Genomic DNA, 57671 nt, shown 5'->3' on the forward strand with positions numbered 1-57671 from the left:
AACCTCTTTCAAGAGGTTCCCCCTCTGGCCGCCGGAGGCACAAAAAAAGGGACGCCCCACAGGGCGTCCCTTTTTCAATTCATATATGGACCGGACTAGTTGTGCATGGTCACGGAGTCGGCCTTGACTTCGGTGTACATGAGATCGTTGACGATCTTGCCGTTGACGTCGACATCGGCGTTGGTGATGACGTCCTTGTTGGCCTGGGCGTTCTGCATGTGGACCACCAACTCGCCGGTGTTGTCGGAGAACAGCACGCTGTTGTCGTTGATGACCTTGACGATACGGCCGTGCAGCACAACGCCGGTATCCACGCTGGAAGCCTTGGCCTCGGCCACGGTGTGCGCCCTCATGTCATGGGCTTCGGTGGCGCCGGCGAAAGACTTGGCGGCAAAAGCGGTAGCGACACAAACGGTAAATACGAGCATCAGAGCCAGGGTAAAACGCTTCATCACAATATCCTCTCTTTAAATTTATTTGCTTCTCAATACCGGCACCCAACCGGCTACGACTCACATCTACCACACCGATTTAAAATGTGAAGAAAAAATTTCGCCTCTAATTATTCGAATTAACTTGTTTTTTAAAAAAAGTTCATTTTTTAATTGATCGGTCAATCAAAAAAATGCCTATTTTTGCTTGTCGGAAGTAAAAATCGGGCAGCGGATATTATTTCCCGGCGGGATCGTTTTCCGAGCATATCCGCCCCTGAATTTCGGAGTCGAACAGGCCAAAAATCGACCCGCATTTTCCCCTCTGAATTCGACCGATGAAGAGCTTTCGAAAAAGGCCCATTCACCATATACTAGATCGTGAAAGTCTGGTTTCACCCAAAAACGACATGGGCCTTCAAGACAGGAGGACGGACATGAATGCAATGCGCGATCGGGCCGCGGGAGCGGTCATGGGCGCTTTCATCGGCGATGCCCTGGGCCTCGGCCCTCATTGGTATTATGACTTGGACGAAATGCGCCGCGACTATGGCGAATGGATCGACGGCTACACCGATCCCCTCCCCGGCCGATATCATGAGGGGCTGAAGGCGGGTCAGCTTTCCCAATCGGGATTCATCCATAAATTGACGATTCGCTCCCTGGTGGAACGTGGGGAATACGACGAGGAAGACTTCTGCCGCCGGATGGATGAGGAACTTTTTCCCCTGCTCAACGGCGAACCCGCCCATGGGCCGGGAGGGTACACCAGCCAATCCATTCGCGAAGCCTGGCGGAGACGCGTGGAACAGGGGTTGCCGTGGGGCCGGACCGGCGGAAACGCCGACACCACGGAGGCCATCGAACGGGTCCTGTCCATCGGTGTGCGCTACGCCCTGGACCCAGTGCGCATGGCCGCCGCCGTAAGCGGAAACACAGCCCTGACACAAGCCGACGACGCGGTCATTTCCATGACCGTCGCCTATTGCGCGGTACTGTCCATGCTCGTGAAGGGGCATCGGCTCGATCCGATCCTGCCCGCCAAACTCATGCGGCAGGTCAAAGACGGCGTGCTGCCGTTCCATGCCGTCACCCGCGAGGGGCTCAAGGCTCCCCGGCCCGGAGACCCGGACCCGCCGCGCGCCGGTCGTTTCGCGTCCCCGGACGCCCTGCTGTCCCCCGGCTACATGGCACTTGCCGCCGCGGACCCGGGGGTAAGCATCGAACCGGCCTGGAAAGTATCCCTGGTGTACGGGATGCCCTGCGCCATCTACCACATGCTTCCGGCATCCTATTACCTGGCCGCCCGATTCCACGACGACTTCGAATCGGCGGTGCTCAACGCCCTCAACGGCGGCGGGCAGAACATGGCCCGGTCCACCCTGACCGGCGCGTTGGTCGGTGCCCAGGTGGGACTGTCCGGCATTCCGCAACGTTTCCTGGACGGACTGGAGGAGCGGGAAATCCTGCTGGACCTGGCTCAGGAGCTGGCCGTCCAGGCCGTCGAAGCGAGCGAGTCCTGATTCGTCCCAAGATAAGCCGAAACGGGAAAACAGGTGGGGGGCTTCCCTTTCAACGCCCTGAAGAGGGGACTCAGGTGTTGAAAGCCGCTTCGCGGCAATAGTCGAATGATTTCGCCTCCGGCGGGCAAGGGCTCGCACCCTTGCATCCCATGTATGCGCCTTCGGCGCGGACTTACCGAGGTGTTCCAGTTTGGTTTGACAATCCACAGGGCGCAAAAAAAGGATGCGAGCCGAAGCCCGCATCCCTTTTTCGTCATAGGCATGGGAATTATTTCAACAGGCCGCCCAATACGCCGCGCACGATGCGCCTGCCGAAGGCGGAGCCGATGGAACGAATGGCGGATTTGGCGAAGGCTTCGACCAGCCCCTGGCGATTTGAGCCTGCCCGACTCGCCTTGGCGGCACGGCGCTCTTCCTTTTCCCGCTCCTGTTGTTGGAGATGCGCCTGACGCTGCTCCTCCATCTCCTTTCGGCGGGCCGTGAGAATTTCATAGGCCGATTCCGGGTCGATCTCCTGTTCGTAGTGGCCGTACAGGACCGATCCCCGGACGATCCGCTCCATTTCCGACGGCTCCAGCACGCCCAGGCGGCTGCGCGGCGGCAGTATCAGCGCCCTTTGCACCATGCCCGGCGCGCCCTTGCGCTCAAGGAACGAGACCAAGGCCTCGCCCACGCCGAGATCGGTGATGGCCGCTTCCACATCCAAGTCAGGATTCTCGCGGAAGGTCTGCGCCGCCGTGCGCACGGCTTCCCTGTCGCGCGGGGTGTAGGCCCGCAAGGCGTGCTGCACCCGGTTGCCGAGCTGGCCGAGCACGTCCGGCGGCAGGTCCGTGGGCATCTGGGTCACGAAGTACACACCCACGCCCTTGGAGCGGATGAGCCGGACGACCATTTCGATCTTGTCCACCAGCGCGCGGGGCGCGCGGTCGAAGAGCAGGTGCGCCTCGTCGAAAAAGAAAACCAACCGGGGCTTTTCCGGGTCGCCCACCTCGGGCAGGGACTCGAAGAGTTCCGACAGGAGCCACAACAGCATGGTTGAATAGACGCGCGGCGAGCGCAGCAGCCGGTCCGCGGCCAGGATGTTGATTACGCCCTTGCCGTCCTGGGTCTGCATCAGGTCGTCCAGGTTCAAGGCCGGTTCGCCGAAAAATTCGTCCGCGCCCTGCTCTTCCAGGGCGAGCAGCCCCCGCTGGATCGCGCCCACCGAGGCCGCCGAGATATTCCCGTATTCGGCCCGGAACCGTTTGGCGTTCTCGGCCAAATAGACGAGCATGGCGCGTAGGTCGTTCAAGTCGAGGAGAAGAAGCCCCTCGTCGTCGGCGATGCGGAAGGCCATGGACAGGACGCCGCTCTGGGTGTCGTTCAAATCCAGCAGCCGGGCCAGGAGCAGCGGCCCCATCTCCGAAACCGTGGTGCGCAGGGGATGGCCCTTGGCCCCGAAAACGTCCCAGAAAGCCACGGGGTAGGCCTGATAGGCGAAATCCGTCAGGCTCAACGACTCAACCCGCTCGCGCACCTTTGCATGGTCGCCGCCGGGCTGGGCCATGGTCCCGATGTCGCCCTTCACGTCGGCCATGAAGACCGGCACGCCGATGTCGCTGAAATGTTCCGCCAGAACCCGCAGGCTGACGGTCTTGCCGGTCCCGGTGGCCCCGGCGATAAGCCCGTGACGGTTGGCCATATGGGGCAGGATGCCGAGGGCGAGATCGCCGCTGCGGGCCACCTCAAGCTGGGGAAGATGTTCGCTCATGAAAAAATCTCGCTGGTTGTGGGGCTTTCCCGGGGAAATCCGGAATCATTCCCATATGCCCCAACATACCGCAAATTCACGGGGAGTAAAGACGAAAGCCGCGCCCCGCACAGGACGAGGACGCGACAAAACGGCGCAGGGCCGGGGTTGCGCCCGCCGCCCAGCCCGTATCGCGGCATATCAGGACCTGTCCCCGCCGGGCAGCGCTCCTTTCAGGAAAATGTCGATACACCGCCGAAAATGCGCGGCGCGCTCTTCCCGGTTAGCCCATCCGAAGCCGCCCAAAGCGTCGAAAAAGACCGCGCCGACAAGCGTATCCATGAGCATGTGCGCGGCGCTGTCGGTGCTCTCGACGTCCAGACGCCCCTTCTCGCACTGGCGGTCCAGCCAGGCCTTCAGCTCCATGCGGGTCCGGCGGCCGCCCTGGCGGCGCAAAAGGTCGCGAATCTGCGGGTGCTGCACGGACTCGATGTTGATGGTGCGCAAAAACGCCGCGCGAAGCTCGTAGGATTCCTGGTCGAGATCGATCATGAACATGCGCGCCAGCGCCTGATCCAGCGGCAGGTCGTCGTAGCGGTCGCTGAAATCCACCATTTTCATGCGATGGGCCTCGACCACGGCGGCGAACAAATCGAGCTTGGTGGGGAAAAGGCGGTACATAGTCTGTTTGGAAATCTTGCATCGGGCCGCGATTTCAAGAGTGCGGGTTCCTGCGAACCCCTTGCGCACGAACAGCTTTTCCGCCGTCTGGACGATCCGCTTGCGGCGTTCGTCGTCGGACATGGCCTTGGGCCGTCCACGCCGAATCTTCGCGTCCGCTCCCATCTTCCTCCCCCTGCGTTTTACAACTTTTCACAATTTACCGGATTGACAGTCCGGCTCGCCGACCATATTAGTACTGCCTGGTACCGTAATTGATGACGCTTTCAAGCGTCAAGGAGGAATCGACTTTGAAAATCGTCCCGTCCACGATGTATTTCCCTTCCGCTCCGGGCCGCGCGTCCGCCCTTCCCTTATTCCTGCTCTGCCTGCTTGTTCTGGCCGGATTGGCGGGTTGCAAGGACTCCACCCCCGAAGCCCGGGCCACCAGGGCGCCGGTCGAGGTCGGCGTGATGACGCTGCACGCGCAGTCCGTGACCCTGACCACGGAGCTGCCGGGCCGGACCACGACCTCGCTTGTGGCCGACGTCCGTCCCCAGGTGGACGGCATCATCCGCGAGCGTCTCTTCCGCGAAGGCGGCGAAGTCAAGGCGGGCGACGTGCTCTACCGCATCGAGCCTTCAAGCTACCGGGCCGCCTACGACAGCGCCCTGGCCGCGCTGAAAAAGGCCCAGGCCTCCCTGCCCAGCTCCGAGAACAAGGCCAAGCGGTATTCCGAACTCATAAAGGACAAGGCCATCAGCACGCAAGACTACGAGGACGCCAAGGCCATCTACGAGGCCGATCTGGCCGCGGTGGCCGCCGCCAAGGCCGAAGTGGAACGCGCGCGCATCAATCTCGGGTACACCGAAATAAAGGCCCCCATCAGCGGACGCATCGAAAAGTCCAACCTCACGCCCGGCGCGCTGGTGACGGCCAACCAGAGCGTTCCGCTGACCACCATCCGGAAGCTTGATCCCATCAACGTGGACATGACGCAATCGAGCACCAGCCTGCTCAACCTGCGGCAGGCCATCGCCGCCGGGCGCATCCACACGTCCGGCACGACCATGTCCGTGAAACTGAAACTCGACAACGGGACCGTCTACTCCCACCCCGGCACCCTGGAATTTTCCGAGACAAAGGTGGACGAGGGCACCGGCACCTTCACCGTGCGCGCCGAGTTCCCCAACCCCGACCGCCTGCTCCTGCCGGGCATGTATGTCCGCGCCATCATCGAGGACGGCCGGATCGACAACTGCTACCTGGTTCCCCAGCGGGCCGTCGCCCGGAACACCAAGGGCGAACCCATTGCCCTGTTCGTGAACAAGGAAGGCAAGGTCGAACAAAGGGTCCTCGCCGTGCGCCGCAACGTGGGCAACTCCTGGCTCGTGGAGTCCGGCATCGCCGACGGCGACAAGATCGTGGTCCAGGGGACGCAATTCATCCGCCCCGGACAGGCCGTGAACACCAAGGAAATGACCGTGGTGGACGCCACGGGCGAGGTTCGGGCCGTGCAGGCCGAAGGGACCGCCGAGGCGGCCTCGGCGGGCGGAGAGGGCTAGACCGGCCATGTCCGAATTTTTCATCAAGCGGCCCATCTTCGCCTGGGTCATCGCCATCGTCATCATGCTTTCGGGCCTGCTGGCCCTCAGGAACCTGTCCATATCCCAGTACCCGGACATCGCGCCCACCTCGGTGCGGGTCAGTTGCAACTACCCCGGCGCAGACGCGAAGACCGTCGAGAACTCGGTGACCAAGGTCATCGAGCAGGGCATGACCGGCATCGACAACCTGGACTACATGACGTCCACGTCCACTTCCACCGGCTCCACGGACATCACCCTGACCTTCACCAACGCGGCCGACCCGGATGTGGCCCAGATGCAGGTCCAGAACAAGCTCCAGCGCGTCACGGCGCAGCTCCCGGAAGTAGTCCAAAGCAACGGCGTCAGCGTGACCAAGTCCTCGGCCAGCTTCCTCATGGTCATCGGCTTCGTTTCCAAGGACGGGACCATGTCCTCGGTGGACATCGCCGACTTCGTGGACAGCTCCCTCAACGACAGCCTGAAGCGCGTGGAAGGCGTGGGCGACACCCAACTTTTCGCCTCGTCCTACTCCATGCGCATCTGGCTCAACCCGGACAAGCTGGCCGGATACTCCCTCATGCCCGGCGACGTGGCCACGGCCATCCGGGCGCAGAACACCCAGATCTCCGCTGGACAGCTCGGCGGCCTGCCTTCCGTCGAGGGGCAGCAGCTCAACGCCACCATCACCGCCCGCAGCCGGTTGCAAACCGTCGACCAATTCCGCGACATCATCATCAAGAGTTCGGCCGACGGCTCCATCGTCAGGCTGTCCGACGTGGCCGACGTGGAACTGGGGGCTGAAAGCTACACCACCAGCGCGCGATACAACGGCCAGCCCGGCGCGGGGTTGGCCATCAAGCTGGCCACCGGCGCCAACGCCATCCAGACCGCCGACGCCGTAGTGGCCGCCGTTTCCAAGCTCTCCCCGACCTTCCCCCAGGGCCTGGAAGTGGTCTACCCCTACGACACCACCCCGTTCGTCAAACTCTCCATCACCGAAGTGATCGAGACCCTGATCGAAGCGGTCATCCTGGTTTTCATCGTCATGTTCCTCTTCCTGCAGAACATCCGGGCCACCTTCATCCCGACCATCGCCGTGCCGGTGGTTCTGCTCGGCACTTTCGCCATACTCTCGGCGGCGGGCTATTCCATCAACACCCTGACCATGTTCGCCATGGTCCTCGCCATCGGCCTGCTCGTCGATGACGCCATCGTGGTGGTGGAAAACGTGGAACGCATCATGTCGACCGAAGGCCTCAGCCCGCGCGAGGCGACGCGCAAGTCCATGAAGGAAATCTCCGGGGCTCTCGTGGGCATCGCCACGGTCCTGTCCGCCGTCTTCGTGCCCATGGCGTTCTTCGGCGGCTCGGTGGGCGTCATCTACCGCCAATTCTCCCTGACCATCGTTTCGTCCATGGTCCTCTCGGTCCTGGTGGCCCTGATCCTGACCCCGGCCCTGTGCGCCTCCATTCTCAAACCCGTGGACCACAACCGGCGGCTGAGCTTTTTCAACTGGTTCAACCGCGTCTTCGACAAGTCCACCGCCGCCTACCATGACGGCACGAAATGGATGCTCCGTCGGAGCGGCCGTTTCCTGATCGTATTCCTGGCGCTCACGGCCGCCATGGTCTGGATGTTCCTCAAGCTGCCCAGTTCATTCCTCCCCATGGAGGACCAGGGCATCCTGATCACCAGCGTCCAGCTCCCCGTGGGCGCGACGCAGGAACGCACCGCCCGGGTCATGGACGAGGTCTCCGACTACTTCCGTTCCCAGGAAAAGGAAGCCGTCGAGGGCGTGTTCACCACCGTCGGCTTCAGCTTCAGCGGTTCGGGCCAGAACGCAGGCATCGCCTTTATCCGGCTCAAGCCCTTCGAGGAACGCCACTCCCCGGCCCTGTCGGCGCAGGCCGTTGCCGGACGGGCCATGGGCACGTTCTCACGCATGACCGAGGCCCGCATCTTCGCCCTGGCTCCGCCCGCCATCCACGGCATGGGCACGTCCAACGGCTTCGACTTCTACCTCCAGGACATCAACGGGGCCGGACACGACCGGCTCATGGAAGTCCGCAACCAGTTCCTCGGCATGGCCGCCCAAAGCCCTCTGCTCTCCAACACCCGGCCCAACGGGCAGGAGGACGAGCCGCAGTACCACATCGACATCGACCAGGAAAAGGCGGGCGCCCTCGGCCTCTCCTTCTCGGACATCAACACCACCCTGTCCACGGCATGGGGCAGCGCCTACGTCAACGACTTCATCGACCGGGGCCGCGTCAAACCCGTCTACCTACAGGGCGACGCGGAATACCGGATGCAGCCGACAGACGTAAACCGCTGGTTCGTGCGCAACAACAAGGGCGGCATGGTGCCGTTCGCCTCCTTCGCCAACGGCCGCTGGACCTTTGATTCGCCCAGGCTGGAGCGGTACAACGGCTCGTCGGCCGTGGAGATTCAGGGCCAGGCGGCGCCGGGAGTCAGCTCGGGCGACGCCATGAGCGAAGTGGCAAAGCTTGTCTCCCTGCTTCCTGCGGGCTTCAACCTCCAGTGGACCGGCCTTTCCGCCCAGGAGGAACTGTCCGGCAACCAGGCTGCGCCCCTCTACGCCCTGTCCATCCTGGTGGTCTTCCTCTGCCTGGCCGCCCTGTATGAAAGCTGGTCCATTCCCTTCGCGGTCATCCTCTCGGTGCCCGTGGGCATCTTCGGCGCGCTCCTGGCGGCCACCCTGTTCGGCCAGAGCAACGACGTCTACTTCAAGGTCGGCCTGCTAACCACCATCGGCCTGGCGGCCAAGAACGCCATTCTCATCGTGGAATTCGCCGTGGCGCAGCAGGAGGCCGGGCTCGGCGCGATCGAGGCCACCCTCAACGCCGCCCGGCTGAGGCTCCGCCCCATCCTGATGACCTCCTTCGCCTTCATCCTCGGCGTCACCCCCCTGGCCGTGGCTTCGGGCGCTGGCTCGGGCGCGCAAAACTCCGTGGGCATAGGCGTCATGGGCGGCATGATAGCGGCCACCATTCTGGGGATATTCTTCATCCCCCTGCTCTACGTGGCCCTGCGCAAGGTCTTCAAATACAAGCCCGCGCATCGGGACGATCCGCTGCCTGAACCGGCCCGGGCGCACCGGGACAATCCCGCCTGATAGCGGCCCCGTCACCGGCAAACCAATACGGCAAGGCCGCGCCCCGACAGATCGGGACGCGGCCTTATCTTCCCCCTGCGGAACAGAAGAAAACCCGCGCCGAAGGCGCATACAGGGGATGCAAGGGTGCGAGCCCTTGCCCGCCGGAGGCGAAATCACCCGACCATTGCCGCGAAGCGGCCTTCATCCCTGATTCCCCTCCTCATGAAGCGAACGGTATAGTTCCCCCCCAAAAAGGACCTATAGATTTACTCCCCGCTTTTACCGCAGAACGTCACGGAGCGGAAAAAACCCGCGCCGAAGGCGCATACAGGGGATGCAAGGGTGCGAGCCCTTGCCCGCCGGAGGCGAAATCACCCGACAATTGCCGCGAAGCGGCTTTCATCCCTGATTCCCCTCCTCATAAAGCGAACGGTATAGTTCCCCCCTCCAAAAAGGACCTATAGATTTACGCCCCGCTTTTACCGCAGAACGTCACGGAGCGGAAAAAACCGCGCCGAAGGCGCATACAAGGGATGCAAGGGTGCGAGCCCTTGCCCGCCGGAGGCGAAATCACCCGACCATTGCCGCGAAAGCGGCTTTCAACCCCTGATTTCCCTCCTCAGGGAGTTAAAAGGCTACCCCCCATAAAAAAAAGGGACACCGGCAGGAAGTCCGGTGTCCTTATGTCGTGACGGCGAAACCGGCGAGGTTCGGCTCCGCAGCCGGAAGCGCGATCAGCCGCCCAGTTCCACGCTACGCGCGTAGGCCATGCGGATGGCGTCCATGATGTTCCCGCGCACGGCGGTGCGGTCGAAATGGGCCAAGGCGGCGATGGTCGTTCCTGCCGGAGCTATGGACATCTCCTTGAGCATACTGACATGCTCGGAGGATTGCTCCGCCATGAGGCTCGCCCCGCGAAACAGCTTTTTCACCATGCGCGAGGACGCCTCCCGCTCCAGCCCCAGCTCCACACCGGATTCGATCATGGTCTCAATGAGATAAAAAATAAATGCGGGGCCGGAACCGATGACGGCGGTAAAGACGTCGAACAGGCTCTCGGGCAGGACGTGAACGTCGCCGGAATAGCTGAACATTTCCCGTATGGCCTTCTTCTGGCCTTCCTCAAGGGACGGATCGTCAAAGCAGACCGCGGTCACGCCTTCCCCGATCAGGGCCGGAGTGTTGGGCATGGCCCGGACCACGGGGCAAACGCGGTTGACCCGCCCGGCCAGGTCCTCCAGGGTCAGACCGGCCGCGATGGAGACAAGGCACTTCTCCCCTGTCAGGGCGGGCGCGAGCTCCGGCCAGATATCCCCGGCCTGCTGCGGCTTCACGGCCAGCACGACGCAATCCGCCTTTTCCGCCAGCTCACGCACCCCTTCGCAGGGAACGAGCCCGGTCTCGGCCGCCAGCGCGTCCAGCTTGCTTCTCGTCCGGTTCACACCGTATACGGTGACCCCCTCCACTCCCTTGAGCGTGCGTATGACGGCTCCGCCCATGTTGCCTGTTCCGATGAATCCGATGTTCACTTCTGGCCTCCTTGGTGTTGCGCAAGAATCCTGTTCGCCGCGAATCCTATGGCCCCGGAGGGACCGGCCAGGCGGCGGAGCTCCTGCAGTTCGGCGCGGATACCCGGCAACGCGCCGGGATTGTTCAGCCAGGCCTTCATTTGCCCGTAATAGTTCTGCGGCGTCGCCCTCTCCTGCAGGTACTCCGGAAACAGCTCCCTTCCGAGCAGGATGTTGGTCAGGCTGATCCGCCTGGACAAGGCCAGCTTGCGCAGGATGTACGCGGCCGGGCGGTCGAGCCGGTAGGCCACGATGGTCGGGGTGCCGATAAGGCCGGTCTCCAGGGTCGCGGTGCCGGACGCGGCCAGGACCATGCCCGACCTGCGGATCATCCTGAAACGCTCCCCGGGCTCCACGATGGACACCGGCACATCGTCGCGCCAGTGCCGCCTTATGAAATGATCGCCGATGCCCGGAGCGCGGGCGATGGTGAAGCAGATTTCCGGCCTTTCCCGATGGATGCGGGCGGCCGCCTCGGCGAATCCGGGCAGGAGGTAGGCGACCTCCTTCCGTCTGCTCCCCGGCATGATGCCGATCAGGCTGGGATCGGGCTTCAGCGTGTCCAGGGATTCAAGCGGAATCATGTCCAGGAGCGGATGTCCGGCATACAGCGGACTGCATCCCCCGTTTTGGAAGAACGAAGGCTCGAACGGCAGGGCGCAAAGGATGTCCCGCACGCATCGGCGCAGGGTCTCCATGCCCTTCTGCTTCCAGGCCCAGAGTTGCGGCGCGATGAAGTACAGGACCGGGATGTTCATGTCGTGGGCGGCCTTGGCCAACGGCAGATTGAAGTCCGGGCAGTCGATCATGACGACCACGTCCGGACGCCGCCGCGCCCACGCGCCGATGATCTCCCGGCGCAGGCGGATGATCCCGGGCAGGCCGCGCAGCACATCGAGAAATCCCGCGAAACTCAACCGGCTCATGGGAAAATCGACCTTCGCGCCCCCCGCGGCCATCATGCTGCCGCCCATGCCGCAGATTTCCAGATCCGGCGAGCGTCGCAGCAGCTCGCAGGCCAGGGCTCCGGCATACATGTCGCCGGACGCCTCGCTGCAATTTATCCAGACGTTACACGGCATATTGCTTGCCCCGGTCCGTGGCGAGAATAAAAATGGCGGAAAGGATCAGGAAAAAGCCGGCCCAGCCGACCGGAGTGAAATTTTCTCCGAAGAAGATACATACCCACAACGTGCCGAGAATCGGCTCCAGGTTGCAAAGCACGGCCACATGTACCTGGGGAGCGCGCTTCAGCCCCTGGCCGTAGGCCCAGAAGGCCAGGTATCCGGTCAAGACGGCCATCAGCACGGCCGTGACCCAGGTCTGGGGCGTATACGGAACATCGAACTGGATTATCGGCAGAAGGACCATGACACCGCCCAGATGCATGTAGGCGTAGATGGACTCGGTCCTGTAGCGCTTCTGCCAGTGCTTGAAAAAGGGATACTGGAAGGCATAGCACAAGCCGGAAGCGAGCCCGCAAAGTATCCCCAGCGTGGAATACCGGCCCTGAAGGCTGCCGCCGGAAAAGCACACGAACCCCACGCCGCACAGGGCTATGAGAATGGCCATCCATTTACGGGGAGAAACCTCTTCCTCACGAGAGAAAAGCCGGGTGAAGACAGCGACCCAGATGGGCGCGGTGTAGAGCAAGATCTCCCCCATGGCCGCGCCGCTGTGCTGTATCGAAAGCAGGAACACGTAGTACAGGCCGCCGATACTCATCATCCCCCAGAGGACGAACAACAGCGCATGACTGAAGCGGATTTTCAGCGTGCCGGCCACGAAGGCGTTGACCAGGAAACAAAGGCCGCCGATGGACGCCCGCCAAAAGGACACTTCCAGGGGGGAAAGTCCCGCCGAGAGCATACTTTTGGCGAACAGCGCCGTTAACGACCAACTGAAAGCTGCGAGAACAGTGTAGCTGTATCCTGTCGCGAGAACGGACATACGCTGACCCCGGAACCACTTGTTCCTTGCCTTCCAAAGAGGAAATGCCCCCCGGCGGAAGGTTGGCCGGGGGACATTGAATTGCGGCTATGCCGAAGGAACTCGGACCGGCTATACGGAAGCGGTCGCGGTTCCGGGACGCACCTTCATGAACTTGGGCGAAGTCTCGGGAGCCAGGATCTGGCAGACGACGCCGCCGATGAACAGGGTGGCGATGCAGCATCCCAGGGTCACGGTGACGCCGTACTGCTCCATGACGACCGGCAGCATCCAGGTGCCCATGCCCGCGCCGATACGGCTGGCGGCGATGGTCAGGCCGACGCCGGAACCCCGAAGCTCGGTGGGGAACAGCTCGGGCGGATACAGCCACTCGGCCACGATGGAGATGGCCAGAACGGTGGAGAACGCGCCCAGCAGGACCAGAGCGATGGTCGGGGGCATGTTCTGCCAGACGGTCATGACGGTCAGGATCGCGCCCGCGCCGTAGAACGTCCACATCAGGAACGCGCGGCGGGAGATCATGTCGGCAATCAGGATACCGATGATGACGCCGACCATGGTGAAGCCGTTGTAGAGCATTCCGGAGGCGTGCGGGTTGGCGATGTTCAGCCCCTTCACGACCACGGGCAGGAAGATGGAGATGGCGAAGAACGGCAGGACCTGGCAGAGGAAGAAGGTACAGGAGGTCAAGGTGTTCTTCCACAGCTCGGGGCTGAACAGCTTGGCGAACGAAGCCGAACCCTTTTCCTCGGTTTCCGGAGGCAGGCCGTAGTTCGTGCCGAGGTAACGGTGAACCAGCTCCAGGGCCTCCTTGCTGCCCCTCTTGGCGAGGGTCCAGCTCGGGGACTCGGGCGAGCCGACGCGAACTATCAGGGTAATCAGGGCGAGCACGGCGGAAGAGGAGATGATCCACCGCCAGCCGTTTGCGCCAAGGTCGCCGCCCATGGAGGCGATCAGCAGCCCGGCGAAGTAGGAGATGATATAACCGAAGGTCCAGGCGGCCATGAGCCAGCTCATCATCTTCGTGCGGATGCGCTCAGGGGTCCATTCACTGAGCAGCGCGACGCCGACGGTGTAGTCGGCTCCGACGCACATGCCGAGCAGGAAGCGGACCGCGGCCAGAATCGCCGGATCGGAAATGAAGAACTGAACCACGGACAGAATCAGGCTGAAGGCAGCGACGAACGTGTACGCAACCCTTCTTCCCACACGGTCGATGATGATTCCGCCCATCAGGCTTCCCAGCAGAATACCAAAAAGAGCGCCCGCGCCGATCAGCCCCATCCAGAAGCCGTTCAGCCCGAGCACCCCGGTCGCATAAGTCAGGGCAATGCCGACAATGCCCAAAATATACCCGTCGCAGATCTGTCCCATGAAGGTTCCCACCGCGATCCGTTTATGCACGGGCGAGAAAGGAGCATGGTCGAAGTTAATACCGTTCTGTCCGTTTGGGGCCATCGTACACCTCACATTAAGGGCAATAGTTTTGTAGAAATATTAACAATCACAAGACAATACGCACTATTCCTTGTAAGCTATCGCATCCATCTCCAACAGACAGCCGTGCGCGATCTCGCTGGCGCCGAGGCAGAGCCTGGCCGGGCGGTGGTCGCCCATGAACTCGGAGTAGACTTCATTGAACCCGTCGAAATCTTCCATGCTGGTCAGAAAAACCGTGGTCTTGGCGATGTCCGAAATTTCAAGGCCGGCGGCATCCAGAACCAGCTTCAGGTTGAAAAGGGTCTGGAACGCCTGCTCCCTGATGTCGCTTCCGACGACTTCGCCGGATACCGGGTGAAAGGGAACCTGGCCGCAGATGTAGTAGGTGTTTCCGGCCTTCACGCAATGGCTGTAAGGTCCAATGACTTCAGCAGTTTCCGGGGAATTTATGAATTCCATGAGTATCTCCTTTGGGTATGGGGCTCCTGCGGAAAGGATGCCGGGGGGCATTTCCGGCATCCTTTCCGTTAATCAGGAGTTGGCTAGGGATGGAGTTAGATCTCCGTTTTGGCGTTAAACTCTTCGTACATGAGGCGGGCCTTGGCACCCATCGTCAGGAAGGGTTCCGGCGGCAGCCTCTTGGGAGTGGATATCTTCCGGAGGAAGTCGAGGTTCTGGCTGCCGATGCCGCTGACCCATTCCGCCAGGTAGTAGCCGATGAGGCTGGTCTTGGCGACGCCCGCGCCCTCGCCGCTGGCGGAGGCGAACACGGAGGGATACTGCTGCATCATCAGCGGACGGTAGTTCATGGTCATGTTGATCATGCCGCCGTAGATGAACTCGAAGTTGACGTGCTTCAGCTCGGGGAAGCGGTTCTCATAGGCCCGGCGCAGCTTGGGGATGGCCCGGCGGATGCGCTGATGGGAAGTGGTCAGGCTGGTCGCGAAGGAGAAGCCGTTACGCACGAAGATGCGGTTGTCGCGAGTGAAGCGGACGGTCGTTCCGGCCGGATGACCGGCGGTGCAACCCCAGGGCTTCACGCCAGCGAAGTAGCGCATCTCGTCCTCGGTGAACTGGCGGGTGAACGCGCCGTAGGACAATACCGGGCAAAACACCTTCTGGCCGATGCCGAATTCAGGGATGAAGGGACCGCCGGTGACCAGGACGAACTTGCACTTGATCCGCTTGCCGTTCCGCAGCACGACGTGAGTCGGGCTGCCCTCGTCGATGCGCATGACCGGGGCTTCCTCGAACACGTCCACGTTATCGGGCATGACGCTGAAGAGGCCGCGCAGCACGTCGGCGGGGTTGATGAGCACGGTGCCGGAGGTGTACAGGGCTTTCTTGTAGTACCGGGTTCCGGTGCGGCGGAACAGTTCGTCGCCCTCGACCACCTCGTAGGAGCAGTTCATCCGCTTGAGCTCGTCGATTTCGTGCTCGATCAGCTTGAAGCTCTTGGTCTCGGAGCAGCACAGGTACTTGCCGCAGTGATCCCAGTCCACGTCCTCGATGCCCTTCTCCTTGATGGTGTCTTCCATCCACTTGATGATGAAGGTGTTGAGCTCGAAGTACTTCTGGTTCTCCTCGAAGGAGGAAGCGCCCTGGTCGCCGAAGTCGTGGGGCACGTCGATGATGAAACCGGCGTTCTTGCCGCTGTCGTTGTCGCCGATCTTGATGGCTTCGAAAACGGCGATGGAGGCCTCGGGGTGCAGTTCGGCCAGGTGGCGGGCTGCGGCCTGTCCGCCGTATCCGGCGCCGACTACGATATAATCATAGGCATCCTGGACTTCAGACAGGTTCTTGAAGTTGTGATGCTTGTAGGAGGACATTTCCAACCAGCTTTGGCCGGTCGTCGTGGGGTAACGCTTGACTTCACGCATGGTTCAACTCTCTTGCTGTAGTTTGTTGCGACTCGGCGTATCAGCCGTGCAGGATAATTCTTGCGTCCGCAATGGACAGGCCCTTTTCCAACGCGAAAACCGGGTTGAGGTCGACTTCCGCGATTTCACGCAGCTCGTTCACGAGTTGCGAGATGATGCAGACCGTTTCCGCCAGGGCTTCGAGGTCGCGGGGTTTGGTTCCGCGTGCACCCTGAAGCATACCCAGTCCCTTGATCTCCCGAATCATGCTCCGGCAGGAAGGCATGTTCACCGGGGCGACCCTGAACGCCACGTCCTTCAGAATCTCGACGAAGATGCCGCCGAGGCCGAACATCACGGTCGGTCCGAAGGTGTTGTCGTGGCTGGAACCGATGATGCACTCGACGCCGCCGGGCAGCATGGAGGTCATCATGACGCCGAAGATATCCGCGTCGGCCTTGTAGGTACGGCCGTTTCTCACCAACTGTTCATAGGTTTCGCGGGCCTTTTCCGCGGAATCGATGTTCAGGGCAACGCCGCCCGCATCGGTCTTGTGCAGGATGTCGGGCGAAACAATCTTCATGACCACCTTGCCGCCAAGTTTGCCGTAGAATTCCGCGGCTTCGTCGGCGGTGGTGGCCAGGTAGTCTTCAGCAATGTCGAGTCCGTAGCAGCGCAGGACGTTGCGGGCCTCGGTCTCCACGAGGTTGGTGCGGCCGGAAGCCTTGACGGCGTCGAGGATGGCGGCAGCCTGTTCCTTGCGGTCGGCGGGCATGTCGGGCAGCTCCTTGTCGGCCTCTTCCTTCAGCGACTTCTTGATGTCGCTGTACTGGGAGAGGATGCCCATGGTCCGGACAGCGGCATCGACGTCGCCGAAAACCGGCACGCCGTTCTCGCTGATGTACTCCAGGCACTCGGGATGCTGCGGCCAGTAGATGGAATGCATGACCACGGGCTTGTCGCCTGCGGCGATCTTGTCGACCATGCTCTTGGCGACGTCCATCTCCAGGGACCGGAATTCCTCGGACAGGTCGGCATAGCCGCCGTAGAGGCCGACGATGATGATGCCGTCAACGTCGGGGTCCTTCAGCAGGACGTCCAGGCAGCGGTCGAAGACCCACATGTCCGCCTCGGGCGTACCGGCGAGGTCGACCGGGTTCTTGATCGGGCAATGCGGCATGAGGATCTCACGCAGCTTTTCCTGGCTGGCCGCGGAGAGCACCGGCGCTTCGAGGTTGTACTTTTCCGCAAAGTCGGTGGCCATGACGCCGTGGCCGCCGCCGTCGGTCAGGACGGCGATGCGCTTGCCCTTGGCGGGCTTGCACTTGGAGAAAGCCTCGGCGGCGTCCAGAAGCTGGCCCGGGCTGTCCACCCGGACGATTCCGGCCTGCCTGAGCGCGGCGTCGAACACCTTTTCACTGCCCGCGAGGGAGCCGGTGTGGGATGCGGCAGCCCGGGCGCCGGCGGCGCTGCGGCCGATCTTGATGGCTGCGATGGGCAGCTTGGCGGCAGTCTTCTGGGCGGCCTCGATGAATTTGCGTCCGTCCTCCTCGCTCTCCACGCGGAGACCTTCCATGTACAGAAGGAGAACCTTGGTGTTGTCGTCGGCTTCGACGTACTCGACGAAGTCGTGGAACCGCATGTCCATCTGGTTGCCGATGGTGGCCCAGCAGTTGTAGCCGAGGTTCCGGGACTTGGCGTTGAAGTTGATGTCGATGCCGAAGTTGCCGCTCTGGAGGACCAGGCTCATGGGGCCGGGAGCCAGGTCGATGATGCTGGCGTTCATGTTCTTGGCGGCGCTGTAGGTGCCCATGCAGTTCGGACCCTGCACGCGCATGTTGCCCTTGCGGGCGATCTCGAGCATCTTGCGCTCGAGTTCCTTGCCCTCCGGACCGGTTTCGCCGAAGCCGGTGGAAACCACGATGGCGCACTTGACGCCCTTCTCGACGCACTGCTCCATGACGGGCAGGATGTGCGCGGGAGCGATGGCGATGATGGCCAGATCAACTTCGCCCGGAACGGCGGTGATATCGGGATAGGTGGTATGCCCGAAGAGCTCGCCGCCGGAACGGGAGATCAGGTAGACGTCCCCGTCGAAGCCGTTTTCGATCAGGCTTTTGGCCGTCCAGTATCCGTACTTCTTGGGGTTGGAAGAAGCACCGATGAGGGCGACGCTTTTGGGTTGAAAAAGGGGAACCAGATCACTCATGGAGAAACTCCTTATCGAATCCGTCCCGGGCGAGGCCCGGGACGGAAGGCTTAACTATTCGACGACGACGCCGATGGCAACGTCAGGGCACACTATGCCGCAGATATCACAGAGAACGCACTTTTCGGGGTTCTTCTGGTAGACGTAGTTGTATCCCTGGGCGTTGATCGTGGACCCGAGGGCCAGGACTTCCTTGGGGCAGTTGTCCACGCAAAGCCCGCAGGCCTTGCAGCGGCGGGCATCAATGACATGACGCTTCTCACTCATTGTCCATCTCCTTTTTCACGGCGTCATAGCCGGTGCGCAGCGCGTTGATGTTCAGGTCCACCAACTGGGGCTTCTTCGAACCCATGGTTTCCCTGACCACTTCCTCGACGGTCTCCAACTTCAGCAGGCCGGTTCCGGCGAGCACGCCGCCCAGCATGACCATGTTGGCGCAGCGCACGGTGCCGAGTTCCACAGCGGTGTCGGACACGGGCAGCAAGATCTGATCGAAGCCGTCGACTTCGGAGGGCTGCTCCACCATCGAGCTATTGGTGAAGAGCTTGCCGCCGGGGACCACGCCCTCCAGGCAATTGCCGTAGATGGACTGGCTGAGGGCCACGGCGATGTCCGCGTCATTCTCGACGATGGGGCTTCCGATGGCCTCGTCGGAGACGATCACGAAGGCCGTGGAGTCGCCGCCGCGCTGCTCGATACCGTAAGTCTGGGTCATGACGACCTTCAGATTCTCCTTGATGGCGCCGAGGCAGACCATCTTCGCCATGAGCGCGGAGCCCTGACCGCCCGATCCGGAAAACATGCATTTACGCAACATCGTTCTGCTCCGTTTCGTCTTTGAAGACCTGAGGTTGGAAGTAATCAGTCATCTCGTTTCCGCACCGCGCGTAGGAATCCTTGACCTTCATCTTGAGGCCGGTCGGGCAGGGAACGATGATTTCCACGAAAGCGTAGCCGAGACCCTTGATCTGGCATTCGAACGCCTTCTGGATGCTCTTCTTGGCCTTGCGGATTGCCTTGGGAGTCGCGACGGACTCTCTGGCCAGGTACTTCACGCCGGGCATGGCGCGCATCATCTCGGGCACCAGGAGCGGGTAGCCCTGATGGGGAACCTGGCGGCCGCCGACCGTGGTGGTCGTGACCTGGCCCTCAAGGGTGGTGGGGGACATCTGTCCGCCGGTCATGCCGAATACGGTGTTGTTCACCATAATAGTAGTAATGGGCATTCCCTTGTTGGCGGCGTGCAGGAGATCGCCGAGGCCGATGGCGCAGGTGTCGCCGTCACCGGCGTAGGTGAAGACGATGTTGTCCGGCCGGGCCAGCTTGTAGCCGATGGCGAACGAGGGGGAACGGCCGTGGGTCGCCTCGATGGCGTCGATATCCATGTAGTGGTGGGAGAAGCCGCCGCAGCCGATGCCGACGATGGAAACGGTCCTCTCCATGATGCCCAGGTTCTCGATGGCCTCGGCGACCAGACGGGTCACCGTGCCGTGTCCGCAACCGGGACAGTAGCTGGTCAGCTTGTCCAGGTTTAACGTCTTTCCGTATTTGGAGCTGAGATTTTCCATTTGGTTATTCCCCCAGAATGCGGTTTGCTTCGGCAATCATCTCTGCCAGGGTGTTCATCGGCATGTCGCCGCCGGTCTTGCCGAGGAAATGAACCGGCATCCGGCCGTTCACGGACAGGCGGACGTCGTCGATCATCTGACCATGGTTCATTTCGACCACCAGGATGTTCTTCACGGAATCGGGAAGAGCGGTGAAGGCGCGCTCCGGGAACGGCCACAGGGAGATGGGACGGATGAAACCGACCTTCTTGCCCTCGGCGCGCATCTTGAAGACGAGGTCGCGGCACATGCGGCCGTGGATGCCGAAGGCGGCGACGACCAGTTCGGCGTCCTCCACCTGATCCTGTTCCCACATCTGCTCGTTTTCGCGGATGGTCGCGTACTTGGCGCGCAGCTTCTCGTTCATGTCGAAGCCGTCCTGGTGGGAGTAGCTGCCGGTGATCAGGGCGCGTTTGGGATGGTCCTGGGTGCCGGTGAAAGCCCAGTCGGCGGTGTCGAACTCGGCGGAGTAGTCGTAATAGTCGGGCAGGGTGGTGGATTCGGTGGTCTGGGCGCTCACGCCGTCGATCACGAAGAGCACCGGGGTACGGTACTTGTACGCCAGGCGGATGCCCTGCGGAACGATGTCTGCGATCTCCTGTCCGGAGGAGGGCGCGAGGACGATGGTGTGGTAATCGCCGTGAGCGCCGCCGCGGGTGGCGACGTAGTAGTCGCTCTGGGCGCCGAGGATGTCGCCGTCGCCGGGACCGACACGCATGGAGTCGATCATCAGGCAGGGCAGCTCGGCCGCGCACATGAAGCCGATGGCCTCATGCATCAGGGTCAGGCCGGGGCCCGAGCTGGAAGTCGCCACCAGCTTGCCCGTGCAGGCCGCTCCGGCCAGGGCGCTGGAAACGGCCAGCTCGCTCTCCATCTGCATCATTTCCCCGCCGTAGTTGGGCAGGATAACAGCCATGCGCTTCATCACGTCGGTTGCCGGCGTGATCGGGTAGGCGAAATGATATTTCACCCCGCAACGGGCCAGGCTCTCGGCAAAGGCTTCCGTGTTCTTCAAGAACAAAGTTTCTTGGGCCATATTCACCTCAATGGAATCTGCTGTGGTTAGAATCTACACTTACCGCCTCTGTGTACCGCATTATGGTACTTCGTACCACTTATATGGGGAAAATTCCCCCGACTCAGTCTTCCTCTCATGTGCCGTATTGCGGTACGACGTTTCGAATAGCTGCACGATAGAAGGAAGCGCTCGCCCCGTCAACCCCTTTTGCCCACTTTGGGGGCCGGTCTGTGCGAAAAATTTGCCAATTTGTAACCAACTTCTTGAAATCACACAGCTAATAGCTTAAATTGATTCTATCGTACAAAAACGGCAGCAACTATTGACACCATCTACTCAGTGCCTTACGCTTACCACAAAACGGTACGGTATTCCATAAAATGAACACCGTGGTTTTGGATGACCGGCACCGCATCGCGGAGTGGCAGATGATTCAAGCCCAAGGTGACGTAAAGCTGGCAACAGGAGGTTAGCGTATGCCGGTCGATAAACCTGATGACAACCGAAGATCCTTGAACCACTACACTTTCTGGCCAGGTTTTTCCCTATTGGTCGTGGGAATCACCCTGGGCCTGACCTACCACGAAAGGCTGGCCGACCTGCTGTCCTGCATCATGTCCTGGATTCACATCAATTTCGGCTGGCTCGAAGTTTCGTTGGGCATCATTATCGTAATGTTCACCGTTGGCGTGGCATTTTCCCCCATCGGCAATATCCGGTTAGGCGGCAAGGACGCCAAGCCGGAATTTTCATTTTGGCAATGGTTCGCCCTCTCCCTGTGCGGATGCATCGGCATCGGAATCCTGTTCTGGGCCATGGGCGAGCCTATCTACCACATGATGCAGCCCCCCCTGAGCCTGCACATCAAGCCGGGCACCAAGGACGCGGGCGTGTTCGCCATCGCCCAGACCACCCTCCACTGGACCATCGCCCAGTACTGTTTCTACACCATCTGCGGCGTTGCCATCGCCCTTGTCAGCTACAACCGAAAAGCTCCCCTGTCCGTCGCGGCAGGAATGTACGCCATATTCCCTGCAAAATGGCGTTCCTTCCTGACGCCGACGGTCCACGCCATCTGCCTGTTTTCCCTGTGCTGCGCGGTGGCCACCAGCATGGGCGCCGGACTCATGCAGATCGGCAGCGGCACCGGACGGATCTTCGATTACACGCCCGGCCCCGTGACCTGGGGAGTGGCTGCGGCGATCATCATTCCCATTTACGTCCTGTCGTCCTATTCGGGACTGAAGAAAGGCATGTGCTACCTTTCCACCGGAACCACCCGCGCGTTCTTCTTCTTCATGGCGATAGTGCTCTTTGCCGGTCCCACCTTGTTCATCCTGGGCATCGGCGTCGAATCCTTCGGCTATTTCGCCAACAACTTCTTCCGCAACAGCACCCTTCTCAACACCATGCAGGCCAACGACAAGTGGCCCATGCAGTGGCTCGTGCCGTACATGGAGATTTTCTTCATCTTCGCCCCCCTGCTCGGCCACTTCCTGGCGCGCATGGGCAAGGGTAGAACCATCCGGCAATTCATCCTGGTCAACATCATTCCGCCGACCATTTTCTGTCACTTCTGGATCGCGACCTTCGGCGGCACCGCCGTGTTCTACCAGTGGAGCGGCCTGACCGACGTCTGGGCCGGCATACATGAGTTCGGAATGGAATCGATGGTCTACATCATCCTGTCCCAGTTCCCGTTCAGCAAGATTCTGATGGGCCTGTTCGTCGTGACCATCATCTTCTCCTTCGCCACCATGACCGACTCCCTGGTGGCCACCCTGGCAATTATCTCGACCAAGGGCGTGCAGGCGGGCGAAGAACCGCCCAAGAAGCTGAAGATCATCTGGGGCGTCGTGGTCGGGCTCATCGCCTATGTCCTATGTATATCAGGCGGGATCGAACCGGTTCGGGGGCTGATCTCCCTTGCCGGATTCCCGATGATGATATTCACGTTCGCAATGTGCGTTTCTCTTGTAAAGGATGGTATGTATCTGCTACGACAACCGGACTGGCTGGACAAAAACAACGATAACGGATAATCCTAGAATGCCCTTCCTGTTACGCGAAGGGCATTTTATCTTCCCGGCGCCCAGAATATGGGACCGGTTTTTTTGAGGAGACGATGTCCACTACAGACAAGTATTACATGATGCGTTCTCTGGAAAAGGCCCTTTACGTCGTCGAGACGATGGCGACCAGGAGCAAGTGGGAACTGAAGGATCTCAGCGCGGCCTGCTCGATTCCCAAGGGAACCTTGCAGCGCATTCTGCGCACTCTCGAAGACCTCGGCTACGTCCGTCAGGTCGAACGCGGCGGAGCCTACGCCCTGAGCCTGAAGTTCTACAAGTTGGGAAAGCAGATAGCGTCGCAGAGCAGCATCGTGCCCATGGTTCAGCCCATCATGCTGAAACTGCGGGACAAGGTGAACGAAACCGTCAATCTGAGCACCCTCTCCGGCGTGGACATGGTGGTCATCCACCAGATAGCCTCCCACCACGCCCTGCAAATGGACTCCATCGTCGGGACTTCCTTTCCCGCGAGCCTTTCCGCGTCCGGCATAGTCTTTCTCGCCTTCCTGCCCGAAGAGGATCTACGCGCCTTCATCAAGGACCTGAGGCGAAGCAACTCGGACATCAACAGCGAAAAGATCATCCGGCTCTACAATGACATTGAAGACGCCAGGGAAAAGGGTATCGGCCTGGATTTCGAGGAGCTGTTCAAGGGCATTCGGTGCATCGCCGCCCCGGTTTTCGACGACGCGGGGAACATCGTGTCGACCATAAGCTGCTCGGTACCCACAGTGCGGCTGGACAGGGCGTTGTCCCAAAAGCTCCTCCAGGAAATCCCGGCGGCGGCGGAGGAAGCTTCCAAGCTGCTCGAAGCCCCGTCCCATTCCTTCAAATTCGACATGGAGGAGATCACCAGGCGGCTCATAGCTCCCTAGCTTCCCTCAACGGCCCGCATGGCCGGTCATGCGCAATTCAAAAAAAGGAAGCGGCTTCGGCCGCTTCCTTTCTTTCTTCCCCGGCTACCGGGCTCCAAACACCCCGACAACCCTGTCCAACACCCCCTGCACCTTGGAGATGACCACCCCGTAATTGGTGACGGGAACCTGCCGGAGGGCGCATTCACGCATTCGATGCAGCATCTCCCGCCTGTTTATCATGCACCCGCCGCAGTGGATGGCCAGGGAATACTCCTCCAGGTCCTCCGGAAAATCGTGGCCGGAGTACATGGTGAATTCCAGGCGTTTTCCCGTGTACCGGGATATCCAGCGGGGAATTTTCACCCGGCCGATATCGTCGGCCTCGGTGTGGTGGGAACACGCTTCGCACAGCAGCACCTTGTCGCCGTCCCGCAGGGAATCCACGGCGTCGGCTCCCTGTACGAGCTTTCGAAGGTCGCCCTTGCGCCGGGCGAACAAGGTGGAAAAGGTGGTCAGGGGAACGTCTTCAGGGACCTCGGCGGCCACCTTCCGCACCACCTGTGAATCGGTGACGACCAGAGCCGGAGCCTTTTTCAGCATATCGAGGGCCCCGGCAAGCTCCTCGTCCTTGACCACGACGCCCACGGCATCGCTGTCCAGGATATCCCGCAGGACCTGAACCTGCGGCAGAATCAGCCTTCCCTTGGGCGCGGACAGGTCCAGGGGCACGACGCACAGGACCGTGTCCCCTTCGGAAACAAGATCGCGCACCAGAAGCGGCTCCTCGCAATATTCGCGGGGGGCCGATTTGACCAGCATGGTCTTGAGGTACTGGACGCCCCGGCCATTGGTGGCGCACACGCTGAGGCAAGGAAGGTAAGCGGACCGGCAGAAATCGACGTCCGCCTCCGAGGGCGTGGCGACATCGGCCTTGTTGAAGACCACGATCACCGGGATATCCATGCTCCGCAACGTTTCCAGGACAGTCCGTTCGGGGACGCCGATCCCCTCCTCGCCCACGACGAGCAGGGCCAGGTCTGTCCGGTAAAGGACCCGGCGGGCCGCCTGGACGCGCTGCGCCCCCAACTCCCCGACGTCGTCCAGCCCGGCCGTGTCGTAAAACGTGACGGGCCCGAGCGGCAACAATTCGTAGTGCTTGGCCACGGGATCTGTCGTCGTGCCCGGATGGTCGGCCACAATGGAAATCTCCTGGCCGATGATGGCGTTGATGAGCGAAGACTTCCCGGCATTGCGCCTTCCAACAAGGGCAATGACCATACGGTCTCCTTTCGGTGTCCTGTTCGACATTGTCTATCTCCTGGTCTTATTTGAAATAGGCAGGGGACGCGCCCCGTGCCGGGGATGGCTGATAACCGGCCTTGCGCAGGCGCAGCCGCAAGGCGCGAACAGCGTCCGCGACCGTTTCGGTGGAACCGTTTTTCCCCGGATAGAGGAAATATTCCCTCCTGACCGACTCCGGGGTGACGGAGGGCATGACCACGTTCGCTCCGGCGGAAAGCCCCTGCTCGCGGCCGTCCGGGGCCAGGGCGTCCAGCGCGCTGGTGGCCGGGATGTTGGCCAGGGGATTCAGGATGCGCAGCAGCGCGAGCGCCCGCAGGGATTCCTCCATGGACCCCGCCGCGGCCCGCCTCAAGGGAGTGTCCGGGTGCGGGACGAAGGGCCCCACGGCAATCATGTCCAGAGAAAGGGCGGTCAATTCCAGTATGTCGTTGGCGAGAATCTCCGGGGTCATGCCCGGCAGGCCCGTGATAAGGCCGGAACCCGTCTCGTATCCCAGACGGCGGAGAAGGCGCACCCTCTCCACCCGCTCGCGGACGGACTGGCCCGGCCGACAGCGCCGGTGCAACTCCTCGTCAAACGTCTCCACCTTGAGCAGGTAACGGTCGGCCCCGCAATCGCGCCAATACCTGTAGGCATCCTCATCGTGGTCTCCGAGGCAGAGAGTCACGGAGACGTCGCCCAGCATTTTTATTTCCCGAACGAGCCGACCGATGCGGCGAACCGCGCCACGCCCCTCCTCGCCGGACTGGAGGACCACGGTGCCCATGCCCGCCCGCACGACGCACCCCGCCGCGCGGACCACGGATTCATCGCCCAGGACATAGCGGCGCAGTCCGGCATTGCCCATGCGCAGGCCGCAATAAAGGCAGTCCTTACGGCACTGGTTGCCGAACTCCACGACCCCGCGCTGGAAGACCTCGCGCCCGAACACGGCGTCCCGAACCGACGAAGCTTCCTTGAGCAGTTCGCCGGAATCCGGTGCCCGGAGCATGTCCGCGATCTCATGCGGGCGCACTGGAATCCAACCTCCTCCCCTGCTCCAGGGCCAGCGCGCATTCGGCCGCGATGCGGAACGCGGCGCGCGTTTCCCGATCAGCTTCCTCGGGAACGCGCCCGGCGCGGGCGCAGGCCAAAAGCGTTTCCACCGGCGCGTCCACCGCGCACCAGAATCCTTCGGGGGCGAGGACGCGGGACCGCGCGAAATGGCCGAAAAACATCCGGTCGTCGACAAGGACCGCTGGCAGGCTCGGCCTGAACGGCATCTCCACCAGATCCACCCGCTCCCCGAACGTGTCTTTCAGCCCGTCCAGGTAACGGCGGGAAGCTCGAAGCTCTCCCATCATGTCGTTGGGACCGGCCTGGGGACGAAGCAGGCCGAACAGCTCGCCCGCCCAATGGCAATGCCCGGGATCGGGCAGGAGGAAGGCCGAAAGACGCGCCCCGCCCGGCCGGGCCAAAGCCGACTCCAGCCCCCGGGCGATCTCGGCGTTGGCCGCGAAGTTGCCGTAAGGAGGAGCGTAGAGCAGAATTCGCCTGCGCGCCTGCGAGAACGTCCGCCCCAGCTCCAGGGAGTCGACACCTGCCGCTATCATCCGCCCGTCCCGCATCCTTTAGAAGTACAGATCGCGTTCGCCGCGTTCGATACGCGCCAAGCGGTCCATCAGCGCTTTCCGGCCTTTTTCCGGCCCGGTCTCCGCCTCTTCCCGCACAAAGGGAACCGAGATTTCGCGAGTATCCGCGCCCGCGTAATCCTGAAGGTACTCGCTGAACGTGAGGAGCGCGTTGGGGCGGCAGAAATCCTGGATGAATCCGGTCTTGGCCAACTTCATGAACTCCTCCCCGGTCCGGCCCAGCCGGTAGCAGGCCGTGCACCAGGAGGGAATGTACCCGTGCCGCACGATCTCGCGGACGACCTCGTCCAGGCTGCGGTTGTCGCCCACGCAGAACTGCTGCACGTCGGGGCGGTCGTAATCCGGATCGGTGTACGCGCCCGGATAGGTGCGCGACCCCGCGCTGATCTGCGAGACGCCGATGTCGAGCAGCTCCCGCCGCATCTCCCTGTCCTCGCGCGTGCTCAGAATCAGGCCGGTGAAGGGAACAGCCAGCCGCAGGACGGCGACCAGCCGCTTGAACTGCGCGTCCGTGATCGGATACGGCGGATTGAAGGCGATCTCCGAGTTGAGGGCCGGTTCCAGACGTGGGAAGGACAGGGTGTGCGGTCCCACGCCGAACGCCTTTTCCAGCTCCGCCGCGTGCGCCAGCAGGGCCAGGGTGTCGAAGCGATAGTCGTACAGCCCGAGCAGCGCGCCCATGCCCACGTCGTCGATGCCCGCCTCCATGGCCCGGTGCATGGCGGGAAGCCGCCACAGGAAATTGCTTTTGTGGCCCTTCGGATGAAGCTTGGCATAGGTTTCCGTGTGGTAGGTCTCCTGGAAGCACTGGTAGGTGCCGATGCCCACCTCATGCAACGCGCGGAACCCTTCAACGTCCAGCGGCGCGCAGTTGATGTTCACCCTGCGAATCTCTCCGCTTTTCTCCGAAACGGTTTCGTAGACGGTGCGCACGGTGTCCGCGATCCAATCCGCGCCGAACTTCGGATGCTCGCCGTAGACCAACAGCAGCCGCTTGTGGCCGAGGTCCTCCAGTACGCCGACCTCGCGCTTCAGCTCTTCATGGGTGAGCGTCCGCCGGACCAGGTCCGTGTTGGTGTCCTTGAACCCGCAATAGGCGCAACGGTTGGCGCACTCGTTGGTCACGTAAAGGGGGGCGAAAAGCACGACCCGGTTGCCGTAGATGGCCTTCTTGACCTTGCGGGCGGAGTCCGCGATCTCCCCGTTCAAATCGGGGTCCTCGGCCTGAAGCAGACAGGCAGCCTCGGCCAGGGTCAACCCCTTCAGCTCAAGCGCCTTGTCGAGGATTTCCCGGATGCGGGCAGGGTCGGCGACCCTGTTCTGGTTGACGATATCCCATATCGCCCTTTCATCGATGAAGTTTTGCACTCCGCTGGTGTCGATTTTCATTCTTCTGTCTCCGTGAGGACCTGAGCCTTCCGTCCGCAATCCCTGAAAGAAGCGCCGAACGCTCGCGGAAAAGCCCCTTGTGGACGTTCCGCTCTCACTTTTTAAATTTTAATTAAGTGCTTAATTTATTTGAATATATTTGTTAAAAAGCGTCAAAAAAAAGTTCAGGGGGAGCGTATCCCCGGAGGGTGTCTTTCATTCGGCCGTCTGGTTAAGGAAGGTTGGTCGATGTCTTGGATGAGGCCCGAACGGACGCCTATTCAGGCTCCGGTCCGTCCTTTTTCCTGGCCGCGAGCCGGTAATGGAGCATTCGGATGGATATTCCGAGGCGCGCCGCGGCCCGAGTCTTGTTGCCCGAGGCTGCGGACAGGGCCGCGTCTATATCCGCTTCAGTCGGTCTGCCGCGGCGCTTCCCGCTCTCCGGCAACGGATGGGAAGCCGGGCGGGGAGGCCGCGGCTCGCCCACCTCATCCCCATCGGCCAGGGCGTTCCGCAGGTGTTCGGGACGCAGCTCCACATCGTCGTGCATGACCGAAACCCACTCCAGGGTGTTTTTCAGCTCCCGCACGTTTCCGGGCCAGGGGTGGGATAAAAGCATCCGGGTCGCTTCCGGGGATATTTCCTCGAACCGCTTGCCCCGTTTCCGGGAGAAGGTGGTCAGGAACAGCCGGGCCAGAGGCACGATGTCGTCGGGCCGTTCGCGCAGGGGCGGGACCACTATGCTGCCCACCCGCAGCCGGTAATACAGGTCCTTGCGGAAGAGGCCCTCCTCGATTCGCTGTCCCAGATTGAGATTCGTGGCGGCGACGATGCGGACGTCCGCCTCGATTCTCTCCAGCCCGCCCACGCGATAGTAGCTCCGGGCCTCGATGACCCGCAGCAGCTTGGCCTGGAGTTCCACCGGAATCTCGCCGATCTCGTCGAGGAAGAGGGTGCCGCCCCGGGCGAGGTCGATCTTCCCGCGCGCGCCGCGCGCCGAGCCGCCGGTAAAGGCTCCCGGCTCGTAGCCGAAGAGTTCGCTCTCGAAGAGGGATGCGGGCAGGGCCGCGCAATTGATGGCCACGAACGGATGCGGTGCCGGGTCCGGTCCGTAGTGGATGATCTTGGCGACGATGTCCTTGCCGACCCCGGTCTCGCCCTGGATCAGCACCGGCAGGTCCCGGTCCTCATGGTACCGCTTGGCCTGGGCCACGACCTGCCACATGGCGTCGGAGAATATCCCGATGTTGTCCAGACCGGCCTGCTTTTCCATGAGGTCCTGAAGGCGCGACAGCTCGGCCCGGTAGTCACTGGTGGCCTCGGCCACGACCTCGTCGAACCGGCGGGTCAGGCGGTCGTTTTCGGTCAGCAGGGACTGATGCTCCGCGACCCGTTGCAGGGTGGCCTTGAGCTCGTCCAGGTTGATGGGCTTGGTGAGATAGTCGTAAGCCCCGGCCCTGAGCGCCCCGATGGCCAGCTCCAGGTCTGCGTGTCCGGTGTAGAGAACCACATCGGGCAGAAGAGGGCCGGGCAGCGTCTTAAGCTCCCTGACCAGCTCGATACCCGTCATGCCGGGCATCTGGATGTCGGAAAGGACCATGTCGAAACCGTAGTTCCGGCACAGCCGCAGCGCGCTCTCCGCATCCGGGCTGGAAGTCACCGCCTGCCCGAGAAGGGTCAGGTATTCGGCGAGGGATTCGCGGGTCGCCGCGTCGTCGTCCACAAGCAGGATGCGCACGGTCCTATACTCCGTCGTCTTCCGCAGCGGGCAGGACGACGCGAATCATCGCTCCGCCCTCCGGCCGGTTCCGGGCCGTCACCGTTCCGCCCGCCGCCTGGACTATGGTCTGCACGATGGACAGCCCGAGTCCCATGGACGAACCAGGCGACTTGGTGGAAAAGAACGGCTCGAACATCTTTCCGGTCATCTCCTCCGCAAACCCCGGCCCGTTGTCGGCGACGGTCAATTCCACCTTTCCCGGCTCCGGGGAACACACGTCGATCCAGACGAACTTTTGTTTCCGCTCCACCTCGTCCAGAGCCTGCATGGCGTTGGCCGCAAGGTTGGCTACAAGCTCCTCGAAACGGATGCAGGTGCCGCTCACCTTGGGCGAATTCTCGTCGATATGCAGCTCTGTCCGAATGTTGCGCGCGCCGAACTGCGACTGGATGAGGGAAAGCGCGGAGCGCACGGCCGCGCCCAGGTCGCACGCCTTCGGGGCGGCGTCCTGCTTCTGCCTCAGATATTCCCGCAGGTGGTTGACGATGGAGTCCGCCCGGTCCACTTGCGCGGCGATGTCGCCCAGGATGCGGACGAGGTCCTTGCCCGGCCGCTCGGACCGCTCGGCAAGCAGTTGCGCCGAGGCGGTCAGGATGCGGATGGCGTTCAGAGGCTGGTTGATCTCATGGGCGATGCCGCCCCCGACCACGGCCAGGGTCGTGACGCGGCTGGCCTTCTCCATGGCGATCCGGGCCTCGGCCAGCGTCGCTTCCGCCTCCCGCTGCGCGGTGACGTCCCGCCCCACGGACTGGAACTCGACGACGTCGCCGTCCTCGTCGAAGATGCCCTTCGTCACGAACTGGACGAAACGCACCCGCCCCAGGGCGTCCACATAGCGAGGCTCCGTGATGATTTCCGGATTCTCGGGCGAGATGGAAAAGACCTGGCCCACGATGGAGTCGCTTTCCTCGGGGTCCAGAAGATCCTTGAAGCTCGCTCCAAGCAGCTCCTCCGGCCTCTTGCCGTAGAATCGGCAGAACGCGCCGTTGACGAAGGTCAGCCTGCCGTCCGGGCGGAACCGGCGGATCAGCTCCGTCTGGTCTTCGACCACGGCCTGGTAGATGGAATCGACGGAAGTCATTGATGCAATATACCCTTATCTCTGTCCAAAGGCTACCTGCAGCGCGCTATGCCGCCGCCTGCCCCCGGCAATGCGCTGGAGTTCGCCGCCGTCCATGATCTTGAGGGCGTTGGCCGGGCACACCGCCACGCAGGCCGGGCCGCCGTCGCGGTCCTCGCACAGGTCGCACTTGTACGCAAGCAGTCTGTCCGGCTTTCCGGGGAGGTGTCCAACCTGCATGGCGCCCACGGGGCAGGCGGCCATGCACGCCTTGCAGCCGAAGCAGCGGCTCTCGTCCACGCGCACCACCTCGCCGTCGTGGGTGATCGCCCCGGCGGGGCACACGGACACGCACGGCGCGTCCTCGCACTGGCGGCACTGGATGGGCGCGGTTACTTCGGCTTCGTGGACTACGGTGATGCGCGGCGCGAACGGCATCTGCCGCCTGGTGACACGGCCGGTGTAGTCGCCCAGATGAGCCTTGACGCAAGCTATTTCACAGGCGCGGCAGCCAATGCAGCGCGAGGGATCGGATAATACGAACGTATGCATTTACTCATGCCTCCCCGCTTCCTTCCCGTACCGGGTGTGAAGCAGTTTGTGGGAGAGTTCTCCCAGTGGTTTCTGAAGAAAATTCTCATACAGCGCCTTGACGGCCGGGTTGCGGTGCGCGGCCCTGACCGGCAGTTCCCGGTCGTGGTCGTGAAGAGCCTTGCGGCGGCGGGACACGGCGTCGGCCACGTCCACGCCCGGCAGCAGCTTGGGCTGGCCTCCGCCCGCCACGCAGCCGCCCTCGCAACACATGACCTCCATGAACTCGAAATCGGCCTTGCCGGACCGCACGGCTTCCAGCACCGGCGCGACGTGGGCCAGGCCCGACACGATCACGCCCCGGACCGTCTTGCCCCCGATCTCCACCGAAGCGCGAAGCACACCCGGTTCCTCTTCGCTCCGAACAAAGGCTACGCCGCTCTCGTCCACTTCCTTGCCGGAAGTCGTGGCGATAGCGGTGCGCAGGGCCGCCTCCATCACGCCGCCGGACGCGCCGAAGATGGTCCCGGCCCCGGAATATAGGCCCAGCGGGGCGTCGAATTCCTCCTCGGGGAGGCTGTCCAGGTCGATACCCTTCTCCTTGAGCATGGCGGCCAGCTCGGTCACGGTCAGCACAGCGTCCACATCGGCGTGCCCGCCGTTTTGCATCTCGGGACGCTCCGCCTCGCCCTTCTTGGCGGTGCAGGGCATGACCGCCACGCTGGCGATCTCACCCGCGGTTTTTCCGGCCTGCTCCGCCCCGTAACTCTTGAAGAGCGCGCCCGCCATCTGCTGCGGGGACTTGCAACTGGAAAGGTGATGGATCAGGTCCGGCCAGGCGGTCTCCACATGACGCACCCAACCGGGACAGCAGGAGGTGAACATGGGCAGGGTCCCGCCGGTCTCGATGCGCTGGAGCAACTCGGTGGATTCCTCCATGACGGTCACATCGGCGGCGAAGATGGTGTCGTAGACGTAGTCGAAGCCCAGCCTGCGCAGGGACGCGGCGAGCTTGCCGGGAGTGAGCGTGCCCGGAGCCTTGCCGAACTCCTCGGCGATGGAGACCCGGACCGCCGGGGCGCACTGGACCATGGTGGTCCTCTCGGGGTCGGCCAGCATGGCCGCCACCTTCTTCCGGTCGATACGGAAATTGGCGGCGAACAACGGAGCGGGATCGTCTTCGGCCAGCCCGCGTTCCCGGCGAATCTCCGGCATCCGTTCCGCGCCTTCGTCGAAAGGCGAAAGGAAAGCCGCGCAGGTAAGCACGCACTGGCCGCACAGCACGCAACGGGATGTATCGATGGTCTGCGGCTCGTTGGGGTGTCCGACGATGGCGTCGACGGGGCAGACATCGGCGCACCGGCGGCAGCCGGTACACAGCATGGGGTCTATGGAAACGACTTGTGACGACATGGGACTACACCTCCTCGTAGGTCCGGCTCAGGGCCAATGCGGCTTCAAGATTACGGCGTCGCTTGACCTCGATGGGGTCCACCAGAGTCAGGGCCTTTTCGGGGCACGCCGCCACGCAGGCCGGTCCGCCCTCGCGTCCGTCGCAGAGGTCGCACTTGCTGGCGAGGCAGGCGGGTTCGAGCCGGACGCCCTTCGGGGTCGACGGGTCCAGCACCCGGCGCATGGCGGGTTTGCCGTGCTTCCAGACCTGGGCCATCTCCATGGCTCCCACCGGGCAGACGGCCAGGCAGGTCTTGCAGCCAACGCAGCGGTCCTCGTCCACCTGGACGCCGTTGGAGGTGTGCATGATGGCATTGTTCGGACAGACTTCGGCGCAGGGCGCGTCCTCGCAATGCCTGCATCCGATGGGAACACGGGAATTGTTGAAGCTGGTCAGGTACAGCCGGGGGGACAGAGGGACCTGGAGACTTCCCACCGACACCCCGCCCCGCTGGTGCGCGGCGGAGCAGGCCAGTTCACAGACGCGGCAGCCTATGCACCGGGCGGCCGCTACAAGGATAAAGGGACTCAGGCGAGCGTGCATGGTACGGATTCCTCTTTCAATATCGGAGTCGCTTTCAAGGCGTTGCCGATAGCTTTTCGTATAGACACGGCGCAGATCTTGAGTTGCGGCGTGTCGGTTACAGGATCGGCGGCCGAAGTGGTCAGGATGTTGGCCGGCGATTCGGAGAAATGGAAAGTCATGAAGACCTGTCCGCGACGGACCCTGCGGGTGATCCAGGCCTTGGCCCTGGCCGATCCGCGGCGGGAAGCGACCTCGATGATGTCGCCGTCCGCGATGCCGTGTTCGGCTGCGTCGTCGGGGTGGACCTCCACCAGTTCCTCGGGCCACGTGCCTTCCAGGCCGAAACAGCGCCTGGTCATGGTCGCGGTATGGTAATGGGCGACGACCCGGCCGGTGGTCAGGATAAGCGGATACTCCGCATCCGTCGGCTCGGCGGGCTCGATGTGCGGCAGCGGGACGAACTTGCCCGGTCCCCGCATACACCGGCCCACATGCAGAATCGGCGTGCCGGGATGGGTCTCGTCCGGGCAGGGCCACTGGATGCCGCCCGACTCCAGCCGCGCGTAGGTGATGCCGGTATGGGTGGGCGTGAGCATACGCATCTCGTCGAACACGTCACCGGCCCCGGCGTACCGTTCGGGCCTGCCCAGCCGCGCCAGGAGATCCGCCAGGATTTCCCAGTCCGGGCGGCTGTCGCCCACGCACGGGACGGCCTTGCGCACCCGCTGGACCCTTCTCTCGGTGCTGGTGAAGGTCCCGTCCTTTTCCGCGAAGCTCGCGCCGGGCAGCACCACGTCGGCAAGCTCAGCGGTCTCGGTCAGAAAGAGGTCCTGGACCACCAGAAAGTCCACATGGCGCAGGCAGTGCTCCACATGGGTGATGTCCGGGTCGCTGCGCATGGGGTTTTCGCCGAAGACGAACAGCCCCTTCAGGCGGTCCTCCCCGACGGCATTGAACATCCGGGGAATGGTCAGGCCGGGGGTTGCGGGAATCTTCACGCCCCAGGCCTTTTCGAAGTCGCCCCGCACGGCGTCGTCCGACACGTTGCGGTATCCGGTGAGCACGTTGGGCAGCGCCCCCATGTCGCAGGAGCCCTGCACGTTGTTCTGGCCGCGCAACGGGTTCACGCCCGTCTTGGGGCGGCCGACGTTGCCGGTCAGCAACGCCAGATTGGAGACCGCGAGGACGTTGTTGGTGCCGAAGATGAACTGGGTGACGCCCATGGTGTAATAAAAGGTCGTGTTGGCCGATATCCCGATGCAGCGGGCGGCCGCGCGGATGTCCTCCGCCGGTATTTCCGTGATGGCGGAAACCCTTTCGAGATCGAACTCGGCCAGCTTCTCGCGGAACTCTTCAAATCCTTCGGTAGCCGCCGCGACCGCTTCCGCATCGACAAGGCCCAAGTTGAGAATCTCGGCGGCGATGCCCGAAAGAAGCGCCGTGTCGGTTCCGGGACGCAACCGCAGCCAAACGTCGGCCGACCGCGCGAGGTCGATTTCGCGCGGGTCGATGACAACCAGCCTGGCCCCGTTGCGCACGGCTTCCTTCATGCCCAGCCCGATTATCGGATGACAGGCCGTGGTGTTGGAGCCGACCACGCAGACGCAGTCCCCCTCGCCCATCTCCCACAACTCGCGGATGGAGTTGGTCATGGAGCCGCTACCAAGCGATGTGGCCAGACCGGCCACCGTGGGAGCGTGTCAGAGCCGCGCGCAGTGGTCGACGTTGTTGGAACCGAGCCCTGCGCGAAACAATTTCTGGAAAAGATAGTTTTCCTCGTTGGTACACCGGGCGCTGCTGAAGCCGCCCACGGCTTCCGGCCCGTATTCGGCCGCGATGGAGCCGAGCCGCTCCGCGACCAGATCGAGAGCCTCGTCCCAGGAGGCCGGGACCAGTTCGCCGTCCTTGCGGATCAAAGGAGTCGTCAGCCGGTCGGGATGGGTAACGAAATCATATCCGTAGCGGCCCTTGGGGCACAGCGCGCCCTGGTTCACCGAAGGCTCCGGGCCGGCGGAAACGCTGACGATGCGGTCGGCTTCCACGTTCAGGGACAGTGCGCAACCGGCGCCGCAATAAGGACAAGTGGTGGTGATGTGTTGCATGGCCGCCCTTAAGCATGGGGCGTGCCAACAAAACAGACTTGCGCAGTCATGAAAAATAAGCCGTGATAACAGTTGGATGCCGGTTCTGAAGAAATGCAACTCCCAAAAGAGTTGCATCGCATTGCGCGCAATGCTGCCTGCAAAAACATAAAATTGCACGCAATGAAATGCATTTCCATTGCACCCATTCTATTTGGACCGCGCCATGGGAGAACAGCCTGCCGACAATCGGCAATACCGTTACCGGAACGGAACAACGGGAACGGACAATGTTCCCGACGGGGAACATCACAACGACACCGGCCAGCCCAGCAAACAATACAAAGCAATATATTTCGACCAGATATACGGACACCCCGCCCTGGCACACATGTTGCCTTTATGAAGGCATCATTTCGTTAGGGAGGATTTATGACTACTGAGACAAGGACCATGGACGGGGCCGACGTCCACAAAGCATTCATGAGCGAAGTGCTGGAAAGCCTTCCGGGCTTTCTGCTCGTCATCTCGGTGGCGGTTTTCGCGCATTTCGCCGCGCCGCTCCTGCTGCGGTTCGAATTTTTCAAGACGTACCTGACCATCAAGGACTTCATCTTGGCCATCCTGGTGGGCATCGCCATCCGCAACACGGTGGGCGTGCCCGGGATATTGCAGCCCGGCCTGCGCTTTTCCACCATCCTGACCAAGACCGGCATCGTGGTCATGGGCGCGAAATACTCCCTGGCGGGACTGGTCACGGTGGGTGGACATGCCCTCGGCCCGATCGCGCTGGTAGTCTTCCCGCCCCTGGGCCGGTTGCTGGAACTCAGCGACACCCACCACGGCGCGTTCGCGGGCGTGGGCGTCATCAACTCCGCCCCCTGGCCGCGGGCTTCATGCCGGCCGCCCGCCAGGGGAACATCCCCGAGCTGGACCGGCCGGGATCAATACACCTTCCTCTTCGAGAAATTGCCGCCGAAGACGCTGAAGGTGTTTTCAACCACAAAGATCGCCTCGGGATCGTAGTCGAAAACGATCTGCTCCAGCGAGCGGAGGCGTATGTTGTCCGTGATGGTGAAGATCATGCTCACCGGCTTTTGCGTATAGCCGCCGCGGCCCTCGAAGATCGTGGCGTGATACTTGCGCTCGACCATGACCCCGATCAGCTCGTCCGTTTTCTTGGTGACGATGCGGACGGCCTTGCGCTGGTTGAAAAGAGACAGGACGTATTCCGTGACCACCGAGCTGATGAAGATCATCACCATGGAGGCTATGAGCTTGTCCAGGGTATACCGGCTCAAGGCGGACATCATGACCGCCGCGTTGATGAAGAAGAAGAACACGCCGATGCGGACGCCGTACCGCTGGTTGAGGATGACCGCCAGCACGTCGACGCCGCCACCGCCGCCGTAGGTGCGGAAAATCATGCCGCACCCGGCGCCCATTATAGCACCGGACACTATGGCCGCGTACATCTCGTTTTGCACGCCCAGGTCCAGCTGGACATATGAAGTCATCATCGTGATGCACGCCATGGTGACGAAATTCAACATGAAGAACCGCCTGGAAACGCCCTTCCACGCGATCACGAACAGCGGCACGTTGATGAGGAAATACCAGTCCTCAAGCCGCAGCACCGGCAGAATCCGTTCCAGCACGACGGCGAAACCATAGGACCCGCCGGGCACGAAACCGTGGTGGGCCGCCACGCCGTTGTATCCCAACACATAGAGGAACCCGCCCACAAAGAGCAAAATCAGATTCCACACCAGAGAATCCGAGTACCTTCTAACTTTCTTCAACATCGCGAAACACCCTTACTCGAAAAACCATATTGCAGGAGCCCGTTTTCCCCAGGCCGGGCCGCCGGGCGAACCGACGGGCGCGCGCCGCCCTCCGGGACTGCGGCCCCTATGCCGCAGACGAACGGTCTCCTCTTTCTTTCCTCCGACTCGCAACAGGGAACCGCATACTAAACAAAGCGTCAAATAGAGAAGCAATTTCGATAAATTCCTGCGCTCATTCAGAGGAGAGCATGAAAACGAAGGGACAAACGAAACAAAAACAAACGGGACCTCGGCGGGCCGCCCCGGCCAAAGGCTCGTGAACGGCTTGGAAACATTCGAACATCGTCAACGTATGGGGCGCGCTTCATGCAGCGGCGATCATCCCTTCCCGGCAACGTAACGCTCCCCGGACGGCTTCTCCGCATTCAGACTCCAACTCCATATAATAGAACAGCCGAGAGAAGCCCGGGACAAGGCTCGCCGGACTTGGCACAAATATCATTCTGAAAATACACTTCTTTTCTGAAATAATTCTCCGAGATCAACGGGAACGGCTTCTCCGCGCAAACGCTTTCCACACCTGCGGCTGAATTGGTCGGACCAGACATTCCCTATTTGCCAACCGTTCTCAATTCACGTTAAGACGTAACTTGGCAACCACCCAATTCCGCTCAGACGGAAAGGACATTCATGTTGGATACAGTTTTGAAACCGGACTACTTTCCCGAGGAAAAGCTCCTCGCCAATTATCTTGAAATGCTGCCCGGCATCGTCTGGCGTATTGATGTGGTGAACAACGAGATCACGTTCCTGAACAAATACGCGGCCTCTCCCGAAGGGGAACGGATTCGCGCCATCCTCCAGAATCCGCAGATTCCCCAGGAGGTCGTCGTTCCCGAGGACAGGGAACGGTTCCAGCACTGCCACCAACTGATCCGCCGCCGGGGACGGACGGCCTGTTCCTTCCGGGTAAGCACCCAGGCCGGTGAGATCAAGTGGTTCAAGCTCATGGGTATGCCCGACCCGATCCACCAGCGATGCTCCATCGGGATTCTCCTGGACATCTCGGCCCACGCGGAAGCCATCCTCAACTCCACGGACAACATCAAGCTGTCGACCAAGATCGACCTGGTGGACACCCCGGTGCTGCTCGTCCGCTTCGTGGACCGGACCGTCCACCTCGCCAACAGCGCCGCCAAGCAGCTCCTCGGCTACGACGAGAGGACGCTGGCGGGCGTCACGTTGCAGGACCTTTTCCGCGACAACCCCGACACCGAACTCTACAACGTTTACGAGGGACTCATTTTCTCGGATCACTGGAACGGCGAACTGCGGGTCACCGATTCGCTGGGCAAAAGCCACGTCTGCTCCACGCGCATCCAGGCCATATCCATGCAGGAGGAAAACCTCCTGTGGGTGGCCCTCTCCCATCACAACAACTGCACCGCCTGCCGGGGCGTGCCCGTGAAACGGAACGAAACCGTCTCGGCCAAATTTTCCAGATCGTCCATGAAACGCTGCACCTCGGTCAGGGCCCTGCTCAAGACCATGCTCAAGGCCTTGCCGGAAGGAGCGCCGACCAGCGCGCTGCTGCTCTCGCGCATCTTCATCCGCGAAAACTATGTGGCCGTCACCGGCGTCGGCGAACCGTTCGACAAAGATCCCGAGGATTTCGAGCATCCCTACGAAGGGTCCATCGCGGAAAGCATCGTACGCTTCAAACAGGCCAACCACACGGTGGCGGACACCTCCAAGAGCATCAAGCCCATCGACTGGGCCCTGTTCATCCCCCGGGGCATACGCTCCTACTTCGCCCAGCCGTTCTTCGTCACGGACGAACTCGCCTATGTGCTGATCTTCTGCTCGACCCGGCCGGACAGCTACGACCCCGATTTCGAAGCGCCCCTGCGGGAACTGCATGACGATTTCATCACCAATCTGGAACGCTGCCTGGCCAAAAAACGCTGATTCTGGTCCAACCACACAGCCTCTCCACGCACCTGACGTTTTCCGCCGCCGCAATTCCGCGGCGGTTTCGTCACGGTCTTCTTTCAATTCGATGACAAACTAATTCATTAAAAAACGAGGTGTTATCGCGACACCTCGTTCTACGTCGCGAAAAAAGGTTGATCTGGTCCAACCAGATTTGTGCTTTTTTTCACTTTTTAGCTTGCGCAACTTCTTTTCCGCCCCTTAAAGGTGAATCAAAGACCCGGACAAAGGATAAACTTCTAACTGGTTGGACCAGATATGACAAATTCACAACGTCCTATCATATATCGAAAGATGCTGACCATGCTCCAAGACGGAAGTTTCGCGGTCGGCGACAAGCTGCCCGGTGAGCGGCGGCTGGCCGAACTGTTCGAAACCAGCCGCAACACCGTGCGCGAGGCGCTCTGCCATCTCGAATCCATGGGCTACCTCGAAATCCGCAAGAAGAGCGGCTGCTACGTGAAGAGCATGGAGGGACGCCTCAACTGGGAAATGCTCCGCGCCCGCAAGAGCACCGCGGCATTCCGCCAGATCGTGGACACGCTGGGGCTTGTCGCGCCGGGCCTGGTCCGCTCCCAGACCCCCAAGCTTTCCGCCAGGGACATCACCGGGCTGGAAAAGGCGACCGTCAACATCGGCAGGGCCATCGTCAACTCAGACCTGCCCACCATCGGGAACAGGTACATATCCTTCTACCTCGTCCTGGCCGAAATCGCGTCCAACGACTACCTGATCCTGCTCATGAAGGAGCTGGCCGCAGCCTCCGCCAACCTCGAAACCGCCGGAGGCGGCCTCTCCGAGGTGCAGGTGGATTCCCTGTTCGCCTTTCACGTGGAGCTGTTCAACGCCCTCAAGAAGGGTGACGCGAACACCGCCGAGCAGCTCGCGGGCGAATGCATGAAGGCCCTGCACAGGCTCGTGCTCCCCGAGGATTAGGCCGCGACACGGCGGCACGCAGGAGTTTCATCATGAGACGAAGAGAATTTTTCAGCCGATTGATCCCTTTCGGAGACCAGGCGCGGGAACATGCTCCAAAAGCAACCTCCCGGTCGGAGGAAGTAACTGCGCCTCCGACTGAAAAGGAGCTGTTCCTCCGCGCCATGGCTCTGGGGATCGATCCGGCTACCTTGACCCCCGGGCAACTGGAAACATTGATTTCGGAATCTGAACCCTCAACAACACTGTAACGAGCAGAGTTGGAGTTCGGGGCCTGATCACCCCCGTCCAGCTTACTTAGGTAAGGAGAGCACAATGGATAACAGTAGTGTCAGCTACCTTGAGAGTCGGAAGCTGGTAAAGCGCTGGAGCGGACCAATTCCCGCCCTGGTGAATACGATCATCATCTTCGCATTTTTCTACGCAACCTGGTGGATTTTCCAGGACCCGCGCGGCATCATGCGCATGTACACCCCCTACGTGGGCTACATGGTCTGCCGCTGGCTCCTCATCCTCTTCATCTGGGTCGCCTACATCTTCGATTTCTGGCCGTTCAAGCGCTCTTGGCTCAACAAGACACACCCATTGATAAAGGGCGGAATCCTGACATTGGTCAGCGTCGCGGCCATGGTCATCCTCATCAAGGGATTCTTCATTGAGATCCTCGGCAACTACGGCATCGCCTACTTCAACCCGGCGCGGCTCGAAGCCATGGGCATCACGGACTTCTACGCCATCGAATACGCGGCCGAGGCGATCATGATGTTCGCCGCCATCGCCTCCTGGCTCTCCCCGAGCTGGGTCGTCGCCTGCGAGAACGCGCCCTGGCAGAAGCTCGGACAGCCTGCGCGCGGCATCACCATCGCCGTGGTCACCTTCTTCATGAGCATGATCGTCTACTTCCTGACGATGCATTCCCACATGGCCATCCTCTTCTACCCCTGGCAGAAGTTCACGGCCATCTGCCCCCCGTACTGGGAGGAATTCGCCAACACGGTCTCCGGCAACTTCCACATCGCCTGGATCATGTGTTGCACCGTCGTGGTCTGGCTCTTTGAAACCATCTGGCAACGCTACCCATTCAACCTCATCAAGAACAACGCCCTGCGCCGCCTGGCCTCCTTCTTCGGCATCATCGGCATCGCCGTCGCGCTGTGCTTCTTCCTGTACTACGCCCAGGACCTGGTCTGGGGCGAAACCATCCGCGGAACCCGCCGCCTCATGGCTCCGGACTGGCGCTGGCTGCACGTGGGTGAAATGGCCATTTTCTGGCTCGTCCCGTCCCTGTACCTGACCTTCTACTGCAACAACTGGCCGACCAAGTTCAGCCGCCCCGTCAACGTCTGCATCCGCACCCTGCTGACCGCCGCCATGGCCGCAGTGGTCTACATCATCTACTACAAGACCTCCCACCTGTTCCTGGGAACCCAGAAGGGCTTCTCCCATCCGCAGCAGTTCCCCATGATCCCGATGATCTGGCTGATCAACATCTTCCTCATCAACGTCTGGTTCATGGACGGCTGGCCGGGTTGGAAGGCTGTGCCCAAGACCGAAGCCGAACTCGAAGAAGTCAAGGAAGAGATCGTCGCCAGCGACGTGACCTGGACATCAAAGCTGGCCAAGGGTCTGGCTGTCGGATTGTGCATCGGTGTGCTGCTGTATGTCGCCATCATCAACATCCTCCCCTGGATTGGCGCCAACTTCACCATCATCAACTAGGCGAGGAGCCGGGAAACCATCATGAGCAATGACAACAAGAACATAAGCAGACGTGATTTCGTCAAGGGCGCGGCCACCGGCCTGGTCGTCGGAGCATTCGCCAGCATGGGCATGTACTCCTACACCTCCTCGGCGTACAGCCGCCTTCCGAAGGTCGAAAGGAAGATGGAAGACTTCGGCGCATGTCGGTCCATCCGCGTGACCAACATCTCCGAAACGAGCTGGTTCAACAACGCCCACCTCATCGGCGACATCCATGCCGCGGGCGGACTGCTGGTCAACCAGTACACCCTGAACTGGGCCCCCTTCGCCAACGGCAAGGGCTCCGCCAAGGGTTCCTACGAGGAGGGCATCGGTTCCATCAAGGAGCTCCTGCCCCACGACCTGAAGAAGGCCTGGGAACTCCAGAAGAAGCTGGCCCTGCACCCGGACAACCCGGGCGGGTACTCCTGCCTCATCGAGGTCGAAGCCCTGGACGGCACCATCCACAAGTACCTGCTGGACACCGGCTGGTCCTATGAATGGATGGAGGACAGCTTCAAGCGCGAGGGCATCGACAAGATGCTCGAAGAGCAGCAGATCGAAGCCCTGTTCATCTCCCATGAGCACTGGGACCACTTCTGGGGCCTGCCGGTCACGGTCAAGTACGACAACCGCATCCCCCTGTACGTGCACGACGGCTTCTACAAGGAAGGCCTCCAGTACATCAAGGACTCCGGCTACAAGGGCGACCTGACCATCGTGGACAAGCCCATTACCCAGATCATCCCGGGCATGGCGCTGCTCAAGTTCGACGTGCCCATCATCAACCGCGTATTCGGCGAGACCTCCCTGGCCTTCAACATCCAGGGCAAGGGCCTGGTGCTCATCTCCGGCTGCTGCCACCAGGGCATCCTCAAGTTCGCCGACTTCGCCCAGGCCAACCTGAAGTACGACAACGACAGGTTCTACGGCATCTACGGCGGCCTGCACATCTCGCCGTTCGAGGACTGGGACCCCAAGTACGACGACCTGGTCATCTCCCTGGGCCAGTGGAACTTCGAGCGCATCGGCTGCAACCACTGCACCGGCCACTTGACGGCCAAGAAGTTCATCGAGGCAGGATACCCTGTGGTGCGCGGCTCCGCCCGCTTCCGCTCCGCCTCCAAGGACTACCTTGGCAATGGAGACAAGATAAGTTTCGGTTGTTAACTCCTCACCACACCCCACCCTACCCGGTCCGGTCCGCCCTTCCTGGCGGGCCAACCAACCCGGTCCGGCCCGCCTTTTTCGGCGGGCCGGACCACCCATAAGGAAGACAACTATGCAACTTACAGCCGTATTGCCGACGCAACGCGCCGCCAGCCGACAGGTCGACCTTCCCGAAATGCTGACCAACTGCCTGTTGGCGGCCAACCATTACAGGGAATTCAAACGGCTGGTGGGCTGGAAGGGCATGGCCGTGTGCCCCCGGGCTCCCAGGGCCTGGACGCTCAAGATCCGCGCCCGGGATGGCGTGTTCGGCCTGGCCGCCGAGGGCGGCCGGAGCGATGCGCAGGGCCAGCACGCATCGATCGGCCTGTACTATTTCCCTGCGCCGGAAGAGCCCCTGCTCGAAACAATGTCCCTGGCCGCGGGTATCGCTTCGGCCCAACCCGACTACCTGGAAACGGTGCGGCGCTTCTCGGCCATGGGCGAATGGGCGCCCCCCTTCCGCATGGGCACCCTGGAAGTATCCCTGGCCCCGGAAGAGGACGGGCTGTTGCTCCAGTGCCACGCGCTGGACAGGAAATTGAGCATAGCAAGAGACGGCGTTGCGACCCCGGAAGGAAAGTGGGTCATCTGGCCCGGCGAAGCTGAAGAAAATTTCCCCGCCCACGAAATAGCCCAGGACTTTTTCCTGGTGCTGGCGGCCTCCGTGACCAGAAGCCTGGAAGAGCCCCCGTGCAGGGCGGGCCGAAGCCGGACGCCCGGGCACGGCCTGTTCTACGACTGCGAGGGCAACCGGTCGCCGCTGGACGACGGCATCAGCCTGGTGAGCGACCTGCTGTGCTGGGGCCAATGCGAAACCCTGGCCTCGCTCTCCCTGGCCCAATGCGACATCACTGCGGGCATTGAGACCAGGGCCGGCCTGCCCGCCCCCCTGGACGACGCCCTGTTCTGGAAGACCCACGACCTGCGCGGGCTCTCCCTCGACGAGACGTACGCCCCGGCCTTCGACCGCCGCCCCGGGCTGATCGTGCTCAGCGGTTTTCTCGGCGCGGGCAAAACGACCTTTCTCAACCAATTGCTGGAATATTACACGGCCCGCGACGAACTCGTCGCCATCATCCAGAATGAGATCGGCCAGACCGGCGTGGACGGCAAGCTGCTGGAAGGCGACGAATCCATTGTCGAGCTGGACGAGGGATGCGTCTGCTGCACCCTGGTCGGCAACCTGTCGAAAGGCATCGAGCAGCTCAAGGCCAAGTTCAACCCCAAGGTGATCGTCCTGGAATCCACGGGACTCGCGAATCCGTTCAACATCCTGAATGAATTGGAAGCACTGCGCCCGCTGGTGCGCCTGGATTCGATCACCACTCTGGTGGACGCCGAAAACGCGCCGGGCCTGCTCGCGAATCACGAAATCGCACGGAACCAGGTGGCGGCCGCGGACACGATTCTGCTGAACAAATGCGACCTGGTGGACGAAGCTCAGCGCGAACGGCTCCGCGCCACGCTGCGCGAACTGAACAGCCGCGCCGTGTTGGTGGAAACGGAGCACGGCGCGATCAACCCCGGATACCTGTACGACGCGGACCCGTTCGAACAGCGGGCCGGGCTGCTCCCCTGTATGCCGTGCGGGACGCGCCATACCCATGCCGACGAAGACTTCACCACGCAGCGCCTCGCATTCCCGTCCGCCCTCGACAGGGAGCGCCTCCTGGAGGCCCTCGACCGGCTGCCGGACACCGTCTTCCGGCTCAAGGGAATCGTCCATCTGTCCGACGAGCCGCAACCCGTCGTGGTCCAATACGTATGCGGCCGCCACGAGCTGTCTCCCCTGGGCGATGCCTTCGATCAGGACGGCTTCCTGGTGGCTATCGGCAGGAACATGGACCTCGCCGCTCTCGACGGAATGCAGGGAGCGGACGCATGAGCATACTGCAACTGGGCGGATTCATGATGTGGCCGCTGCTGGCCCTGTCCGTGGCGGCGTTGGCCGTGATCCTCGAACGATTCGTGGTCTTCACCACCCGCCGCTTTCCCTCGGCCGATGCGCTGGAGGAGTTGCGGACAACCTTCCGCGCCCAGGGCGGCGACGCGGCCCTCAAGACCATCGAGGACACGGCCCCGGCCTTTCTCGATTTCTTCAAGGCCTGCTTCGCCCCGGGCAACGGCGCGGATCATGAGCAGAACGTGCAGTCGGCCGGGGACGACGTTCTTTTCCGGTTCAACCAACGGCTGGACTTCCTGGCGACCGCCGCGGCCACGGCTCCGCTCATGGGACTGCTGGGCACGGTCATCGGCATGATAAACGCCTTTTCCCGTCTTTCGTCGTCCGGCGACGTCGACATCACCATGCTTGCGGGCGGCATATGGCAAGCCCTGCTGACCACGGCCGCCGGATTGTGCATCGCCATCCCGGCCATGCTGGCGCACCGCTGGTTCCTTCGGCAATACGACAAGATCGCCTATGCGATGCAGCGGGCGGCGAGAGTGTTGCCCGACCAGCCGGAAACGGGGGAACGAGATCAATGATCCGGTTCACGCGGCGCGCTTCCAGATCGGCTTCTCCGGACATCACCCCACTTCTGGATGTCGTGTTCATCCTGCTCATATTCTTCGTGATCTCGGCCGTCTTCACGGCCAAAGGCGTGGAAATAGAGCTGCCCGCCGCCGAAACCGCCAAGGCCGTCACCGGCAAGTCCATGGAAATCGAGCTGAAGGAAAACGGCGACATCCTCTGCGACACTGCGCCGGTCACGATGCTCGACCTGGACCACCTGCTGCGCAACACCTTTGACCGGCCCCTGTCCCTGCAACCGGACCACATCCTGCTGAAATCCGCGCCCGGCGCGCGCGTCGAACGGTTCGTGAAGATCGTGGACCTGGTGCGCAAGACCGGATTCAACAACCTGGTGATCGCCACCCGGACACGAAACGGGGACGACACCGACGGAACCGAGCGATGAACGCCCGGCAACTGTTCTGGACCTGCCTGGCCATCTCGCTGAGCCTGCATTGGTTCATGCTCCAATTCCACTGGAGCCGTCCCCAGGCCGACGCGGGCGATTCCATCGTCATCCCCGCCAACTTCGACCTTTCCGTGGCCTCGCCAAGCAACGGATTGGCCCTGGAACAGGGAACGGTTCCCCAGGAGGGGGACACGCAGCATGAAAAAGCGGCCGAAAGACTTCGCAAACAGGCGCTGAAACGTTTCCTGGCGCAGGTCCGCAGCGCCGTGGAGCGACGCAGGCTCCTCCCGGGCCGCGACGTCTCCCACCTGATCGGCAATGTCCGCTACAGATTCCGCATTCAGCCGGACGATACGTTCGCGGACATCGCCATGGAACACTCCTCCGGCACCCCGGAACTCGACGACGCAGCCCGCCGCGCCATCGAAGCGGCCAGCGGGACGGTCAAACGCCCCGCCATCCTCAAAGGCCCCTCCTGGACCATCGTCATCACGGTCAAATACCAGTACGCCCTCTAGCCCCGTTCTTTTTCGGACAACGGGGAAACCGCCCGCCGACGTTCCGCGGCCGGGGGTACTTGCCGCCACCGGCGCTGCCCTCGGCATGTCAGAAACGCAGGCGCACCTCATCCAGCCGCCGCTTCCCTCTGTCGTATCACGACAATTTTCAGTCCTCTTGCCTCAATAAAAGATCGGGAGTATGTGGTAACCAACATTTTCAACTCCACATTCGGAGCTCCTGATGGATACGGCGGTTGAGACTACATCACACGAAGAGGTCATCAAATCCCAGCGGATGCGGATCGCGGAGCTGGAATCCGAGTTGGACAAGTACAAAGGCGTCCTCGACGCCATGTCCGACGGCGTGCTGATCCTGCAAGACACCTTTTTCGACTGCAACAACAGCGCGTGCCGCATCTGGAAGGCGGAAAAAGGGCAGATCCTGGGGCATTCCCCCGCGGAATTCGCCCCTCCGACCCAGCCCAACGGGCAGTCCTCCCGGATCATGGCCTACGAAAAGATCAAGGCCGCGTCCCAGGGCACGCCGCAACGTTTTTTCTGGAAGGACAGACGCGGCGACGGCACCCTCATCGATACCGAAGTATTCCTGAAGGCGGTGTCCATCAACGACGAGCAATACGTGGTGGCCACCATACGTGACATCACCGACGACCTGCTCCGCGAACAGCAGAGCGAACTGCTCTTCGACCGCATGGAGAAGATCATTGAAGCCCGGACCGAAGAACTGAAATCCTCCAAAAACGCCCTTCAGGACGAACGCTCCTACCGCACGAAAGTCGAAGAGGACCTCGAACGGGCGGATATCGAACTGAACCAGGTTTTCGAGACATCCACCGAAGGGCTGATCGTAACGGACAACAAGAAGAACATCCTCAAGATCAACCGCGCGTTCTCGGAACTCTCCGGGCATGAATCCGAGGACATCAAGAACAAGAAGTGCTTCGACGTGTTCCCGTGCGAGGAATGCAATCCCCCGGGCTGCGTGGCCGTTTCCAAGATGATGGGAAGCGACAGCGCCGACTACGAGACGAACTGCCTCGACGCCTCGGGCCAACGAGTGGCCTGCTCCCTCACCGCGACAAAGCTCAAGGACTCCGGGGGCACCCCCATAGGCATGGTCATCGGTTACCGCAACATCACCGATTATCGGCAATGGGTGGAAGCCCTCCGGTATTCCGAAGCCCTGCACCGCATAACCCTGACCAGCATCTCCGACGCGGTGTTCATCACCGACGACAACGGGCACTTCGTCTACATCAGCCCCAGCGTGGAAACCGTGTTCGGGTACACCGAGATGGAGGTGCAGTGGTTCGACAAGATATCCGCCCTGCTCGGCGACGAGTTCTTCGACCACGACGCCCTGGACGCCCAGGGGGAAATCCGCAACATCGAGCTTTCGGTGCGGGACAAACGGGGCCGCCAGCACGAGCTGATGGTCAACGTCAAGAAGGTGAACATCCAGCACGGCACCATGCTCATCACCTGTAGGGACATCACGGAAAAGCGCATGGCGGAGCAGGAGGCCCAACTCAAGCATGAACAGCTTGTGCAGGCGGGCAAGATGGTCAGCCTGGGCATCCTCGTTTCGGGCGTGGCCCACGAGGTCAACAATCCCAACAACTACATCATGCTCAACAGCCAACTGCTCTCGCGCATGTGGAACGACGTGTCGCCCATCCTGAAACGGTATTACGATGAAAACGGCGACTTCAACCTTGCGGGGCTGAAATACAGCCACGCCCGCGACCGGACGCCGCAGCTGTTCAGGAACATCCTCGACGGGTCCGAACGGATCAAGCACATCGTCAAGGACCTCAAGGATTACGCCCGCAGCGACTCCGCGGACATGGACCAGCCCGTCTATCTGAACTCCGTCCTCAAGCATTCGCTGAACCTGCTGACCAACCAAATCAAGAAATCAACCAACCATTTCGAAGTCCATTACGATCACGGCCGCCCCGTGATTCGCGGCAACTTCCAGAGGATAGAACAGGTCATCATCAACCTCGTGCAGAACTCCTGCGAGGCCCTGCCCGACAAGCGCCGCCGCATCACCCTGACGACCCGGACCAACAGGCAGGCGGGCACCGCCGAATTCATTGTGGAGGATGAAGGCGTCGGTATTTCCGAGGCCGACCTTCCCCATCTGACCGACCCGTTTTTCACCACCAAACGCGACATCGGCGGCACGGGACTCGGCTTGTCCGTTTCCCACAAGATCGTCCGGGAACATAACGGCTCATTGGATTTCCAATCCCAACCCGGCAAAGGCACCCGCGCCACCCTCACCCTTCCCGCAATGGATCCTTCCAACTGAGAATCGTCATGCCCATTCCAAACCTCGTGCTCATCGTCGACGACGAACCCGCCACCGTGGACAGTTTTGAACTGACCCTGACCTCAGGCGGCATATCAAACATCATCCGCTGCCACGACAGCCGCGAAGTCCTGGGCATACTGGCCCGGGAGCCGGTGGACGTGGTGCTCCTGGACCTGGTCATGCCGCACATAACCGGGGAAGAGCTGCTGGAACAAATCAAGGATGCCCATGCGGAAGTGGAAGCCCTGATTATCACCGGCATCGACACCGTGGATTCCGCCGTGAATTGCATGAGACTGGGAGCGTTCGACTACCTGGTGAAACCCGTGGATGAAAACCGCTTGGTGTCCACGGTCTCCCGCGCCCTGGAAATGCGCCGCCTCAAACGGGAAAACACCAACCTGCACAGCAGCTTCCTGTCCGACGCATTGGACTACCCCGAAGCATTCTCCCATATGGTGGCGCAGGACCCGCGAATGCTGCGGGTCTTCAAATACGCCGAGGCCGTCGCCACCTCCGGCCACCCCGTGCTGATCACCGGGGAGTCGGGGACCGGCAAGGAATTGATCGCCCGCGCCCTGCACGCCCTGTCCGCCAAGGACAAGCCGTTCGTTCCGGTCAATGTGGCCGGGCTCGACGACACCGTGTTCAGCGACACGCTGTTCGGGCACCGCAAGGGCGCGTTCACCGGGGCTATGGAGGCGCGGGCCGGGCTGGTGGAGCAAGCGGCGAACGGATGCCTTTTCCTTGATGAAATCGGCGACCTGTCCCCGACATCGCAGGTCAAGCTGCTCCGGCTTATTCAGGAGCGGGAATACCTGCCCCTTGGCGCGGACATGCCCAAACCCGCCGAAGCCCGCGTCATCGCGGCCACCCATTGCGACCTGGAAGCCGCGCGCGACAAGAAGCTGTTCCGGGCCGACCTCTTCTACCGGCTGTGCATTCATCACATCCGCATACCGCCGTTGCGCGAACGGACGGACGACATCCCGCTGCTCGCCAGACATTTCGTCCGCAAGGCGGCCGGGGATCTGAACCGCAAGCCGCTCGCGATCTCCCCGCGCCTCCTGGCAAGACTGGCCGTCTACCCTTTCCCGGGGAACGTGCGCGAACTGGAATCCATGATATTCGACGCCGTGAGCAAGTGTTCGGGCAACACCCTCACGACCGACGCATTCAGGGAGAGGTTGAACGTGGGCGACGCCATGGCGAGAACAAACGGCGCAGCCAACGAAGCCATTTCATTCCCCGATCCGCTGCCCACCCTGGCCCAGGCCTCCGATTTGCTGGTGGAAGAAGCCATACGCCGCTCCAACGGCAAGCAGACCCTTGCGGCCCGCATGTTGGGTATCTCGCAACCCGCGCTTTCCAAACGGCTCAAGCGCATGGCCGTCGAATCGGAACTCCCCGACAGCTACTCATAACAACAGGAATATTATAACCTTAGTTATAACGGCACTTATCCCCGCGATTCCGGGGTAATGCGCGCAATTCAGCCGTCTGGTTATTCCATATGGAATAATCAGACGGCTTTTTCCTTTCCCCCGCACCATCACATAAAAACCAATTATTACAAACAACTGACGCGTCGCAAACGGCTTGGCACGGAACTTCCTAACAGCGCGGGCAAGAACACCCCCAAGACGCAAGGAGCATTCCATGACTAAAACCAACAAGACAGCCACCTCGGAAAGCGCGGTTTTATCCCGTCGTGGTTTCCTCAAAACCGCGCTGCCCGCGGCCGGAGGTTTGGCAACAGGGGTCGCCTTCCTCCATTCCACGGGTTCCGTGGTCTTTGCGGAACGCGCCCAAGGCTGCGAGATCGCCAAGCCCAAATATGAACTCCGCTTTGATCCCAAGATATGTGCAGGTTGCGCGTACTGTGAAGTGGCCTGCGCCCAGGCGCATGGCGGCCACGCCGACCCGCTGGCCAGCCGCAACACGTTCACTCTCAAGCCTGTCCTCGATTTCACGGGGCTCAGCGCCCTGTCCGCCAACGCCCCCGGCTGGCCGCAGGGATTGGCCGACGCCACCTTTGCCGAATTTTCCGAAAACGAGCTCTGTAGGCAATGCATTTCACCTGAGTGCATGGACGTCTGCCCGGAAAACGCCATTTACGTGGACGCGAAAACCGGGGCCAGAGTCGTTGACGAGACAAAGTGCGTAGGCTGCGGCACCTGCGAGGAAGCCTGTCAATTCGGCATGATAAAGGTGAATCCGCATACGGACATCGCCCGCAAGTGCGACCTTTGCGGCGGCGACCCGCAATGTGTCGCATGGTGCCCGACCAAGGCCATCACCTTCCACGAGCTCTAATCGCCCACTCCAGGAGAGACTGTAATGACCAAAGAAGTATACGGAAATATGGGTGTGATCCTGCGCGTGGATCTGACCACCGGAACGATTATCCGCGAAGACGCCTCAAGCTACAACAAGGAATGGCTCGGCGGACGCTGCCTGGCCCACTACCTCCTTTTCACCGAAGTCGACGTGGCCAAGACTGATCCGCTGTCGCCCGACAACAAGGTGTACATCGGCACGGGCGCTCTGGGCGCCACCACATTCCCCAGCTCGGGCCGGACTCACGCCACCTACCTTTCCCCGATGAACTACTCGGGCTGGGGCGACTCCAACTGCGGCGGACACTTCGGCCCGGCCCTGAAGCGATGCGGCTACGACATGCTGGTCATCAGCGGCAAAGCCGACAAACCTTGCTATCTCTACATCGAGGACGACGATATCCGCATCGAATCGGCTGACGGAATCTGGGGCAAGGGAACCATCGACACCCAGGCCGAGTTGATCCACAAGCATGGCGAGCCCGCCAAGCTGCTGTGCATCGGGCAGGCAGGCGAAAATCTGATCCGCTACGCCAACGTGCGCACCGAGACCACCAACTCCATGGGCCGCTGCGGCATGGGCGCGGTCTTCGGCTCCAAGAACCTCAAGGCCGTCGTCGCCAAGGGCTCCAAGCCCGTCAAGCTGTTCAAGCCCAAGGAATTCTTTGAAGTCACCAAGCAGTTGCGCGACGAGCTGATGGACCCCAAATTCGGCAAGGTCCACGGCGTGACCTACGAGCTCATGTCCAAGTGGGGCACCCCCGGCATCACCAACCTGATCGGCACGACCGGCATGGTGCCCATCCGCAACTGGCAGCGGTGCGGCATCGATCCCAAGTTCGACCGGCTGGTGCGCCTGTGGAACCAGGACCACGGCACCAGGCGCGAAGCCTGCTTCGCCTGTCCGGTCCACTGTCATGCCGCCTATGCGGTCAAGGGCGGCAAATACCCCACCCGCGGCGGCGGCCCGGAGTATGAAACCACGACCGCGTTGGGCCACAAGTGCGACATTACCGATGACAAGGCCGTCCTGAAGCTCAATGCCATGTGCAACGACTACGGACTGGACACGGTGGAAACCGGCGCCATGTTCTCCACCTTGATGGAGCTGATGGAGCGGCAGATAATCGACAAGGAGTTCGTGGACGGCATCGACATCCAGTTCGGCAACGGCGACGCCTGCGTCGAGCTGATGCCCAAGATCGTATTCCGCGAAGGGTGCGGCGACAAGATGGCCGACGGCCCCTGGCGCGTCGCCAAGGCGTTGGGTGAATCGGCGTTGCAGTCCGTATACCACCAGAAAGGCATGTGCGCGACGGGCGTCGAGACCCGGTCCACCATCGGCTCCATGCTCCAGTTCGCGGTTTCGCCGCGCGGCTCCCATCACCTCAACGGCCTGCCCACGGCGGAATGGGTCAACATCCCGCCTGTCGCCGTAAAAGTGGCCGGCTACAAGGAGGCGGGCGACGTTCGCTCATACCACCCGCAGGCCAAGGCCCGCCTGGTGCAATACTACGAAAACATGTTCTTCCTGTCCGACAGCCTCGGCATATGCAAATTCAACTTCGGCCATCTCGGCTACTGGCACGACCGTGCCGAAGACCTCGACCACATGTACGATCTGATCTGCAAATCCATCTACTACGCCTCCGGCCTCAAATATACCGTGGACGATCTGTTCACCATATTCGAGCGGTCCAACCAGATCGAGAGAGCGACCATCGTCATGCGCGGCATCCGCCGCAAGGACGACCAGCCCAACTGGAAGTGCCTCAATGAGCCCTGTCCCGGCGATCACCCGGTCGGCCCCATCCCGCTGCCTCCTATCGACGGCGAGAAATACAACAAGATTCTGGACGCCTACTACAAGCAGCGCGGTTGGAATGACGAGGGCATCCCCGAGCCGCAACATCTGAAAAAGCTCGGCCTCGGCTTCGTGGCGACGAAGATGCAAAAGGCATTGTAATCCACACTCGCACAAAAACAAACGTGGGTGGAGCAGGCAAATCCCTGCTCCACCCACTCCTTTATCCCCAAGAAAGGCCCAATCGAAACATCGACAAGAGCGGCCGTCCCATTTCCCTTTCGCTTGCTTGCGGGAAGGAGAGCTGACAAACCCAACGGCAGGGTTCCCCCCTCAGCACGCAAAATAACACGCGCAACTTGAACCCACTTCTAAAAGCACCGTTAGATTAAACAATAGCCTTTCGAACTGAATCAAATGCCTTCGTAGATCACAAAGAGTCTTAAAACGGAACAAGGACATCAAATTTCATTGATGTCCTTGTTCTTTACTGGCTGAGCCGACGAACCCCTGACGACCAGTATCATGTAAGCTATAAATGATATTTCGACAAAACTTAAGAGTACAATGCACACATTTTTCCCAATTCAGATTTAAATTGATCCTTAAGCACCTTGGGCCCCATTACTTTCGCGTGTGCTCCAAAGCTCAAAAGCCAAGACACAACTTCCGGCATGCTTTGGGCGGTGAACTCAAGGACTAAGTTCCCATTCTTGAATTCATGAATAGACTGGCCATCACTCCACTGGCGCTCTTTGATGTAGCTTGCTGTCTCCTTATCAAACTTCACTTTGACTTTCAGTTCATCCAATTTCATAAAACCAAAAAGCTCCGCCGTTTGCCCTGAATCCATTTCAATATCAAAGACTCTTCTCTGCCTAATGACTTTTTTCAGACGATGAACGGCAAGCTTGATTGAATGCCTGGGGGTTGGCTCACCTTTATCCTCTACCCGCCAACCTGCAACATAGAGAGCCTCGTGATACGAGATGATTTTCATTGGAGCGAATGCATAGGACTTCGGTTTTGGATTGCTCGGAGAATGATATGTAACTTCACAAACAGTTCTATCCTGAATTGCTTGAATAAGTGATGCGATATGTTCCTGGTGAGGACTATAATCAATCCGCCCCTTGATCTGGGCATCCACAACTGAGGCAAACGCCCTCTCCCGACCATTCATGTCTGGCAGCAAAACCGCCGTCTTGGCTATTGTATGTCGAACTTGATCCCGTACTCCTTCAGGCAAAAGGTGGAGGACCATGCCTCTGCATAGTTCCAATTGCTGAATCTCTTCCGGGCAGAGACCAACCTTCGGCGAGGCTTTCGGGGATGCCATCCTGTAGTATTTTTCTCCTCCTACCAAACGGCTCTCAACATCCCCGCCCAAACTACGGCTAATCTGCTCAATCATCCTGATGACAGTTTGCTTGGAGCAATGCATTTCCCTTGAGAGCTGCCCCAAAGAGTACTCCCTGCCCGTGAACATCAGAAAGCTATAGAGGCTAATCACCTTTTGAGACGGAGAACTGAATGGATCCTTTTTGGGGGGCATTTTTTCTAGACCTTCTTTATCGACTTGATTTTATGCAATCATTTTTTCTTTATCCCATTCCGCAATCTGGAATGCCCGTCAACTATTATGGCCCCACAGACATGAAAAGAATCAAGACGACACTTGTTTTGTGGTCAGGTAACTATATCTTTCATTCCCTTCTAGAATACGGAGATGACATGACAGCACAATTCCCTATTATTATTGACTATGATGGCGAGGACTACTCCCTCGGAGAGCTTTCGAATGGGGCAATCTTTTCTCCAACAGATTGGGGAGTAGAAACTCAGAGTGACTGTAGTGCTCTTTGGCATGGTTACAATTATGGGTGCAGCATCATCGATGACTCCCTTTACCTCACATTTATTTTTATGGACTCCAAAGATGGATTGTATCCAAAGATAGGCGGAATCACCCCAGAGGGGGGGACCTATAGGGGATTAAAGATTAGGGTTCCATACACTGGGCAGATCCGCCTGCTCAAAGACTTTGATCGCCAATATTACGTTCATCAGGGTTTTCAGTCAGCAGCTGCGCACCACACTGTTCTGGATCTCACACTAAACAATGGTTTGGTGACAGAGATTGTTGATAGATCGGATGATGCTCTTAGGCACAGAAAACTCTTCAACAAGAGTTTTGGCAATTCAAACACTGATGCTTTGGGCTACCAAAGAATCTGGCGTATGCTTTGTATGGACTCCCTCCAAAGCAAGTCGGACTTAAATCAAGATAAAAGTGCCTCGGATGAAATAAAAGATGCGCGCATACCCCGAGAGCAGATCATCAGTTGGTTTTTGAACATGTGGAATGACAGCTTCCCCGAAGAGATGGAGCAGGTTGGACATGAGGAGTGTTCAAAGCAGGCATATGTCCTTGCCGGAATCGTTCGTAGCCAGATGAGTCATTTAATCAAGTATTACGATTACAATGAAATAGAGGCTTGGGAAAAGGCTCGAAAAGACTACCTGATTGCTCCTGCCGGTCCAGAGTGTGAAGAATATATCCAAGAAGAGGAGATAGAGGATGTCGAATTTGATTTTATCGAAGACCTAATAGGCTCTGAATAAAAATAATTCATATTAGGACACCTCTGCATGTGCAGTAAAAATGAATATACATCAGATCTGCACAAAATTGATGTAGCCGAAGCACGTACCCTGAAGAAATTAAACGATTTCCTCATAAGTCTTCGGACTAGAATCAACTCTGGCGAAAGTCTTATGGGACTTGGTGCAGCAATAGTGGCAATTGAGGTACTTCTTGAAGAGGGGGAAGATTCCTGACGACAACTGGCCGACAGGGACAACCAATGTTTCAATCGATTTTGAGCAAGGAGATCGAAATTTCCGCGAGGGGCACAATTACACCCTAGAAAGCACATCCGAAGGAATCTGCCTGGATCACCTCTATCGCTCCTACACATCTGAATACGAATCAGATCACCACTCAACTACCATTGCAGAGCTCTCCCCAGCCTGTGGATTCGACGACGATGCCGTATATGAATGGCTCAGAAAAGCGAAAGATATTCTCCAGTTTGAGGACGCCAGATTGAGCGCGAGTATAGATGTTTGGTGAGTTGGTGAAAGTCCATCATTAATGCAACAGCAAGGAGGTAGAGATGACCAATCTGCAAATCGTCCATTCAATACTGACCATGTGGCAAAGGGCCTACCCAAGTGAAATGAAAAGCCTAGGGAAAAAGAGATGCTTAGAACAGGCACATGCTTTGGCAAACATGACTCGCAGGGAAATGGACACATTGAAAAAGGGTGGCATTGACGAAGATACTGCTTGGACAGAGGCTCGATACATCTGCATGGTCCCGCCAGCCAATCCAGACGACTATTAAATGTTAGCCCCCGACGAAAAAGCTGTAATAATATCGACCAAAGCAAAGATATTTTTTCTGACCGTTGTGCGATAGCCAAACTGAAAAAGGACACCAACTTTCGTTGATGTCCTTGTTCTTATCTGGCGGAGCCGAAGGGACTCGAACCCTCGGCCTCCGGCGTGACAGGCCGGCGTTATAACCAACTTAACTACGGCTCCGCTCTATATATAAAGGGTGTTAAGCTCCCCTTTATGTCAAATATGGTGGGCGCGACAGGGCTCGAACCTGTGACCCTCGGCTTGTAAGGCCGATGCTCTCCCAGCTGAGCTACGCGCCCGCAGGAAGAGAGTGTTTATCTTGGCATGGACCGCTTGTCAACCACTTTCAGCAGTGGCGGCGCGCTGTTGTCCAAGCACTCATCCGCGTTCAGCGAAGGGGATACTGCCCATACGCCCGCTTTTTGTCAACGCTTTTTCACAAAAAATTTACATCAAATAACACATTGATTTTAAACAACTATTTTGCCGACCACAAAAGACGTGCGCCTTTTCTGGCCAGCCAGCCGATCGGAAGCCCCCGGTAATAAAAGCCCACGCTCCCCTTGCCCGCCTTGAACGCTACGCTCTGCCCGGTGAGGAGGCGTTCCAGGACGTCTATATCCTCTACGTCCAGGACGTCGCAGGCGGCCTTGGCCGGGTTCTCCGCGAGAAGCACCCGGGCCAGCGGGCCGGGAGTGAACTTGGCCCGATCGCCCTTTCCCGCCACCTTGCCGAGGGGGAACCCTTGCCAGCGAAGGGAGCCGGGAACCAGGTCCAAGGCCCTTTCATGAAGGAAGAACGCCTTCCCGCCGAAATCATAAACCTCGCCCGGGGGGAGCCGATCCATATCGAGGCCGTCACCGCCAATCATCCTGTCGAGCCGCAGACGGGTGCCCGGCAAGTCCTGTTTTTGCGCACGGGCTTCGTCGATTGCGCTCGCCCCGCCGTTCTTCACGAATCTCGCCAAAAAGAACCCCTGCCCTTCCGAATCCTCGGCCACGCGCAGGACACCGTCCATAGCGGGCATGTGCGCGGGCTCGAAAACGAAGCCCTCGGGCTCGGAAAGCGGCTCAAGGGCGAGGTCGAGGGTCTCCAGCGCCCAGGCGACCTGCTCCTCGTTCTCTTCAATATTGGTGGTGCAGGTGGAATACAGAACCGTTCCGCCGGGCCTGAGCATTGCGGCCGCCTTCTCCAGGAGCGTCTTTTGCAAGGCGATCAGCGGGGCCGTCTTGGAGCCGGACCATACTTCCATGACCTTCGGGTTCTTCTCCACGGTCCCCCAGCCGCTGCACGGCGGGTCCAGCT

General features: G+C 60.7%; 48 protein-coding genes and 2 tRNA genes (1 of these 50 only partly in view). 21 read left to right on the forward strand and 29 right to left on the reverse strand.

Features of this window, described 5'->3' with window-relative positions; genetic code table 11:
• Positions 1-95: 95 nt before the first annotated feature.
• Positions 96-452, reverse strand: a complete 357-nt coding sequence (locus tag PSN43_RS14260; RefSeq protein ID WP_272701406.1) for a NirD/YgiW/YdeI family stress tolerance protein — start codon at positions 450-452, stop codon at positions 96-98.
• A gap of 425 nt (positions 453-877) precedes the next feature.
• Between PSN43_RS14260 and PSN43_RS14265 the strand changes: the two genes are divergently transcribed.
• Positions 878-1954 carry an ADP-ribosylglycohydrolase family protein gene (locus PSN43_RS14265; protein ID WP_272701470.1) on the forward strand — a complete coding sequence of 359 codons (1077 nt, stop codon included), beginning with the start codon at positions 878-880 and terminating at the stop codon, positions 1952-1954.
• A gap of 268 nt (positions 1955-2222) precedes the next feature.
• Here the strand turns inward: PSN43_RS14265 and PSN43_RS14270 are convergent, their stop codons facing one another.
• Positions 2223-3704 carry a helicase HerA-like domain-containing protein gene (locus PSN43_RS14270; RefSeq protein ID WP_272701407.1) on the reverse strand — a complete coding sequence of 494 codons (1482 nt, stop codon included), beginning with the start codon at positions 3702-3704 and terminating at the stop codon, positions 2223-2225.
• Between the two features lie 180 nt (positions 3705-3884).
• On the reverse strand, positions 3885-4529 hold the full coding sequence (locus PSN43_RS14275; RefSeq protein WP_272701408.1) for a TetR/AcrR family transcriptional regulator: 645 nt from the start codon (positions 4527-4529) through the stop codon (positions 3885-3887).
• 125 nt (positions 4530-4654) lie between these two features.
• On the opposite strand from PSN43_RS14275, the gene PSN43_RS14280 reads away from it, so the two are divergent.
• Positions 4655-5908, forward strand: coding sequence for an efflux RND transporter periplasmic adaptor subunit (locus PSN43_RS14280; protein ID WP_272701409.1), 1254 nt, complete (start codon positions 4655-4657; stop codon positions 5906-5908).
• Between the two features lie 7 nt (positions 5909-5915).
• Complete coding sequence (locus tag PSN43_RS14285) at positions 5916-9068, forward strand: efflux RND transporter permease subunit (protein WP_272701410.1); 3153 nt, start codon at positions 5916-5918, stop codon at positions 9066-9068.
• A 716-nt stretch (positions 9069-9784) separates the two neighbouring features.
• Here PSN43_RS14285 and proC read toward each other — a convergent pair.
• From proC to PSN43_RS14340, 11 genes are all read right to left on the reverse strand, one after another.
• A complete protein-coding gene (gene proC, locus PSN43_RS14290) occupies positions 9785-10579 on the reverse strand; it encodes a pyrroline-5-carboxylate reductase (protein ID WP_272701411.1) in 795 nt (264 codons plus the stop codon).
• Positions 10576-11700 carry a lipid-A-disaccharide synthase gene (gene lpxB / locus PSN43_RS14295; RefSeq protein ID WP_272701412.1) on the reverse strand — a complete coding sequence of 375 codons (1125 nt, stop codon included), beginning with the start codon at positions 11698-11700 and terminating at the stop codon, positions 10576-10578. Before lpxB ends, proC begins: the two co-directional genes overlap by 4 nt.
• On the reverse strand, positions 11690-12568 hold the full coding sequence (locus tag PSN43_RS14300) for a DMT family transporter (RefSeq protein ID WP_272701413.1): 879 nt from the start codon (positions 12566-12568) through the stop codon (positions 11690-11692). Before PSN43_RS14300 ends, lpxB begins: the two co-directional genes overlap by 11 nt.
• 111 nt (positions 12569-12679) lie before the next feature.
• On the reverse strand, positions 12680-13942 hold the full coding sequence (locus PSN43_RS14305) for an MFS transporter (protein ID WP_272701414.1): 1263 nt from the start codon (positions 13940-13942) through the stop codon (positions 12680-12682).
• Between the two features lie 147 nt (positions 13943-14089).
• Positions 14090-14467 (reverse strand): RidA family protein, encoded by a 378-nt coding sequence (locus PSN43_RS14310; protein ID WP_272701415.1) that lies wholly within the window; start codon positions 14465-14467, stop codon positions 14090-14092.
• A 95-nt stretch (positions 14468-14562) separates the two neighbouring features.
• On the reverse strand, positions 14563-15888 hold the full coding sequence (locus PSN43_RS14315; RefSeq protein WP_272701416.1) for an NAD(P)/FAD-dependent oxidoreductase: 1326 nt from the start codon (positions 15886-15888) through the stop codon (positions 14563-14565).
• 40 nt (positions 15889-15928) lie between these two features.
• Positions 15929-18076: an acetate--CoA ligase family protein gene (locus tag PSN43_RS14320; RefSeq protein WP_272701417.1), complete on the reverse strand. Its 2148-nt coding sequence runs from the start codon at positions 18074-18076 to the stop codon at positions 15929-15931.
• Between the two features lie 54 nt (positions 18077-18130).
• Positions 18131-18343 (reverse strand): 4Fe-4S binding protein, encoded by a 213-nt coding sequence (locus PSN43_RS14325; RefSeq protein ID WP_272701418.1) that lies wholly within the window; start codon positions 18341-18343, stop codon positions 18131-18133.
• Entirely contained in the window at positions 18336-18893 is a 558-nt protein-coding gene (locus PSN43_RS14330) for a 2-oxoacid:acceptor oxidoreductase family protein (protein ID WP_272701419.1), read from the reverse strand. The genes PSN43_RS14325 and PSN43_RS14330 overlap by 8 nt, the downstream gene beginning before the upstream one ends.
• The gene (locus tag PSN43_RS14335; RefSeq protein ID WP_272701420.1) at positions 18883-19644 is read right to left on the reverse strand and encodes a thiamine pyrophosphate-dependent enzyme; all 762 of its coding nucleotides are present in this window, start codon (positions 19642-19644) and stop codon (positions 18883-18885) included. The genes PSN43_RS14330 and PSN43_RS14335 overlap by 11 nt, the downstream gene beginning before the upstream one ends.
• 4 nt (positions 19645-19648) lie before the next feature.
• On the reverse strand, positions 19649-20698 hold the full coding sequence (locus PSN43_RS14340; RefSeq protein ID WP_272701421.1) for a pyruvate ferredoxin oxidoreductase: 1050 nt from the start codon (positions 20696-20698) through the stop codon (positions 19649-19651).
• Positions 20699-21177: 479 nt separating this feature from the next.
• Between PSN43_RS14340 and PSN43_RS14345 the strand changes: the two genes are divergently transcribed.
• Positions 21178-22743 carry a BCCT family transporter gene (locus PSN43_RS14345; RefSeq protein WP_272701422.1) on the forward strand — a complete coding sequence of 522 codons (1566 nt, stop codon included), beginning with the start codon at positions 21178-21180 and terminating at the stop codon, positions 22741-22743.
• Between the two features lie 83 nt (positions 22744-22826).
• Positions 22827-23648 carry an IclR family transcriptional regulator gene (locus PSN43_RS14350; protein ID WP_272701423.1) on the forward strand — a complete coding sequence of 274 codons (822 nt, stop codon included), beginning with the start codon at positions 22827-22829 and terminating at the stop codon, positions 23646-23648.
• An 84-nt stretch (positions 23649-23732) separates the two neighbouring features.
• Here PSN43_RS14350 and hydF read toward each other — a convergent pair whose 3' ends face one another.
• The 10 genes from hydF to fdhF all read right to left on the reverse strand — a co-directional run bounded on the left by hydF (position 23733) and on the right by fdhF (position 35382).
• Entirely contained in the window at positions 23733-24938 is a 1206-nt protein-coding gene (hydF, locus tag PSN43_RS14355; RefSeq protein WP_272701424.1) for a [FeFe] hydrogenase H-cluster maturation GTPase HydF, read from the reverse strand.
• 16 nt (positions 24939-24954) lie between these two features.
• Entirely contained in the window at positions 24955-25947 is a 993-nt protein-coding gene (gene hydE, locus PSN43_RS14360) for a [FeFe] hydrogenase H-cluster radical SAM maturase HydE (RefSeq protein ID WP_272701425.1), read from the reverse strand.
• On the reverse strand, positions 25934-26524 hold the full coding sequence (locus tag PSN43_RS14365; protein WP_272701426.1) for a hypothetical protein: 591 nt from the start codon (positions 26522-26524) through the stop codon (positions 25934-25936). Before PSN43_RS14365 ends, hydE begins: the two co-directional genes overlap by 14 nt.
• 18 nt (positions 26525-26542) lie before the next feature.
• On the reverse strand, positions 26543-27952 hold the full coding sequence (gene hydG / locus PSN43_RS14370) for a [FeFe] hydrogenase H-cluster radical SAM maturase HydG (RefSeq protein ID WP_272701427.1): 1410 nt from the start codon (positions 27950-27952) through the stop codon (positions 26543-26545).
• A 256-nt stretch (positions 27953-28208) separates the two neighbouring features.
• Entirely contained in the window at positions 28209-29669 is a 1461-nt protein-coding gene (locus PSN43_RS14375) for a sigma-54-dependent transcriptional regulator (protein ID WP_272701428.1), read from the reverse strand.
• Positions 29670-29673: 4 nt separating this feature from the next.
• Positions 29674-30792: a PAS domain-containing sensor histidine kinase gene (locus tag PSN43_RS14380; protein WP_272701429.1), complete on the reverse strand. Its 1119-nt coding sequence runs from the start codon at positions 30790-30792 to the stop codon at positions 29674-29676.
• 15 nt (positions 30793-30807) lie between these two features.
• A complete protein-coding gene (locus PSN43_RS14385) occupies positions 30808-31323 on the reverse strand; it encodes a 4Fe-4S dicluster domain-containing protein (RefSeq protein WP_272701430.1) in 516 nt (171 codons plus the stop codon).
• A complete protein-coding gene (locus PSN43_RS14390) occupies positions 31324-32715 on the reverse strand; it encodes a [Fe-Fe] hydrogenase large subunit C-terminal domain-containing protein (RefSeq protein ID WP_272701431.1) in 1392 nt (463 codons plus the stop codon).
• 4 nt (positions 32716-32719) lie between these two features.
• On the reverse strand, positions 32720-33298 hold the full coding sequence (locus tag PSN43_RS14395; protein WP_272701432.1) for a 4Fe-4S dicluster domain-containing protein: 579 nt from the start codon (positions 33296-33298) through the stop codon (positions 32720-32722).
• Positions 33283-35382 carry a formate dehydrogenase subunit alpha gene (gene fdhF / locus PSN43_RS14400; RefSeq protein WP_272701433.1) on the reverse strand — a complete coding sequence of 700 codons (2100 nt, stop codon included), beginning with the start codon at positions 35380-35382 and terminating at the stop codon, positions 33283-33285. Before fdhF ends, PSN43_RS14395 begins: the two co-directional genes overlap by 16 nt.
• Positions 35383-35793: 411 nt before the next feature.
• Between fdhF and PSN43_RS14405 the strand changes: the two genes are divergently transcribed.
• On the forward strand, positions 35794-36387 hold the full coding sequence (locus PSN43_RS14405; RefSeq protein WP_442874880.1) for a putative sulfate exporter family transporter: 594 nt from the start codon (positions 35794-35796) through the stop codon (positions 36385-36387).
• On the opposite strand, the gene PSN43_RS14410 is transcribed toward PSN43_RS14405, so the two are convergent.
• A complete protein-coding gene (locus PSN43_RS14410) occupies positions 36306-37130 on the reverse strand; it encodes a YitT family protein (protein WP_272701434.1) in 825 nt (274 codons plus the stop codon). The two genes, PSN43_RS14405 and PSN43_RS14410, sit on opposite strands and share 82 nt — an antisense overlap.
• A gap of 708 nt (positions 37131-37838) precedes the next feature.
• Between PSN43_RS14410 and PSN43_RS14415 the strand changes: the two genes are divergently transcribed.
• The 13 genes from PSN43_RS14415 (at position 37839) to PSN43_RS14475 (ending at position 53098) form a co-directional block, all read left to right on the forward strand.
• Positions 37839-39116: a PAS domain-containing protein gene (locus PSN43_RS14415; RefSeq protein WP_272701435.1), complete on the forward strand. Its 1278-nt coding sequence runs from the start codon at positions 37839-37841 to the stop codon at positions 39114-39116.
• A gap of 282 nt (positions 39117-39398) precedes the next feature.
• Positions 39399-40076, forward strand: a complete 678-nt coding sequence (locus PSN43_RS14420) for a FadR/GntR family transcriptional regulator (RefSeq protein WP_272701436.1) — start codon at positions 39399-39401, stop codon at positions 40074-40076.
• 32 nt (positions 40077-40108) lie between these two features.
• Positions 40109-40327 (forward strand): hypothetical protein, encoded by a 219-nt coding sequence (locus tag PSN43_RS14425; protein ID WP_272701437.1) that lies wholly within the window; start codon positions 40109-40111, stop codon positions 40325-40327.
• A gap of 64 nt (positions 40328-40391) precedes the next feature.
• Positions 40392-41795, forward strand: coding sequence for a hypothetical protein (locus PSN43_RS14430; RefSeq protein ID WP_272701438.1), 1404 nt, complete (start codon positions 40392-40394; stop codon positions 41793-41795).
• Between the two features lie 21 nt (positions 41796-41816).
• Positions 41817-42986, forward strand: coding sequence for an MBL fold metallo-hydrolase (locus PSN43_RS14435; protein ID WP_272701439.1), 1170 nt, complete (start codon positions 41817-41819; stop codon positions 42984-42986).
• A gap of 112 nt (positions 42987-43098) precedes the next feature.
• Entirely contained in the window at positions 43099-44913 is a 1815-nt protein-coding gene (locus PSN43_RS14440) for a CobW family GTP-binding protein (protein WP_272701440.1), read from the forward strand.
• The gene (locus tag PSN43_RS14445) at positions 44910-45515 is read left to right on the forward strand and encodes a MotA/TolQ/ExbB proton channel family protein (RefSeq protein WP_272701441.1); all 606 of its coding nucleotides are present in this window, start codon (positions 44910-44912) and stop codon (positions 45513-45515) included. The genes PSN43_RS14440 and PSN43_RS14445 overlap by 4 nt, the downstream gene beginning before the upstream one ends.
• Positions 45512-45949 (forward strand): ExbD/TolR family protein, encoded by a 438-nt coding sequence (locus PSN43_RS14450; protein ID WP_272701442.1) that lies wholly within the window; start codon positions 45512-45514, stop codon positions 45947-45949. The genes PSN43_RS14445 and PSN43_RS14450 overlap by 4 nt, the downstream gene beginning before the upstream one ends.
• Positions 45946-46470, forward strand: a complete 525-nt coding sequence (locus PSN43_RS14455; protein ID WP_272701443.1) for an energy transducer TonB family protein — start codon at positions 45946-45948, stop codon at positions 46468-46470. The genes PSN43_RS14450 and PSN43_RS14455 overlap by 4 nt, the downstream gene beginning before the upstream one ends.
• Before the next feature lie 223 nt (positions 46471-46693).
• Positions 46694-48790 carry a PAS domain-containing sensor histidine kinase gene (locus PSN43_RS14460; RefSeq protein ID WP_272701444.1) on the forward strand — a complete coding sequence of 699 codons (2097 nt, stop codon included), beginning with the start codon at positions 46694-46696 and terminating at the stop codon, positions 48788-48790.
• A gap of 8 nt (positions 48791-48798) precedes the next feature.
• Positions 48799-50217: a sigma-54-dependent transcriptional regulator gene (locus PSN43_RS14465; protein ID WP_272701445.1), complete on the forward strand. Its 1419-nt coding sequence runs from the start codon at positions 48799-48801 to the stop codon at positions 50215-50217.
• Between the two features lie 235 nt (positions 50218-50452).
• Positions 50453-51109 (forward strand): 4Fe-4S dicluster domain-containing protein, encoded by a 657-nt coding sequence (locus PSN43_RS14470; protein WP_272701446.1) that lies wholly within the window; start codon positions 50453-50455, stop codon positions 51107-51109.
• A gap of 24 nt (positions 51110-51133) precedes the next feature.
• Positions 51134-53098: an aldehyde ferredoxin oxidoreductase family protein gene (locus PSN43_RS14475; protein ID WP_272701447.1), complete on the forward strand. Its 1965-nt coding sequence runs from the start codon at positions 51134-51136 to the stop codon at positions 53096-53098.
• Positions 53099-53492: 394 nt separating this feature from the next.
• Here PSN43_RS14475 and PSN43_RS14480 read toward each other — a convergent pair whose 3' ends face one another.
• Positions 53493-54350 carry a helix-turn-helix transcriptional regulator gene (locus tag PSN43_RS14480; RefSeq protein ID WP_272701448.1) on the reverse strand — a complete coding sequence of 286 codons (858 nt, stop codon included), beginning with the start codon at positions 54348-54350 and terminating at the stop codon, positions 53493-53495.
• A 119-nt stretch (positions 54351-54469) separates the two neighbouring features.
• Between PSN43_RS14480 and PSN43_RS14485 the strand changes: the two genes are divergently transcribed.
• Positions 54470-55561 carry a hypothetical protein gene (locus PSN43_RS14485; protein WP_272701449.1) on the forward strand — a complete coding sequence of 364 codons (1092 nt, stop codon included), beginning with the start codon at positions 54470-54472 and terminating at the stop codon, positions 55559-55561.
• A gap of 554 nt (positions 55562-56115) precedes the next feature.
• Positions 56116-56346 carry a hypothetical protein gene (locus PSN43_RS14490; RefSeq protein ID WP_272701450.1) on the forward strand — a complete coding sequence of 77 codons (231 nt, stop codon included), beginning with the start codon at positions 56116-56118 and terminating at the stop codon, positions 56344-56346.
• Positions 56347-56469: 123 nt separating this feature from the next.
• Here the strand turns inward: PSN43_RS14490 and PSN43_RS14495 are convergent.
• The 3 genes from PSN43_RS14495 to PSN43_RS14505 form a co-directional block, all read right to left on the reverse strand.
• Positions 56470-56546, reverse strand: a tRNA-Asp gene (locus PSN43_RS14495).
• Between the two features lie 43 nt (positions 56547-56589).
• Positions 56590-56665: transfer RNA gene (locus PSN43_RS14500), tRNA-Val, on the reverse strand.
• A 179-nt stretch (positions 56666-56844) separates the two neighbouring features.
• Positions 56845-57671 carry the 3' portion of an RsmB/NOP family class I SAM-dependent RNA methyltransferase gene (locus PSN43_RS14505; protein WP_272701451.1) on the reverse strand. It continues 457 nt past the right edge of the window, so 827 of the gene's 1284 nt are visible here — the last part of the coding sequence; its start codon lies beyond the right edge, outside the window; the stop codon is at positions 56845-56847.

The organism is Desulfovibrio sp. Fe33 (assembly GCF_028532725.1).
Classification (GTDB): domain Bacteria; phylum Desulfobacterota; class Desulfovibrionia; order Desulfovibrionales; family Desulfovibrionaceae; genus Pseudodesulfovibrio.

Bases quoted from the DNA above. Each gene is read 5' to 3' on its own strand.
- PSN43_RS14260 (WP_272701406.1), bottom strand. From the start codon at position 452: ATGAAGCGTTTTACCCTGGCTCTGATGCTCGTATTTACCGTTTGTGTC.
- PSN43_RS14265 (WP_272701470.1), top strand. From the start codon at position 878: ATGCGCGATCGGGCCGCGGGAGCGGTCATGGGCGCTTTCATCGGCGAT.
- PSN43_RS14270 (WP_272701407.1), bottom strand. From the start codon at position 3,704: ATGAGCGAACATCTTCCCCAGCTTGAGGTGGCCCGCAGCGGCGATCTC.
- PSN43_RS14275 (WP_272701408.1), bottom strand. From the start codon at position 4,529: ATGGGAGCGGACGCGAAGATTCGGCGTGGACGGCCCAAGGCCATGTCC.
- PSN43_RS14285 (WP_272701410.1), top strand. From the start codon at position 5,916: ATGTCCGAATTTTTCATCAAGCGGCCCATCTTCGCCTGGGTCATCGCC.
- lpxB (WP_272701412.1), bottom strand. From the start codon at position 11,700: ATGCCGTGTAACGTCTGGATAAATTGCAGCGAGGCGTCCGGCGACATG.
- PSN43_RS14300 (WP_272701413.1), bottom strand. From the start codon at position 12,568: ATGTCCGTTCTCGCGACAGGATACAGCTACACTGTTCTCGCAGCTTTC.
- PSN43_RS14305 (WP_272701414.1), bottom strand. From the start codon at position 13,942: ATGGGACAGATCTGCGACGGGTATATTTTGGGCATTGTCGGCATTGCC.
- PSN43_RS14310 (WP_272701415.1), bottom strand. From the start codon at position 14,467: ATGGAATTCATAAATTCCCCGGAAACTGCTGAAGTCATTGGACCTTAC.
- PSN43_RS14315 (WP_272701416.1), bottom strand. From the start codon at position 15,888: ATGCGTGAAGTCAAGCGTTACCCCACGACGACCGGCCAAAGCTGGTTG.
- PSN43_RS14320 (WP_272701417.1), bottom strand. From the start codon at position 18,076: ATGAGTGATCTGGTTCCCCTTTTTCAACCCAAAAGCGTCGCCCTCATC.
- PSN43_RS14325 (WP_272701418.1), bottom strand. From the start codon at position 18,343: ATGAGTGAGAAGCGTCATGTCATTGATGCCCGCCGCTGCAAGGCCTGC.
- PSN43_RS14330 (WP_272701419.1), bottom strand. From the start codon at position 18,893: ATGTTGCGTAAATGCATGTTTTCCGGATCGGGCGGTCAGGGCTCCGCG.
- PSN43_RS14335 (WP_272701420.1), bottom strand. From the start codon at position 19,644: ATGGAAAATCTCAGCTCCAAATACGGAAAGACGTTAAACCTGGACAAG.
- PSN43_RS14345 (WP_272701422.1), top strand. From the start codon at position 21,178: ATGCCGGTCGATAAACCTGATGACAACCGAAGATCCTTGAACCACTAC.
- PSN43_RS14350 (WP_272701423.1), top strand. From the start codon at position 22,827: ATGTCCACTACAGACAAGTATTACATGATGCGTTCTCTGGAAAAGGCC.
- hydF (WP_272701424.1), bottom strand. From the start codon at position 24,938: ATGTCGAACAGGACACCGAAAGGAGACCGTATGGTCATTGCCCTTGTT.
- PSN43_RS14365 (WP_272701426.1), bottom strand. From the start codon at position 26,524: ATGATAGCGGCAGGTGTCGACTCCCTGGAGCTGGGGCGGACGTTCTCG.
- hydG (WP_272701427.1), bottom strand. From the start codon at position 27,952: ATGAAAATCGACACCAGCGGAGTGCAAAACTTCATCGATGAAAGGGCG.
- PSN43_RS14380 (WP_272701429.1), bottom strand. From the start codon at position 30,792: ATGACTTCCGTCGATTCCATCTACCAGGCCGTGGTCGAAGACCAGACG.
- PSN43_RS14385 (WP_272701430.1), bottom strand. From the start codon at position 31,323: ATGCATACGTTCGTATTATCCGATCCCTCGCGCTGCATTGGCTGCCGC.
- PSN43_RS14390 (WP_272701431.1), bottom strand. From the start codon at position 32,715: ATGTCGTCACAAGTCGTTTCCATAGACCCCATGCTGTGTACCGGCTGC.
- PSN43_RS14395 (WP_272701432.1), bottom strand. From the start codon at position 33,298: ATGCACGCTCGCCTGAGTCCCTTTATCCTTGTAGCGGCCGCCCGGTGC.
- PSN43_RS14405 (WP_442874880.1), top strand. From the start codon at position 35,794: ATGACTACTGAGACAAGGACCATGGACGGGGCCGACGTCCACAAAGCA.
- PSN43_RS14415 (WP_272701435.1), top strand. From the start codon at position 37,839: ATGTTGGATACAGTTTTGAAACCGGACTACTTTCCCGAGGAAAAGCTC.
- PSN43_RS14420 (WP_272701436.1), top strand. From the start codon at position 39,399: ATGACAAATTCACAACGTCCTATCATATATCGAAAGATGCTGACCATG.
- PSN43_RS14425 (WP_272701437.1), top strand. From the start codon at position 40,109: ATGAGACGAAGAGAATTTTTCAGCCGATTGATCCCTTTCGGAGACCAG.
- PSN43_RS14430 (WP_272701438.1), top strand. From the start codon at position 40,392: ATGGATAACAGTAGTGTCAGCTACCTTGAGAGTCGGAAGCTGGTAAAG.
- PSN43_RS14435 (WP_272701439.1), top strand. From the start codon at position 41,817: ATGAGCAATGACAACAAGAACATAAGCAGACGTGATTTCGTCAAGGGC.
- PSN43_RS14440 (WP_272701440.1), top strand. From the start codon at position 43,099: ATGCAACTTACAGCCGTATTGCCGACGCAACGCGCCGCCAGCCGACAG.
- PSN43_RS14445 (WP_272701441.1), top strand. From the start codon at position 44,910: ATGAGCATACTGCAACTGGGCGGATTCATGATGTGGCCGCTGCTGGCC.
- PSN43_RS14450 (WP_272701442.1), top strand. From the start codon at position 45,512: ATGATCCGGTTCACGCGGCGCGCTTCCAGATCGGCTTCTCCGGACATC.
- PSN43_RS14455 (WP_272701443.1), top strand. From the start codon at position 45,946: ATGAACGCCCGGCAACTGTTCTGGACCTGCCTGGCCATCTCGCTGAGC.
- PSN43_RS14460 (WP_272701444.1), top strand. From the start codon at position 46,694: ATGGATACGGCGGTTGAGACTACATCACACGAAGAGGTCATCAAATCC.
- PSN43_RS14465 (WP_272701445.1), top strand. From the start codon at position 48,799: ATGCCCATTCCAAACCTCGTGCTCATCGTCGACGACGAACCCGCCACC.
- PSN43_RS14470 (WP_272701446.1), top strand. From the start codon at position 50,453: ATGACTAAAACCAACAAGACAGCCACCTCGGAAAGCGCGGTTTTATCC.
- PSN43_RS14475 (WP_272701447.1), top strand. From the start codon at position 51,134: ATGACCAAAGAAGTATACGGAAATATGGGTGTGATCCTGCGCGTGGAT.
- PSN43_RS14480 (WP_272701448.1), bottom strand. From the start codon at position 54,350: ATGATTGAGCAGATTAGCCGTAGTTTGGGCGGGGATGTTGAGAGCCGT.
- PSN43_RS14485 (WP_272701449.1), top strand. From the start codon at position 54,470: ATGGATCCTTTTTGGGGGGCATTTTTTCTAGACCTTCTTTATCGACTT.
- PSN43_RS14490 (WP_272701450.1), top strand. From the start codon at position 56,116: ATGACCAATCTGCAAATCGTCCATTCAATACTGACCATGTGGCAAAGG.